The organism is Peptoniphilus genitalis (genome assembly GCF_023614525.1).
GTDB classification, from domain to species: domain Bacteria; phylum Bacillota; class Clostridia; order Tissierellales; family Peptoniphilaceae; genus Peptoniphilus_A; species Peptoniphilus_A genitalis.
The window spans coordinates 346,029-403,699 of sequence record NZ_CP097885.1 but is presented as its reverse complement, the minus strand read 5'-3'; the positions used below and the strand labels follow the sequence as shown (position 1 = coordinate 403,699).

The 57,671-nt window shown below is 33.9% G+C and carries 46 protein-coding genes, 3 tRNA genes and 1 other annotated feature (2 of these 50 cut by a window edge); of the genes, 35 read left to right on the top strand and 14 right to left on the bottom strand.

Features of this window, described 5'->3' with window-relative positions; genetic code table 11:
* The 24 genes from murJ to M9426_RS01815 all read left to right on the top strand — a co-directional run.
* Positions 1–938, top strand: partial view of a murein biosynthesis integral membrane protein MurJ gene (gene murJ / locus M9426_RS01930; protein ID WP_250342286.1) — the 3' portion only. 562 nt of this gene lie to the left of the window's left edge; the window shows 938 of its 1,500 coding nt (coding positions 563–1,500); the start codon falls outside the window, past its left edge; its stop codon occupies positions 936–938.
* Positions 939–1,008: 70 nt separating this feature from the next.
* Positions 1,009–1,332, top strand: coding sequence for a DsrE family protein (locus M9426_RS01925; RefSeq protein WP_040541316.1), 324 nt, complete (start codon positions 1,009–1,011; stop codon positions 1,330–1,332).
* Positions 1,333–1,488: 156 nt separating this feature from the next.
* Positions 1,489–5,232, top strand: a complete 3,744-nt coding sequence (gene rpoB / locus M9426_RS01920) for a DNA-directed RNA polymerase subunit beta (protein WP_250342621.1) — start codon at positions 1,489–1,491, stop codon at positions 5,230–5,232.
* Positions 5,233–5,268: 36 nt separating this feature from the next.
* Positions 5,269–8,856, top strand: coding sequence for a DNA-directed RNA polymerase subunit beta' (rpoC, locus tag M9426_RS01915; RefSeq protein WP_148466222.1), 3,588 nt, complete (start codon positions 5,269–5,271; stop codon positions 8,854–8,856).
* Between the two features lie 593 nt (positions 8,857–9,449).
* Positions 9,450–10,604, top strand: coding sequence for a poly(R)-hydroxyalkanoic acid synthase subunit PhaE (locus M9426_RS01910; RefSeq protein ID WP_005955795.1), 1,155 nt, complete (start codon positions 9,450–9,452; stop codon positions 10,602–10,604).
* A gap of 59 nt (positions 10,605–10,663) precedes the next feature.
* Positions 10,664–11,731 carry a class III poly(R)-hydroxyalkanoic acid synthase subunit PhaC gene (gene phaC / locus M9426_RS01905; RefSeq protein ID WP_005955741.1) on the top strand — a complete coding sequence of 356 codons (1,068 nt, stop codon included), beginning with the start codon at positions 10,664–10,666 and terminating at the stop codon, positions 11,729–11,731.
* A gap of 20 nt (positions 11,732–11,751) precedes the next feature.
* Positions 11,752–12,180 carry a MaoC family dehydratase gene (locus tag M9426_RS01900; RefSeq protein WP_005955636.1) on the top strand — a complete coding sequence of 143 codons (429 nt, stop codon included), beginning with the start codon at positions 11,752–11,754 and terminating at the stop codon, positions 12,178–12,180.
* 390 nt (positions 12,181–12,570) lie between these two features.
* Positions 12,571–13,905, top strand: a complete 1,335-nt coding sequence (gene rsxC, locus M9426_RS01895; RefSeq protein WP_250342285.1) for an electron transport complex subunit RsxC — start codon at positions 12,571–12,573, stop codon at positions 13,903–13,905.
* Between the two features lie 11 nt (positions 13,906–13,916).
* Positions 13,917–14,921: an RnfABCDGE type electron transport complex subunit D gene (locus M9426_RS01890; RefSeq protein WP_250342284.1), complete on the top strand. Its 1,005-nt coding sequence runs from the start codon at positions 13,917–13,919 to the stop codon at positions 14,919–14,921.
* Entirely contained in the window at positions 14,922–15,506 is a 585-nt protein-coding gene (locus M9426_RS01885) for an RnfABCDGE type electron transport complex subunit G (protein ID WP_195445461.1), read from the top strand.
* An 11-nt stretch (positions 15,507–15,517) separates the two neighbouring features.
* Positions 15,518–16,114, top strand: coding sequence for an electron transport complex subunit RsxE (gene rsxE / locus M9426_RS01880; RefSeq protein ID WP_250342283.1), 597 nt, complete (start codon positions 15,518–15,520; stop codon positions 16,112–16,114).
* A complete protein-coding gene (gene rsxA, locus M9426_RS01875; protein WP_005955747.1) occupies positions 16,114–16,692 on the top strand; it encodes an electron transport complex subunit RsxA in 579 nt (192 codons plus the stop codon). Before rsxE ends, rsxA begins: the two co-directional genes overlap by 1 nt.
* Positions 16,693–16,701: 9 nt before the next feature.
* Positions 16,702–17,619 (top strand): RnfABCDGE type electron transport complex subunit B, encoded by a 918-nt coding sequence (locus M9426_RS01870; RefSeq protein ID WP_250342282.1) that lies wholly within the window; start codon positions 16,702–16,704, stop codon positions 17,617–17,619.
* A gap of 196 nt (positions 17,620–17,815) precedes the next feature.
* Positions 17,816–18,493 (top strand): response regulator transcription factor, encoded by a 678-nt coding sequence (locus M9426_RS01865; RefSeq protein WP_250342281.1) that lies wholly within the window; start codon positions 17,816–17,818, stop codon positions 18,491–18,493.
* Positions 18,486–19,907 carry a sensor histidine kinase gene (locus tag M9426_RS01860; protein WP_250342280.1) on the top strand — a complete coding sequence of 474 codons (1,422 nt, stop codon included), beginning with the start codon at positions 18,486–18,488 and terminating at the stop codon, positions 19,905–19,907. Before M9426_RS01865 ends, M9426_RS01860 begins: the two co-directional genes overlap by 8 nt.
* 166 nt (positions 19,908–20,073) lie before the next feature.
* Positions 20,074–20,946 carry an ABC transporter ATP-binding protein gene (locus M9426_RS01855; protein ID WP_250342279.1) on the top strand — a complete coding sequence of 291 codons (873 nt, stop codon included), beginning with the start codon at positions 20,074–20,076 and terminating at the stop codon, positions 20,944–20,946.
* Positions 20,930–21,682 carry a hypothetical protein gene (locus M9426_RS01850; protein ID WP_250342278.1) on the top strand — a complete coding sequence of 251 codons (753 nt, stop codon included), beginning with the start codon at positions 20,930–20,932 and terminating at the stop codon, positions 21,680–21,682. The genes M9426_RS01855 and M9426_RS01850 overlap by 17 nt, the downstream gene beginning before the upstream one ends.
* Before the next feature lie 115 nt (positions 21,683–21,797).
* Positions 21,798–22,030 (top strand) — a binding site (T-box leader).
* A 57-nt stretch (positions 22,031–22,087) separates the two neighbouring features.
* Complete coding sequence (gene brnQ / locus M9426_RS01845; RefSeq protein ID WP_250342277.1) at positions 22,088–23,431, top strand: branched-chain amino acid transport system II carrier protein; 1,344 nt, start codon at positions 22,088–22,090, stop codon at positions 23,429–23,431.
* A gap of 259 nt (positions 23,432–23,690) precedes the next feature.
* Positions 23,691–25,436, top strand: coding sequence for an ABC transporter ATP-binding protein (locus M9426_RS01840; protein ID WP_250342276.1), 1,746 nt, complete (start codon positions 23,691–23,693; stop codon positions 25,434–25,436).
* Positions 25,436–27,157 (top strand): ABC transporter ATP-binding protein, encoded by a 1,722-nt coding sequence (locus M9426_RS01835; RefSeq protein WP_250342275.1) that lies wholly within the window; start codon positions 25,436–25,438, stop codon positions 27,155–27,157. The genes M9426_RS01840 and M9426_RS01835 overlap by 1 nt, the downstream gene beginning before the upstream one ends.
* Positions 27,158–27,168: 11 nt before the next feature.
* On the top strand, positions 27,169–27,750 hold the full coding sequence (locus M9426_RS01830; protein WP_250342274.1) for an MptD family putative ECF transporter S component: 582 nt from the start codon (positions 27,169–27,171) through the stop codon (positions 27,748–27,750).
* Positions 27,750–28,445, top strand: coding sequence for an energy-coupling factor transporter transmembrane component T family protein (locus tag M9426_RS01825; protein ID WP_060799693.1), 696 nt, complete (start codon positions 27,750–27,752; stop codon positions 28,443–28,445). Before M9426_RS01830 ends, M9426_RS01825 begins: the two co-directional genes overlap by 1 nt.
* A complete protein-coding gene (locus M9426_RS01820) occupies positions 28,439–29,848 on the top strand; it encodes an ATP-binding cassette domain-containing protein (RefSeq protein ID WP_250342273.1) in 1,410 nt (469 codons plus the stop codon). The genes M9426_RS01825 and M9426_RS01820 overlap by 7 nt, the downstream gene beginning before the upstream one ends.
* Positions 29,835–30,767, top strand: coding sequence for a helix-turn-helix domain-containing protein (locus M9426_RS01815; protein WP_250342272.1), 933 nt, complete (start codon positions 29,835–29,837; stop codon positions 30,765–30,767). The genes M9426_RS01820 and M9426_RS01815 overlap by 14 nt, the downstream gene beginning before the upstream one ends.
* 22 nt (positions 30,768–30,789) lie before the next feature.
* Here the strand turns inward: M9426_RS01815 and M9426_RS01810 are convergent, their stop codons facing one another.
* The 6 genes from M9426_RS01810 to M9426_RS01780 form a co-directional block, all read right to left on the bottom strand.
* Positions 30,790–31,083, bottom strand: a complete 294-nt coding sequence (locus M9426_RS01810) for a hypothetical protein (RefSeq protein WP_250342271.1) — start codon at positions 31,081–31,083, stop codon at positions 30,790–30,792.
* A 528-nt stretch (positions 31,084–31,611) separates the two neighbouring features.
* Entirely contained in the window at positions 31,612–33,519 is a 1,908-nt protein-coding gene (locus M9426_RS01800) for an ABC transporter permease (protein WP_250342270.1), read from the bottom strand.
* 1 nt (position 33,520) lies between these two features.
* A complete protein-coding gene (locus tag M9426_RS01795; protein ID WP_250342269.1) occupies positions 33,521–34,264 on the bottom strand; it encodes an ABC transporter ATP-binding protein in 744 nt (247 codons plus the stop codon).
* Positions 34,265–34,358: 94 nt separating this feature from the next.
* Positions 34,359–35,342 (bottom strand): sensor histidine kinase, encoded by a 984-nt coding sequence (locus tag M9426_RS01790; RefSeq protein WP_250342268.1) that lies wholly within the window; start codon positions 35,340–35,342, stop codon positions 34,359–34,361.
* On the bottom strand, positions 35,339–36,040 hold the full coding sequence (locus tag M9426_RS01785; RefSeq protein ID WP_250342267.1) for a response regulator transcription factor: 702 nt from the start codon (positions 36,038–36,040) through the stop codon (positions 35,339–35,341). Before M9426_RS01785 ends, M9426_RS01790 begins: the two co-directional genes overlap by 4 nt.
* A gap of 628 nt (positions 36,041–36,668) precedes the next feature.
* Positions 36,669–37,463, bottom strand: a complete 795-nt coding sequence (locus M9426_RS01780; RefSeq protein ID WP_005955793.1) for a nitroreductase family protein — start codon at positions 37,461–37,463, stop codon at positions 36,669–36,671.
* A 113-nt stretch (positions 37,464–37,576) separates the two neighbouring features.
* On the opposite strand from M9426_RS01780, the gene M9426_RS01775 reads away from it, so the two are divergent.
* Both M9426_RS01775 and mgtE read left to right on the top strand, forming a co-directional pair.
* A complete protein-coding gene (locus tag M9426_RS01775) occupies positions 37,577–39,436 on the top strand; it encodes an ATP-dependent helicase (RefSeq protein WP_250342266.1) in 1,860 nt (619 codons plus the stop codon).
* Positions 39,420–40,757: a magnesium transporter gene (mgtE, locus tag M9426_RS01770; protein ID WP_250342265.1), complete on the top strand. Its 1,338-nt coding sequence runs from the start codon at positions 39,420–39,422 to the stop codon at positions 40,755–40,757. The genes M9426_RS01775 and mgtE overlap by 17 nt, the downstream gene beginning before the upstream one ends.
* A gap of 62 nt (positions 40,758–40,819) precedes the next feature.
* On the opposite strand, the gene M9426_RS01765 is transcribed toward mgtE, so the two are convergent.
* From M9426_RS01765 to sfsA, 3 genes are read right to left on the bottom strand one after another with little or no spacing between them, the layout of a single operon-like run.
* Entirely contained in the window at positions 40,820–41,032 is a 213-nt protein-coding gene (locus M9426_RS01765; protein ID WP_250342264.1) for a DUF6440 family protein, read from the bottom strand.
* 8 nt (positions 41,033–41,040) lie between these two features.
* Positions 41,041–41,544 (bottom strand): GNAT family N-acetyltransferase, encoded by a 504-nt coding sequence (locus M9426_RS01760; RefSeq protein WP_250342263.1) that lies wholly within the window; start codon positions 41,542–41,544, stop codon positions 41,041–41,043.
* Positions 41,535–42,233: a DNA/RNA nuclease SfsA gene (sfsA, locus tag M9426_RS01755; protein WP_250342262.1), complete on the bottom strand. Its 699-nt coding sequence runs from the start codon at positions 42,231–42,233 to the stop codon at positions 41,535–41,537. The genes M9426_RS01760 and sfsA overlap by 10 nt, the downstream gene beginning before the upstream one ends.
* Positions 42,234–42,310: 77 nt before the next feature.
* Between sfsA and M9426_RS01750 the strand changes: the two genes are divergently transcribed.
* Positions 42,311–42,835, top strand: coding sequence for a cysteine hydrolase family protein (locus tag M9426_RS01750; protein WP_250342261.1), 525 nt, complete (start codon positions 42,311–42,313; stop codon positions 42,833–42,835).
* A gap of 213 nt (positions 42,836–43,048) precedes the next feature.
* Here the strand turns inward: M9426_RS01750 and M9426_RS01745 are convergent.
* From M9426_RS01745 to M9426_RS01735, 3 genes are all read right to left on the bottom strand, one after another.
* Positions 43,049–43,124, bottom strand: a tRNA-Phe gene (locus tag M9426_RS01745).
* A gap of 7 nt (positions 43,125–43,131) precedes the next feature.
* A tRNA-Ile gene (locus tag M9426_RS01740) sits at positions 43,132–43,208 on the bottom strand.
* A gap of 7 nt (positions 43,209–43,215) precedes the next feature.
* Positions 43,216–43,307 (bottom strand) — tRNA-Ser (locus M9426_RS01735).
* 266 nt (positions 43,308–43,573) lie between these two features.
* On the opposite strand from M9426_RS01735, the gene M9426_RS01730 reads away from it, so the two are divergent.
* From M9426_RS01730 to M9426_RS01720, 3 genes are all read left to right on the top strand, one after another.
* Positions 43,574–45,631 (top strand): heavy metal translocating P-type ATPase, encoded by a 2,058-nt coding sequence (locus M9426_RS01730; RefSeq protein ID WP_250342260.1) that lies wholly within the window; start codon positions 43,574–43,576, stop codon positions 45,629–45,631.
* A gap of 272 nt (positions 45,632–45,903) precedes the next feature.
* The gene (fdxA, locus tag M9426_RS01725) at positions 45,904–46,074 is read left to right on the top strand and encodes a 4Fe-4S ferredoxin (RefSeq protein WP_005955652.1); all 171 of its coding nucleotides are present in this window, start codon (positions 45,904–45,906) and stop codon (positions 46,072–46,074) included.
* Positions 46,075–46,399: 325 nt separating this feature from the next.
* Complete coding sequence (locus M9426_RS01720; protein ID WP_250342259.1) at positions 46,400–50,677, top strand: 2-hydroxyacyl-CoA dehydratase; 4,278 nt, start codon at positions 46,400–46,402, stop codon at positions 50,675–50,677.
* Between the two features lie 85 nt (positions 50,678–50,762).
* Here M9426_RS01720 and M9426_RS01715 read toward each other — a convergent pair whose 3' ends face one another.
* On the bottom strand, positions 50,763–51,713 hold the full coding sequence (locus M9426_RS01715; RefSeq protein ID WP_250342258.1) for a copper amine oxidase N-terminal domain-containing protein: 951 nt from the start codon (positions 51,711–51,713) through the stop codon (positions 50,763–50,765).
* Positions 51,714–51,727: 14 nt separating this feature from the next.
* Positions 51,728–52,216, bottom strand: coding sequence for a hypothetical protein (locus M9426_RS01710; protein WP_250342257.1), 489 nt, complete (start codon positions 52,214–52,216; stop codon positions 51,728–51,730).
* Between the two features lie 99 nt (positions 52,217–52,315).
* Here M9426_RS01710 and M9426_RS01705 point away from each other — a divergent pair, with 99 nt between their 5' ends.
* The 5 genes in view from M9426_RS01705 to M9426_RS01685 are tightly spaced (at most 27 nt apart) and all read left to right on the top strand, a layout consistent with a single transcriptional unit that may run on beyond the window.
* Positions 52,316–53,638 carry a CCA tRNA nucleotidyltransferase gene (locus M9426_RS01705; RefSeq protein WP_250342256.1) on the top strand — a complete coding sequence of 441 codons (1,323 nt, stop codon included), beginning with the start codon at positions 52,316–52,318 and terminating at the stop codon, positions 53,636–53,638.
* Between the two features lie 4 nt (positions 53,639–53,642).
* The gene (gene glmM / locus M9426_RS01700) at positions 53,643–54,986 is read left to right on the top strand and encodes a phosphoglucosamine mutase (protein WP_250342255.1); all 1,344 of its coding nucleotides are present in this window, start codon (positions 53,643–53,645) and stop codon (positions 54,984–54,986) included.
* 9 nt (positions 54,987–54,995) lie between these two features.
* Positions 54,996–55,829 (top strand): DegV family protein, encoded by an 834-nt coding sequence (locus tag M9426_RS01695; protein ID WP_250342254.1) that lies wholly within the window; start codon positions 54,996–54,998, stop codon positions 55,827–55,829.
* Positions 55,830–55,856: 27 nt separating this feature from the next.
* Entirely contained in the window at positions 55,857–56,975 is a 1,119-nt protein-coding gene (locus tag M9426_RS01690) for a 5-bromo-4-chloroindolyl phosphate hydrolysis family protein (protein WP_060799712.1), read from the top strand.
* 3 nt (positions 56,976–56,978) lie between these two features.
* A protein-coding gene (locus M9426_RS01685; protein WP_005955679.1) for a toxic anion resistance protein crosses the window boundary here: on the top strand, positions 56,979–57,671 show its 5' portion. The gene runs 429 nt beyond the window's last position; the window shows 693 of its 1,122 coding nt (coding positions 1–693); the start codon lies at positions 56,979–56,981; its stop codon lies beyond the right edge, outside the window.

The window sequence follows — 57,671 nt, the reverse complement described above, 5'->3', positions numbered from 1 at the left end:
TTGTCCTTCAATATGGGATTTTTATTAGGCCAATTAAGAAGCTTGGCTACAAACATTCCTTAACAATTGATTTTAATGGGGACATGAAGAAGTTATTTACTTCTATTATTCCAATTTTGATTTCAACTTCTGCTATTGAGATAAACTTTATGATTTCAAGATCCATTGCATCGGGAGCCTATGCCGGTGGGATATCAATTTTAAATTACTCCTACAAGTTACAAAGTTTTGTAACGGGAATTGTTGTAACTTCAATTATCACTGCAACTTATCCTAAGCTTGCCAAGTTTGGATCCAAAAAGGACTTAGCTAACTTAAAGTCCTCCTTATCTGAAGGACTTTCCAGCATGATAATTTTAGTTGTGCCTGCAGCTTTTGGACTTTATGTTTTTTCCTTCCCAATTGTAAATCTTTTATTCGTTGGGGGAGAATTTTCTGTTGAAGATGCAAAGATAACTGCCACAGTTTTATCTCTCTTTGCCTTTGGTGTAATAGGTATTGGCGTTCGTGAAATTATTTCGAGAGCTTTTTATTCTCTAGGCGACAACAAGACTCCAGTTTATAATTCAGTAATTATACTTGGAATAAATGTAGCCCTTGCACTACTTTTTTCAAAGCTTATGGGCATAAGGGGGATTGCCCTTGCAACTTCAATTTCTTTTATTGTGGGAGCTCTTGCAATGTATTTTTCATCAATTAGGTTAATTGGAAATGTATTTGACAAAAAACTTTTGATGAACTTAATAAAAATCACAATTGCTTCCCTAGCTATGGCTCTTGGATCAAGATTGGTTTATGAAGTTCTTACAAGAAGTTTAAGCATAAACTTATCTCTTCTTCTTTCTATAATAGTAGCTGGTGGAATTTATCTTATCCTTCTTATTCTTTTAAGAGTTGATGAAGTTAGAGAAATATTAAAGTTAGTTTTTAAAAAGTAGGAAATTCTTCAATAAGCTTTCCTTTTTCTCTTTATTAGTGTAAAATATTAACCAATAAGGAGTGATAAATATGAAGGTAATTTTTCACGTAGTAGAACAAGACAAATGGTCTTCTGTAATATCAAACGTAAGAGACTTATTAGATAACATTGAAGACATCCAAGTTGAAATAATTGCAATGTCAAAAGCTGCTGCATTATTTAACAGATATTCAGGAGTTGACTTCCATGGAGTAATGGGAAACCCTAAGGTTAATATTACAATCGGTAAAAAAGCACTTGAAGAAAACAAACTTACACCAGAACTAATTCCTTCAGAAATCAAAGTTGAAGATTTAGTTATTACAAAAATCGTAAGACTTCAAAACGAAGGCTACGCTTATATTAGACTTTAAAAAAAGAATTCTGCCTTTTGGCAGGATTTTTTTGTTTAAATAACTTGCAAAGTGTCAATAATAATGATAAAATACCTATTTGCATAATAATAATTAGAGTGGTGATTTGGACTCTAATTGGATACACTCATTTGAAAGGCTAGGGTGAGAAAATTAATGGTACATCCTGTTAAATATGGGAAACGTGAGAGAATGAGTTTTTCTCGTGTAGACGAAGTTATGTCACTTCCAAATCTTCTTGACGTGCAGACTTCTTCATACAAATGGTTGATTGAAGAAGGATTGAAAGAAGTTTTTGATGACGTATCTCCTATCGAGGATTATTCTGGAAATTTAATTTTAGAATTTGTTGACTATCATTTATCTGAGGATATCAAATATGATATAGACGAATCTAAACAGAGAGACACAAATTACTCTGCGCCATTAAAGGCAAAGGTAAGACTTATCAACAGTGAAACTGGCGAAGTTAAGGAACAAGAAGTCTTTATGGGCGATCTTCCGCTTATGACACCAACTGGCACATTTGTAATAAATGGGGCAGAACGTGTAGTTGTTTCACAACTCGTAAGAAGTCCAGGAGCATATTATAAGGAAGAAAGAGACAAGACGGGTAAGAAAATCTATTCGGCAACGCTTATACCAAATAGGGGAGCTTGGCTTGAATTTGAAACCGATGCTCAAGGCGTTATCAATGTAAGAATTGATAGAACAAGAAAAATTCCAATTACTATTTTATTAAGAGCCCTTGGAGTTGAATCTAACCAAGAGATCATGGACGTAATTGGAGAAAGTGAAGCTGTATTAAAGACACTTGAAAAAGATACTACTACTAATAAGAGTGAAGCTTTACTTGAAATTTATAAAAAATTAAGACCAGGTGAACCACCTACTATTGATTCAGCTCAATCATTATTTGAGAATATGTTCTTCGATGACAGAAGATATGACCTTGCTAAGGTTGGTAGATATAAATTCAACAAGAAGCTTGGAATTTCTGCAAGACTTGAAGGTAATATTCCTGCTGAAGACATAGTTGACCCAATGACTGGGGAAATCTTAGCAGAAGCTGGCGAACTACTAAACAGGGCAAAGGCTGAAAAGATTGAAGCAGCTGGTGTTAACCAAGTTCTAGTAAAAACTGATGAAAACTATGAACACGCAAGTGAAAATACAATAGTAATAGGTAACAACTTCACTTTTGTCGATGCCTATGAACTAGACTTCGACATGGAAGAACTTGGATTTAAAGAAAAAGTTTATAGACCACTTTTCGATGAACTTTATGAAGAATATTCTGAAGACACAGAAAAGTTTAAGGAAGAGCTAGTAAAGGCTCATAAAGAATTATCTCCAAAAAATATTTTAATCGACGATATTATCGCTGGTATAAATTATCAATTTGGACTTATGAATAACGTGGGATCCGTTGACGATATTGACCACCTTGGAAACAGAAGAATTAGATCTGTTGGAGAACTTCTTCAAAACCAATTTAGGATTGGTATTTCAAGAATGGAAAGAGTTATCCGTGAAAGGATGACTGTACAAGATGTTGATGCAACAACTCCACAATCACTTATAAATATTAGACCTGTGACAGCAGCCATAAAAGAATTCTTTGGCTCTTCACAACTTTCACAATTTATGGACCAAAATAATCCTCTATCAGAATTAACTCACAAGAGAAGGTTATCTGCACTAGGACCTGGTGGGTTGAGCAGAGATAGGGCTGGATTTGAAGTGCGTGACGTCCATAACTCACATTACGGAAGAATGTGTCCTATTGAGACACCAGAAGGTCCAAACATTGGACTTATCACTTCCCTTACAACTTACGCAAGAATAAACGACTATGGTTTTATTGAGACTCCATATAGGAAGGTTGTTAACGGAGTTGTAACTGATCAAATAGATTATCTAACTGCCGATGTTGAGTACGAACAAATCATTGCTCAAGCTGACGAAAGACTTGATGAAAATAATAGATTCGTTGAAGATAGGATTGCTGCCAGAGGTCATGGCGGTAATGCCGATATTTTCGACATTAAAGATGTAAACTACATGGACGTTTCTCCTCAACAAATTGTTGCTGTAGGTACTTCCATGATTCCTTTCTTGGAAAACGACGACGCCAACAGGGCCCTAATGGGTGCCAACATGCAGCGTCAAGCAGTACCTCTATTAAAGACTGAGGCTCCTGTTGTTGGAACCGGTATTGAATACAGGGCAGCAAAGGACTCCGGTGTTGTAATTGTTTCTAAGAACAAGGGTAAAATCAAAAAAGTTGACTCTGTTCACATTGAAGTGGAAAGAGAATCTGACAAGGGAATTGACACTTATAAACTTCACAAGTTTATGGGTGGTAACCAAGGAACTACAATTAACCAAAGACCTATTGTTAAGGAAGGCGACCTTGTAGAAGCAGGAGAAATCATTGCCGATGGACCAAGTACAGACCAAGGTGAAATGGCTCTTGGTAAAAATATCCTAATAGCCTTTATGAACTGGGAAGGATATAACTACGAAGACGCTATGCTTGTAAGTCAAGAACTTGTTATTGACGACGTGTTAACTTCACTTCACATTGAAGAATATGAATCAGAAGCAAGAGATACAAAACTTGGACCTGAAGAAATTACAAGAGATATCCCTAATGTTGGGGAAGACATGTTAAAGGATCTTGACGACAGAGGTATTATAAGAATTGGTGCAGAAGTAAAACCAGGAGATATACTAGTTGGTAAGGTAACTCCAAAGGGAGAAACTGAACTTTCTGCAGAAGAAAGACTTCTTCGTTCAATCTTTGGCGAAAAGGCAAGAGAAGTAAGAGATACTTCCCTTAGACTTCCTCACGGTGAACAAGGAATTGTTGTTGACGTTAAGACATTTAATAGGTCTGACGGAGACGAACTTCAACCAGGCGTTAACGAAATGGTAAGAGTCTTTGTTGCTACAAAGAGAAAGATTCAAGTTGGAGATAAGATGTGTGGTCGTCACGGTAACAAGGGTGTTATCTCTAGGGTTATGCCTAAGGAAGACATGCCTTACATGCCAGATGGTACACCAATCCAAATTGTTCTTAACCCACTAGGGGTTCCTTCTCGTATGAACCTTGGACAAGTACTAGAAGTTCACTTGGGACTTGCTGCCAAAAAACTTGGATGGCACGTTGCCACACCGGTATTTGATGGTGCTAATGAAAATGACATTTTCGATACACTTGAAGAAGCTGGATATTCTAGAGATGGAAAAATTCAACTAAGAGATGGTAGAACTGGAGAAGAATTCGACCACCCTGTAACAGTTGGTTACATGTATATGTTGAAACTTCACCACTTGGTTGATGAAAAGATCCACGCTCGTTCTACTGGACCTTACTCCCTTGTTACACAACAACCTCTTGGAGGTAAGGCACAATTCGGTGGACAAAGATTTGGAGAAATGGAAGTTTGGGCTCTTGAAGCATATGGTGCCAGCCATACTCTTCAAGAAATGCTTACAGTTAAGTCTGACGACATTGTTGGTCGTGTTAAGACTTACGAAGCTATTGTTAAGGGCGAAAACATTCCACAACCAGGAGTTCCTGAATCCTTTAAGGTTCTAATTAAAGAACTTCAAGCACTAGCTCTTGAAATTCAAGTTCTTGATGAAAGGGGCAATGAAGTTGACCTTGAAGTTGATGAAGATGAACTAACAAAGATTGATAACATCGATGATAATAATACAAAGTCAGACGATGATGAATTAAAGGAACTAATAGAACAAACTGGAACTGCAAATATTGGAATCAGAACAATTTCAACTGATGAAGTTGAGTCTTTTGAAAACAGTCACTTCTACGAAGATGAAGACGGCGAGTATGAAGACGATGATGAATCCGATGAATCTGAAGATTAATTATTGTTTTAATTAATATGAAAGGAGAAGTGCTCCTTGAGCGAACATGAATTATTCCATTCAATAAAAATTGGACTAGCTTCACCTCAAAAGATCAGATCTTGGTCTTATGGAGAAGTTAAAAAACCGGAAACTATAAATTACAGGACATTAAAGCCTGAAAAAGAAGGTCTATTTTGCGAAAAAATATTTGGACCTACTAAAGACTGGGAATGTTCCTGTGGAAAATATAAAAGAGTAAGATACAAGGGAGTAGTCTGCGAAAAATGTGGCGTTGAAGTCACAAAGGCTAAGGTTCGTCGTGAAAGAATGGGTCATATTGAACTTGCTGCTCCAGTATCACACATTTGGTACTTCAAGGGAATCCCTTCAAGAATGGGTCTTGTACTAGACATGAGCCCTAGGGCCCTTGAAAAGGTGCTTTACTTTGCATCTTATGTAGTAACTTATGTTGAACCAGGCGAAACAACTCTTTATGAAAAACAACTATTATCAGAAATTGAATATAGGGAATTCAAGAGAGAATATGGGGACAAGTTTATTGCAAAGATGGGTGCAGAAGCTATTAGAGACCTTCTAGAAAAAGTTGACCTTCAAAAGGAAAATGATGAACTAACAGAAGAACTCCAAGATGCAACTGGACAAAAGAAAATTAGAATCACAAGAAGGCTAGAAGTTATTGATGCCTTTATCCAATCAGACAACAAGCCTGAATGGATGATCCTTGATGCAATCCCTGTTATACCACCAGACCTAAGACCAATGGTACAACTTGATGGTGGAAGATTTGCAACAAGTGACTTAAACGATTTATATAGAAGAATTGTAAATAGAAACAACAGACTTAAGAAGTTAATGGACATAAATGCTCCAGACATTATCGTTAGAAATGAAAAGAGAATGCTACAAGAATCTGTAGATGCTCTTATTGACAACGGTAGACGTGGAAGACCTGTAACTGGACCTGGAAACAGACCACTTAAATCTTTATCAGAAATGTTAAAGGGTAAGCAAGGTCGTTTCCGTCAAAACTTACTTGGTAAGAGAGTTGACTACTCTGGTCGTTCTGTAATCGTAGTTGGACCAGACCTTAAATTTTACCAATGTGGACTTCCAAAGAATATGGCACTAGAACTATTTAAACCTTTTGTAATGAAGGAACTTGTTTCTAGAGGTCTAACTTACAACATTAAATCTGCAAAGAGAATGGTTGAAAGAGGAAAAGAAGAAGTTTGGGATGTACTTGAAGAAGTTATAAAAGATCACCCAGTTCTTCTTAACCGTGCACCGACACTTCACAGACTTGGTATCCAAGCCTTTGAACCTATCCTTGTAGAAGGAAAGGCTATTAAGCTTCATCCACTTTCTTGTACAGCATATAACGCCGACTTCGATGGTGACCAAATGGCTGTCCATTTACCACTATCAACTGAAGCACAAGCTGAAGCAAGACTATTAATGCTTTCAACTAATAATATCTTGGCTCTAAAGGATGGTAAGCCAATTACTACTCCTACACAAGATATGGTTCTTGGTTCATATTATCTAACTCTTATGAGAGAAGATAAGCTAAAGGGCGACGGATCAGTTTATAGAAATTATGATGAAATGTTCCACGCTTATGAATCAGGATTCTTACACCTTCAATCAAAGGTATCTGTAAGAAGATATGCAGATGAAAATGACAAGAGGGGTAAAATTGTCCCATCAACTGTTGGTAGATTTATTATGAATGAATTTATCCCACAAGATCTTGGTTTTGTTAACAGGGATGAAGATAAATATTCACTTGAAATCGACCAAGTTGTAGACAAGAAACTTCTTGGAAAAATAATTGAAAAAACTTATAAAAAGCATGGAAATATAAAAACTGCTGAACTTCTTGATAACATCAAGGCAACAGGATATCATTACTCAACTATTGGAGCTATTTCAATTTCAATGGGTGACGTACAAATTCCTGACTCTAAACCAGAAATCTTAGCAGCAGCTGAACAAGAAGTAGCTAAGTATGAAAAAGCCTTTAGAAAGGGTCTTATTTCTGATGAAGAAAGATATGAAAAGGTAATTGAAATTTGGAACAAGGCAACAGATGATTTAACTGATGATGTAATGGACGGCTTCGATGCCCTAAACAACATCTACATCATGGCAGACTCTGGAGCCAGAGGTTCTAAGAACCAAATCAGACAACTTGCAGGTATGCGTGGACTTATGGCATCACCTTCAGGTAGAACTATCGAAGTTCCAATCACTTCAAACTTTAGAGAAGGTCTTTCAGTACTTGAATTCTACATGTCAGCCCACGGTTCTAGAAAGGGTCTTGCCGATACAGCCCTAAGAACTGCTGACTCTGGTTACTTGACAAGAAGATTAGTAGACGTTTCACAACAAGTTATTATCTCTGAAGAAGACTGTGGCACAGATGAATATCTTGTAGCTAGAGCCTTTAAAGATGGAAAAGAATTAATAGAATCTCTTGCAGATAGAATCGAAGGAAGATATTCCTTTGAAGATATAGTTAACCCAAAAACTGGAGAAGTAATTGTTGGAGCAAACGAAGCTATCTCTGATGACGACGCAGCCCTAATTGAATCTCTAGGAATAGAAGAAGTTAAGGTTAGATCAATCCTTGGCTGTAAGAGTAAGACTGGGGTTTGTGCCCACTGCTATGGTAGAAACCTTGCAACAGGATCACACATTGGAATTGGTGAAGCAGTTGGAGTAATAGCTGCCCAATCAATTGGTGAACCGGGTACACAACTTACAATGAGAACTTTCCACACTGGTGGTGTAGCGGCAGCTGCTGATATCACTCAAGGTCTTCCAAGAGTTGAAGAACTTTTCGAAGCTAGAAAGCCAAAGGGTCTTGCAGTTATTGCAGAACGTGCTGGGGTAGTTGACATTAAAGAAACTAACAAGAAGAGAGAAGTTCTTATTACAGCTGAAGATGGAACAGTAGACTCCTACAACATCGTTTATGGATCAAGACTAAAGGTTAAGGCTGGCGACGAAGTTGAAGCAGGAGATGAACTTACACAAGGTTCTGTATATCCACAAGACTTACTACGTGTTAAGGGCGAAAAGGGTGTACAAGAATACATTGTAAAAGAAGTTCAAAGAGTTTATAGACTTCAAGGGGTAGACATCAACGACAAGCACATTGAAATCATTGTTAGACAAATGCTATCAAAGTGCAAGATAGAAGATGCAGGAGACACAGATTTACTTCCAGGATCACTTGTAAATGTTGTTGACTACAAGAGAGCAAACAAAGAAGCTATTGAAGCAGGTAAGGAACCAGCAATTGGTCAAATTAACTTACTTGGTATCACAAAGGCTTCCCTTGCAACAGAATCCTTTTTATCAGCAGCATCCTTCCAAGAAACTACAAGAGTTCTTACTGATGCAGCAATCAAGGGTAAGGAAGATAAGCTTGAAGGTCTAAAGGAAAATATTATAATTGGACAACTTATACCAGCAGGTACAGGTGCTCGTATTAATTCTAAGGTTCAAATTGGAATCGACGAAAGCCTAAGAGAAGATTATAATATCCTAGAAGACTCTGAAGTTATCACAACTGATGACATAAAAGTTGAACTTGAAACAGTTGAAGAAGAATAAAATTTTATAAATTAAAAGTAGGCTTAGAGATAGGCCTACTTTTTTTGTGCAAATTTTTAAAATAATATTGTTGCTGCTAAGAAGCCACTAATTAATTGAAAGTTAGTAAGAATTTAAAAGCTTGTCATTACATAGAAGTAGAAAAATTTTTATAAGCTTTTAAGTTATTGGGAGCTAGAATTTTTTTCAAGCTTGTATTAAATAATAAACTAAGATATTTTTACAGCCTTGTATTAAATTATAAGCTAATAAAATTTCATAGCCTTGCATTAAAGCATAAGAAAGTAAGGTTTTGTAGCTTTCTATTTATTTATCAACAAGCGAATCATCAAAGACTTGCATTTGTTTAGTGACTAACAAACTTTTATAAGCTGGCAAAAGAAAAATTTTTATAAATTACTAAGACATGGTTTTTTAAAAAGTTATAAGGTATCAAAAGCTAACAAAAGACTAAGAAGTAATAAATTTTACATAAGTTTTAATAAAAATTTAACAAAACCAAATATTATTGTTTTACAATATAAAAAAGTGGGTAATTTATTAATAAGATAAACTACAAAAGTAAATTTAAATTTAGAAAACAGGGGGATAATATGACAATGAACAACAACGCTTGGAATGATATGTTCAAAACAAGTCAAGAAATGATGAAGGCATGGATGGATGCTCTGCCAAAGAGAGATCCTGAAAATGAAAATGCGCAAGGCAATGCTTTTGATTTTACTAAATATCAAGATTGGGCAAAGTTCCAACAAGCATGGATGAAGGGTTGGGAAGATATGGTTAAAAATTCAAGTCAAGAAAATCCATTTATGAATAGTCCTTACGAAGCTTGGACAAAGATGATGGAATATTATAATCCTTTTGATGCTAGCAAAATGATGGGAGCAGGTACTAGAGATGTTTTTGAAAAAATTCTTAACTCTAACAAATTGTACCTTGGTGTTTATGAACAATGGAAAAAGTTCAACGATGATTATTTAAAATCTGGAAGTGATATCTACAAAGAAAATCTAAACCAGTTAGTAAATCAATTTAATGAAATTTTCACAAATAATTTAATTCCACTTTTGCCTAAAGAAATTCAAGGCTTGATGATTAACTCTCAAAGTTACTTTAATACTTACTTAAAAACTTTAGAAAATTTTGTTGGTCCTTGGTCCTTTGCCTACCAAAATATAGCTGATATTTACATGGAAGCTATATACAAGGATCCTATGAAGCTATCAGATTCTTTAAAAGAATGGAAGGATGCCTATAATAAAACTTTTGGAATTTTAGTAAAATCTCCTGTAGTTGGAAGTTCAAGAGAAATGCTTGAGCAAAACAATAAGGCTGTAGATTCTATGATTGATATGTTAATTTCTGTCTCAGAATTTATGACAAAATCTTTGTCTGTTGGATACAAGAACTCCCAAGAAGTTTTTGAAGAATACTTTGAAGCAGTTGATAAAGGTGAAGATCCAAAAACTTTCAATGAGTTTTATAAGATGTGGTCAAAGCATGTTGAAAATGCCATTGAAAAATATTTTTATACAGATGAGTTTTCAAAGCTTATTGCTAAGGCAGCAGATTCTTATATGATTTTTAAAATTGAATTTGACAAGTTAATTGAAAAATCTCTTAGCGATTCTCCAATTGTTACAAAGTCTGAAGTAGATAATGTTTATAAGAATGTTTACGAATTGAGACGTGAAGTTAGGTCCTTAAAGAAAGAATTGGAAGAATTGAAGGGTAAGAAAGACTGAGGAAGGATTAAAAAATTATCGCAATAAACTTTGAGATAGATTAGGTAAAGGAGGAGAAAATGTACAAAGATTTTTTTGATATAAAGACATCCATTGAAGAAGGGATAAAGGCTCAAGAAAAATTTCTAAAGAGTTATGAGAGTATGATTAGTGCAACTAATGATCACGCTAATCAAACTCCAAGGGAAGTTGTTTTCGAGGAAGATAAATTAAAACTTTATCATTATAACAAATCTACAAGAAGTGTAAATAAGGTTCCAACACTAATTGTTTATGCTCTTGTGAACACTCCTTCAATGATGGATATTGGTCAGGACAAGTCTTTTATTAAAAAACTAGTGGACAGCGGACTAGATTTATATTTAATAGAGTGGGGTTTCCCTACAGCTGATGACAAGTATATCTCTTTAGATGACTATATAAATATTTATATTGACGATGTTGTTGACCACATAAGAAAAGAAAGTGGCGCAGATAAGATAAATATTCTTGGTGTCTGTCAAGGTGGTACTTTTAGTTTGATGTACACAGCTCTTCATCCAGGAAAGGTTAAAAATCTTGTAACTATGGTTACACCTGTAGACTTCTCTACAGATGACGGACTTCTTTTCAAGTGGGGAAAATATTTAGACCCAGACAGGATGGTAGAAGCCTATGGAGTTGTGCCAGGAGACTTTATGAATACAGGTTTCCTAACTTTAAAACCTTTATCACTTATGGTGAACAAATATGTAGATGTTATAAATGACTTAGACGATCCAGAACATCTCTCAAGTTTTATGACTATGGAAAAGTGGATTTTCGACAGCCCTGGACAAGCTGGAATGGCTTATAAGGAATTCTTAAACGCAATGTATAGAGAAAATCGTCTTATTAAAGGCGAAATGGAAGTTGGTGGTAAAAAAGTAGATTTGAAAAAAATCACTCAGCCAGTTCTAAATCTTTATGCAGAAAGAGACAACCAAGTGCCTAATGCTGCATCTATTCCAATTGGAGATTATGTGGGAAGCGAAGACTACACAGCTAAATCTTTCCCTACAGGTCATATTGGAATGTTTGTAAGTAGAAGGAGTCAAGAAGAAGTAGCACCAACTGTAGTGGACTGGTTAAAGAGTCACTCAAAATAAAATAGAAGGGATAGTGACATATGGATAACACAAAGGGAAAAACTATTAATGAATTGAAGGTAGGACAAAGCGCTTGCTTTACAAAAACTGTTTCAGAGGCAGATGTTTATAACTACATTGGAGTATCTGGTGACTTTAACCCTGCCCACATCAATGAAGAGTTTGCTAAAAAAACAAGATTTAAAAAACGTATTGCTCACGGTATGATTAGTGCAGGATTTATTTCTTCAGTATTAGGAACCCAACTTCCTGGACCAGGAACTATCTATTTAAATCAAGATCTTAAATTTACACATCCAGTTCATTTTGGGGATACTATTACAGCAACTTGCACGGTGGAAGAAATCTTTCCTGACACAAACAGGGTAATTATGGACACAGTTTGCGTGAATCAACATGGACAAACAGTAATAGAGGGTAGGGCTTTAGTTTTAGCTCCACTGGAATAACAATATAAGAGGACGGCGCTATATTACATAGCGTCGTTTTTTATATTTGAGTAAAATTTAAATTAGGATATTTGATTTTATAGAATTATGGACTATTTGTTAAAGACTAAAAAGAAAAAATCTTCTGATAATATTGCTCGTATTTAAATTTATCAGCCTAATTTTATATACAAAGAAGCCAACTATTAAAGAAAAATAAAGTTTTTAATGAAGGTGATTTTGATAGCTGGTATCAAAATCAACCTGTCAAGAATGACTATTTTTAAAGAATGATAAAGATTTCCCAAATTGAATTTTTTCAGTAGAATAATGTACTTTAATAAAATTTAGTGTTATAATTATAACAAATGGTAAAAATATAGGCATATGCCAAATAAGGGGTGAAGTTTTATGAGTTCAAGAAATCTCACTTTTTCCGTAGGTGGAGTTCACATGGACGAACACAAAACTTTGACAGAAAAAATCGCAATTGAGAGGATGCCAAGTCCAAAGATTGCCTACATACCTATGTCACAACACATTGGAGCGCCATGCTCACCTGTTGTGTCTAAGGGCGATTCTGTTAAAGTTGGCCAAATTGTTGGGAATTCTGATGCTTTTATTTCAGCAGCTATACACTCTTCTGTATCAGGTACAGTTAAAGAGATTAAAAAAATGTATACAGCTGATGGAAGGTATTGTGATTGCGTCGTTATAGAAAACGATGGCAAGGATGAAATGACTGATGATCTAAAGTCTTTTAAGGATTACAAGGATCATCCAATTGACGATCTAATTCCTTTTATTAAAGAAAAGGGAATCGTAGGAATGGGGGGAGCTGGTTTCCCACTTCACGCTAAGCTAAAGAGTGAAGATCCAGTTCTTGATGAATGTATAATCAATGGTGCAGAATGTGAGCCTTTCCTTACATGTGACCATAGAATTATGCTAGAAAAAACTGAAGAAATATTAGAAGGTCTAGACATTTTCTCATATTATTACAACAAAGAAGCTTCCTATATGGCAATTGAAGAAAACAAACCCGATGCAATTGCTAAGATGGAAGAAGTTATTGGGGAAAATCCTAACTGGAAGCACCTAAAGGTTGTTGGATGCCAAACTAAGTATCCACAAGGTGATTCAAAGAGACTTTCTGAAGCAGTTGTTGGAAGAATTGTTCCACAAAATGGTGTAACAAATGATGTTGGAGTTTTCCTAACAAATGTTGGTACTACTCTAGCCTTCTACGAAGCTATGATCGAAGGAAAGCCTTCCTATGAAAGAGTTATAACTGTTTCTGGTTCTGGTATTAAGGAACCTAAGAATATTCTCGTTAAAATAGGTACTCCTGTGGGAGATATCCTAGATTTCTGTGGTGGAGTAAAAGACAACTTCAAGGAAATCATCTGTGGCGGTCCTATGACTGGTAAGTCCGTATTTAATCTTGACTCTCCAGTTACTAAAACTACTTCTGGTATTTTAGTTTTCACTGAAGAAGAAGTCACAGAAAGAATTGAGTCTCCATGTATTAGATGTTCAAGATGTGTTGATCACTGCCCAGCTCATATAAATCCAACTGATATTAATCATGCGATTTTAAAGGGCGATGTGGACTTATGCATGACTCTTCATGCTGACCAATGTATGGAATGTGGTATATGTTCCTTTGTATGTCCAGCTAAGAGACATCTTACAGCATCTATTAAATTAGCTAAACGAGAAATCAGAGCTAATCAAAAGAGATAGGAGGGATCAATTTGGAAAATAATAAAATTAATAAAGATCCGATGACAGTAAATGAGGCACGTTTTGTTTCACTAGCACCTCATATTAGGTCAAACGACACTGTTAGAAAGATTATGCTTGATGTTATTATTGCACTTGTTCCTGCAATGATTGCTTCTGTTTATTTCTTTGGAACAAGAGCTATAGCTCTTTTAGCAGTATGTATCGGTGCTTGTGTATTTACTGAACTTATTACACAAAAATGCCTAAAGAAAACTGTACAAATCGCTGATTTATCTGCTGTTGTTACAGGGATATTGATTGCACTTAACATGCCTGAGTCTTTCCCATTATGGATGGCAGCTTTCGGATCAGTTTTTGCAATATTAGTAGTTAAAGAATGTTTTGGTGGTATTGGATTTAACTTTATGAACCCAGCCCTTGCAGCAAGACTTGTACTTATGACATCTTGGCCAAAACAAATTACAGATTATATTTCACCAGAAATATTGAAGCAAGGTATTACAACATCATCTGCAGCAGTGGATGGAATATCTTTTGCAACACCTCTTCAAATAATAGCTTCTGGCGATTTTACTAATCTTCCATCATTGGGAGATATGTTTATGGGAAATATTGGTGGTGTAATAGGAGAAACTTCTGCAATTGCACTTCTAATTGGTTTTGTTTACCTAGTAGCAAGAAAGGTAATTACTTGGGAAATTCCAGTTATCTATGTAGCAACTACTGCAGTGTGCCTATTTGTTCTTGGAATCCCAATGGAACTAATACCTTATGAACTACTTGCAGGTGGTTTGTTACTTGGTGCTATCTTTATGGCAACTGACTACACTACAAACCCAATAAACAAAAAGGGAAGAATTATTTTTGCCCTTGGATGTGGTATCTTAACTGCAGTTATTAGGGTTAAGGCATCTCTTCCAGAAGGTGTTTCATACGCAATATGTCTTATGAACCTCGCAACACCATTAATTGACAAACTTACAGTATCAAGTGCATATGGGGAGGCGAAGTAAATGAAAGAACCAGTAAAATTTGGAATAATACTTTTAGTATTCTGTGCCCTATCAGCAGGTCTTCTTGCAGCTGTAAATAGTTTTACGGCTCCAGTAATTGCAGAAACTGAACTTAAAAATACACTTGCATCCTATGAGGTTATTTTTGGTGATGCTGCAGATAGTTTTGAAGAATACGATCAAGCTAAATTAGATGCAATAAAAGAAAAATATCCAAACATAGAAAAAATCTTTGTTGCCAAAAAGGGACAAGATGTTGTTGGATATGGTGTAAACGTAAAATCAAATGGTTATGGTGGAGCTATGGTTAACGCTCTTGGGTTCCTACTTGATGGCGATAAAATCGCTGGATTTAGAAATATATCCAATGGTGAAACAAGTGGATTTGGTTCTAGAATCACAACTGACGAATACTATCCATCATACGAAGGGAAATCTGCAGCAGGTCCTTTAAAACTTTCTAAGGATCCAAAGGCCGAAGATGAAGTTATGTGGCTAACATCAGCAACAATTTCTTCTAAGGGAGCACTTGCAGGTTCCAACGATGCCATTAAAGTTTATGACGAAGTTCTAAAGAATGAATAAGGAGGTTTAAAATGAAATTATCTAAAGTATTTTTAGACGGTGCTTTCAAAAACAATCCTGTATTCATACAACTTATAGGACTTTGTTCAACACTGGCTATTACAAACAGTTTAACAAACTCACTAGCAATGGGTATAGCAGTTACCTTCGTACTTATAATGAGTAACGGTGTAGTATCTGCCCTTAGAAATGTAATTCCCGATAAAATAAGAATTCCTTGCTTTATCGTAGTAATTGCAACTTTCGTAACATTAGTACAAATGATCCTTCAAGCATATGCCCAATCAATTTATGCAGCACTTGGTATCTTCTTACCACTAATCGTAGTTAACTGCTGTATACTTGGTGAAGCAGAAGGTTTCGCCTACAAGAACAAACTTATCCCATCAATAATTGACGGAATAGGAACAGGAGTAGGCTACACAATTGCAGTTCTTGCAATGGGTCTTGTACGTGAATTCTTCGGTTACGGAACATTATTTGAAAAACAAATCTTGCCAGAAGCCTATCCAGGAATTGGTCTTATGGGAGCTCCAGCTGGTGCCTTCATACTTCTTGGATTCTTAATAGCAGGATTTAAAATATTATTAAATAGGAGGGCAGACTAATGTTAGAAAGTATTTTAACTATTTTAATTTCAACAATACTTGTAAATAACTATGTTTTTGCTCAGTTCTTAGGAATTTGTCCCTTCTTAGGTGTATCTTCCAAGACAGAGACTGCCCTTGGAATGGGTATAGCCGTTACCTTTGTAGTTGTACTTGCATCTGCAATAACATGGCTAATTCAAATTTTTGTATTAGACAAATTTGGACTTGAGTATTTACAAACAATTGCATTTATACTTGTAATTGCATCCCTAGTACAATTTGTAGAAATGTTTATTAAGAAGTCATCACCTTCACTTTACCAAGCCATGGGTGTTTACCTTCCACTAATTACTACAAACTGCGTTGTACTTGGTGTAACAGTATTAAACGTGCAAAACGGATATAACTTAATAGAAACAATCTTTAGTGGATTTGGAGCTTCTATAGGCTTCACACTTGCTTTAGTACTAATAGCAGCCCTAAGAGAAAAACTTATGCTAGCAAATGTACCTAAGGCACTTCAAGGTGTTCCTATTGCACTTGTGAGTGCTGGTCTTATGGCAATAGCATTCTCAGGTTTCGGCGGATTGGTATAGGAGGTAATTATGGAACTTAGTACAATACTTACCCCAGCGATCTTTTTAGGAATTGCGGGAGCCTTCTTTGGAGTAATACTCTCCATTGCATCAAAGGTTTTTTATGTAGAAGTTGATCCAAAGGTAGCAGAAGTTAGAGATGCCCTTCCAGGCGCAAACTGTGGAGCTTGTGGTTTCCCAGGTTGTGATGGACTTGCAGAAGCCATTGCCTCTGGCAAAGCACCAGTAAATGGTTGCGTAATTGGTGGTGCAGACACAGCTGAAAAAGTCAGCACAATAATGGGTGTCAATGCAGGAAATGTTGATAGAAATGTTGCAGTAGTACACTGTCAAGGTGACTGCAATAAGGCAAAAAATAAATACGATTACAATGACCTAGTTGACTGTAGACTTATGGCAGACTACCAACAAGGAGCAAAAGCTTGTAACTTTGGCTGCTGCGGTGGAGGAACTTGCGTAAGCGTATGTGAATTCGACGCCATCCATATGGTTAACGGAGTAGCAGTAGTTGACAAGGAAAAATGTGTAGCTTGTATGAAGTGTATCAACATTTGTCCTAAGAAAATTATTTCTCTAAGACCTTACAAATCAAAAACAGTTGTAGAATGTAAGTCACTTGATTCAGGAAAAGTTGTTAGAAATAACTGTAGCATCGGTTGTATAGGATGTGGAATCTGTGAAAAGAACTGCCCTAAGGATGCAATCCATGTAGAAAACAACCTAGCATCAATTGACTATGACAAGTGTATCAACTGTGGAATTTGTGTTTCAAAATGTCCAACAGGAGCAATCTATTGTGAATATCCTGAAAGAGTGGAAAAAATGAAACAAAAGGAAAAAGAAAAGAAAGAAAAAGAAAGACAAGCAAAACTTGCAGAAGCCCAAGCTAAAAAAGCAGAAGCAGAAAAAGAAAAAGTTAATGCTTAAACTTTAAATTTCAAATTTCAAATTCAAATCGAAACTGTCGTGTGAAAGCGGCAGTTTTTTCTTGTGCAAATTTTATAATAAATTTATTAATCAAGATAATACGAGTGAAGTTATTAAAATTTATATATGTTATAATTAGTTTAAATAATTGAGTTATTTTAAATAGTAATAATGAGGGAAATTTTTAGATGCGCTTATGAGTAAAATTAAATTGCTAATTATAGAAGACAATGAAGATATTATTGACTTAATAAAATTATATAAGCCTGAATCTATGAAAATCTACGATGCAAAAGATGGCAAACAAGGTTTGAAATTATTTGATGAAGAAAAATTTGATTTGATAATTTTAGATTTGATGTTGCCAATATTAGATGGTTATCAAGTATTAAAGAAAATTAGAGAAACAAGTGATATACCAATTATAATATTATCTTCTAAAAATCTTGACTTTGAAATCATACTCGGATTAGATAAGGGTGCAGATGATTATGTTGTTAAGCCATTTAATCCTATGGAATTGTTTGCACGAGTCAATGCATTGTTGAGGAGAGTTGATTCAAAAAATAATAATAAGATTATAAAAGCAGGGAATTTAGAATTGAATATTGAAACTTGTGAAGTATTTCGTTCAGGAAAAATTATAGATCTTACAGGTCAAGAATATAAATTATTAGAATTTTTGATGAAAAATATGAATAAGGTATTTACTACTGATATTTTATTAGAAAGAATCTGGAATGACAATGAATATTATGATAATAATATAGTTTCAGTTTATATTAGTAGATTGAGAGATAAAATTGGAGATCGAGATTGCGAAAAGAAACATATTATAACAATAAGGGGATTGGGCTATAAATTTAATGAGTAAAAATAAACAAATTACATTCAACAAGTTTTTGTTCATAAGCATACTATCCATTGTTCTTATTGTATATGTATATAACATCTTAACTTCAAGTATTTTGGAAGTAGTTGGGAATAAAATATTTTCAAATATTGCTTATAAGTATTCTGCAGATTATATTTTTAATGAGGATCTAAGTAAGAATAAGAATAAAATTAAAAAGCTTGATGGCTGGATACTAATATTAAATAATGATTTATCTTTGAGCTATGTATCAGATAATAATGTTCCAAAAGATTATTCTTTTGATGATATTGTAAATCTAAATAAAGGCACCTTTAAATACAAAGGAAGAACTTATTTTGCATCTATGAAAAATATAGAAAAAAATGGAATAAATAAATATGGAGTTGTTATTTTACCAACAAAATATATTACTAATAGGGTGTTTGTTACTCCGGGCATGCAAGATTCAGGGTTATTTCTTCTATTTTTGACACTAAAAGTGATCTTATTTATTTTAGGAACTTTTATAGTTGTGTTGATATTTTCGAAAGTATTGCATAAGAAATTATATAATCCTTTAAGTGAATTAGAAAAGGGTTTTAAGAAGTTAAAGGAAGAAGACTATTCATTTAGTTTAAGAAAACAAGAATACAATAATATTACTGAATTTGTTTTTATTCAAAATGAGTTTAATTCGACTGTGAAATCTTTAAGAGAATTTCAAAAAGAGAGACTTGAAAATGATAAAAAAAGGATTCAGTTATTTATTGATATAAGGCATGATTTTAAGACACCAATTACTGTTATTAAAGGTTTCTCAGAAGCAATAATTAATGGAAAAATTCCAATAGAAAGTTCTAAAAAATATTTGGAATCCATTAACAAAAATGCATCAAATATAGACTCTTTGTTAAACGAATTATCAGAAATTATAGAGTACGAGGATTATTCATATAATTTAAATCTTGAGGAAATTGATTTCTGCGAATTTACAAGGAAAGCAATAATAGATTTTTTACCTATATTTGAGCAAAATGATATGAATGTAATAATTAACATTCCGGATGAAAAATTATATGTAAAAATTGATCAAAACATATTCTCTAGAGTTTTTAAAAATTTGATGAAAAATATAATTGATCATAATGAAAAACATATTACAGTGTATTTTTCTATAGAAAACTGTTTCAAGAAAGTTAAACTAATTATTGGAGATAGCGGAAATAAAATAAATGAAGAGTTGGCAAAAAATATTTTTGAACCATTTGTTACTAATGATACTTCGAGAAATACATCTAATAAAAATAGAGGGCTTGGTTTATCTATCGCGAAAAAAATTGTAGAGAAACATAATGGACAAATATTTTTGAATCAAAACAATACAGAGCTTTACAATAAAAGCTTTATAATAGAATTAAATAAATTAAATTAAGACATATGGATCTAGGTTATTTTTCTAGATCTTTTTTTATTGATTTTTAATTTTAAAATATTTAATATTGCTGAAAGGTTTATTAACATTAGAGAAAGATTAGAATAGCATGAGAGTAATGCTTATTTGTTATCATATCTGTAAATAAGTGATAAGGAGGATTATTATGGAACTGTTGAAGTTAGAATCCATTACAAAAGATTATGGCAATGGAAAAGGATTATTTGATTTTTCAATGAATTTGAATAAAGGTGAAATTGTAGGCCTAATAGGAATTAATGGTGCTGGGAAAACAACTTTATTAGACACAGTTTCTGGGAAAATTTTAGCAGATTCAGGAGAAATTTTTTATGATGGTGAAAAAATAGGAATTGACTCTAAATGTAGAAAAGAATTCGGAATTTCTGTCAACCCTGGTTTTTATGATTATCTTAATACTTATGAAAATTTAAAGGCTATTTTATATTTGAACGGAATAAGTGATAAAAAGATTGTAAATGAAAAAATTAAAAATGTTTTGAAAATAGTTGGTCTTAAAAATGTTGAGAACAAGAAAATAAAAGAATTTTCCTTTGGGATGAAACAAAGATTAGGTTTTGCACAGGCAATACTAAATTCAGGATCAATTATGTTATTAGATGAACCCTTTGTAGGTCTTGATGTCAATGGAAGAAATATGGTTAAAGAATATGTAAAAGAAATGGTAGAAAAAAATCAAATGGCAGTTGTATTTTCGGATCATAATTTAGATGAAGTTAAAGCCTTGTGTAATAGATTGGTTGTAATAAGAAATGGAAGAAAAATTTATGATGGAAATCTAGATATAAAGAGTTCGATTATAATAAAAGTTAAAGATAGCAGTGGAATTGATAATTCTATAGCTAAAAAAATTGATTCAACTACAGTTGAAGTCACAGAAAGAAATATTAATGACAAGATAAAGAATATTACAAAAATAACAGAAATAACAAGAATTGAAAAGGTCATGAATCCCTTAGAAAAGATGCTAGAGGTGAATAATAATGTTGAAAATCATTAAATTTGAAATTGGTAAGCAGGTTAAAAGAAAAGAAAATTTAATTTTATTTTTTATGTTTTTGATGCCATTACTGTATTCAATAGGTGTTTACAGAAACTCAAATATTATTACTTACAATAGTAGTGAACTTGTTAATGGACTTTCTTTTGCCAAGGATATGTTTACTTTTATATATATGGCTTTTATTGTTTATATTATATTAGCAATAAACAGTTCAAATATATTAAGGGGAGAAATAGAAAATGATAGTATAAGTATAATGCTCACAAGGATAAATAATAGAGGTAGAATTTATAGAGCTAAATTATATACTCAAATTATTTACTGGACGGTGATTACATGCTTATTTGTTTTATTTTCTATATTTTGCTATTACATTTTTATATCGAAATTAAAAATTGCAAGTGGTAGCATTGTAAGTAAAGGATGGATAAGTGATACCTTAATTATTATTTCATTATGGTCTTCATACATTTTTGCAATAAGCATGGTTCAAAGTTTGAGTATGAATTTTAAACCTTTTGTTTCAATAGGAATATTTATAATAGTTTTTATAATTTTAATATACTTGAAAGAATTTCCTAAAGTTCAATTGGTGTCCCCATTTTATTATCTCAATAAAATTTTAAATGATTGGAATACAATAACTTTTGTTAAGTATATGATAATTAACTGGGGAATAATATTTCTATTTTCTTTTTTAGGAATTAAAAAATTTAAGAAGAGTGACTTATGAGAACTAAATAAGAAATATTTTATATTAAGAAATTTTATTATCGAATTTTTAAAAAAGTATTTGACAAGATGTTTTTTATTCCCTATAATTTAATGCAAATCATAATTTTATTTATAAAAAATATTGGAAAAAACGAGTAGGTTTATTAAAGTTTTCAGAGAGTAGGCGTTTGGTGAAAGCCTATAATGGAGATAAATTCGAAAATCCTTTTTCTTTATGCAAGTCTGAACCTTAGTAAGATTTGCCGCTTTAGTAGGCGTTATCTATACTCGGCATTGATTGATGCTTGTTAAGAGAGCTTACATATTTGTAGGAACTAAGGTGGTAACGCGATAATTCGTCCTTTGTCTATTATTTAGACAAGGGACTTTTTTTATTTATAAAATTAAAATTTAGGAGGAAAGAATGAAAAATTTATCAAGAAGTCAGTTTACTCAAGTGAGCATAATGCTCTTTGGATTGTTCTTTGGAGCTGGAAATTTAATTTTCCCTCCATTCTTAGGAAATCAAGCAGGGAATAAAACTTTAATTTCCCTTTTGGCTTTTTCTGTTACTGCAATTATCTTCCCAGTCCTTGGAACTATAGCTGTTGGCAAGACTGACGGACTTAAAAACTTATCTTCAAGAGTTGGAGAAAAGTTCGCCCTAGTTTTTACTACTGCAATATACCTTTCTATAGGACCTGGTCTTGGAATACCAAGAGCTGGATCTGTTCCTTTTGAGATGGCAATAGCACCTTATGTACCAGAAACTTTTAACCTATCTCTTGTAAGACTTGCCTATACATTTGTATTCTTTGCTGTTGCAATGTGGGTTTGCTTAAAGCCTAACAAGTTAGTTGCAAGAGTTGGAAAATATCTTACTCCAACACTTTTGCTTTTAATATTTATAATGTTTGCAAAAGTTATGACTCTACCAAAGGTCCCTGCGATGCCAAGTGGAAATTACAAAGACGCTCCAGTTGTTGCTGGTTTCCTTGCAGGTTATGACACTATGGATGCAGTTGCAGCTCTTAACTTTGGTTTTGTTGTCACTCTTGCTATAAGAAGATTTGGCGTTGAAGATAAGAAGCTTGTTACTTCTTATACTGCTAAGGCTGGTCTACTTGCAGGTAGTGTTTTGTTTGTAGTTTACCTAATGCTTTCAACAATGGGTATGGTTACTTCAAAGGCCTTCGCTGGTGTAGAAAATGGTGCAGTTGTTCTTACAGAAGCTGTTAAGCTTGTATTTGGCAACTTTGGTTTAGTTCTTTTGGCTTCAATATTTACTCTTGCTTGTTTAACAACTTGTATAGGTTTAATATCAAGTGGATCTGAATATTTTTGCACCCTATTTAACCGCAAGATGTCTTATGGCAGATGGGTTTTCCTTTGGACCTTCTTCTCCTTTGTAATGGCAAACTTTGGTCTTAATAAACTTCTTGCTTTATCAGTGCCACTACTAACTGTTATATATCCAGTTGCCTTAGTCTTAATACTTTTAGGATTTACGCATGACTTTGTTGGTTACTCAAGACTTTCTTATAAGGCATCAGCCTTCTTTGCAGTTTGTCTACCACTTGTATCTGTTGCCAAGTCAACATTTAATCTAAGTCTGCCTCTATTGACAAAGCTTGAAGCAAGCCTTCCAATGGCATCAAGTGGTTTGTCTTGGGTCCTACCAAGTCTTGCTGCTGTAGTCTTAGTTGAAGGATACTCAAGATTAGTATCACCATCAAAGGCTAGTGTAAAAGCAGAAAATTATATGTAAAACAATTTAGAAACTTTAAAACGGTCTCACATGATTAATGTGGGACTTTTTTTTATGCTTTCTTGCAAAGAGGATCAAAAAAATTTTAGATGCTTGTGATGAAAAAGAAATATGGCAAATAAATTCTAATTGAATATAATTAAAAATTTTTTTGAATAGAAAAGTATTTTTGTTAAGAAAATTGAAAAAAGAAATATTATAATAATCTCGATAATTATTATCAATTGACTTGATATTAAATAAAGAGAGGTGTTATATTTTGAAATTATACAAAAAATTATTTTCCTACATACCTGAGAGAAAACTTCACGGTATTCTTGCATGTCTACTTACGACCTTGGGCATTGTTTTAGAATTTTATGCCTATTATTTAATTTGGATTTTGCTAAAGAATGTATTTACTGGTGGGGTCTTATCAGAAGAAAGAAGTCTTGCAATAAAAATTTTATTTTTATTTATTGCCTATGGTCTTTTATACTTTATGGGTCTTTGGATGAGTCACTTGGCAGGCTTTAGACTTGAAACGCGTCTTCGTGAAAGAGGTATAAGGCATCTTCTTAGGGCATCTAATACTTTCTTTGACCTACATAATTCTGGAGAAGTGAGAAAAATAATTGACAACAATGTGGAGCAAACTCACATGATTGTGGCTCATTTAATTCCAGATCAAACAGCAGCCTTTTTGACTCCTATACTTATGATTATCTTGACCTTCCTATTGGATTTATACCTTGGAATATTTTTTATTGTCATTGTCCTAATAAGTTTAGTCCTTGTAAAAAATATGATGGGTGATCAGTCCTTTATGAAGAAGTACATGGATATGCTTGATGAAATGAACGCGGGTGCAGTTGAGTATGTAAGGGCTATGCCTGTAGTAAAGATTTTTAATGCACCCTTAATCGGTTTTAAAAAACTTTATGATTCGATTCTTGTTTATAAGGACATGGTCTATAAGTATTCTATGTCTTGCAGGGTTCCCTATGTCATATTCCAATGGCTTTTAAATATTTTTATAATTACGCCAATATTTTTGGGAATCTTTATGGTTAATAGGGGAGCTGATCCTGGTCTTTGGGCGGCAAAAATTTTATTTTTTACTCTATTCATGGGGATATTCTTTTCTAACACAATGAAAATTATGTATGTATCTATGTTTGTCTTCCAGGCAAATTCTGCTGTGGATAATCTTGAAAATTTGTTCAAGGAGATGAAGGCGAAGGAAATAGAATTTGGAAGCCAAAGGGAATTCTTAAACAAGAATATTGAATTTAAGAATGTAGACTTCTCCTATGACGGAGAAAATAAAATTTTAAATAACTTTTCTCTAAGTCTTGAAGAAGATAAGGTCTATGCCTTGGTGGGTAGTTCGGGTTCAGGTAAGTCAACTATTGCAAAATTAATTTCTGGTCTGTACCCCGTTGACTCAGGAGAAATTTTAATTGGAAATAAAAATATTTCTTCCTATGACAAGGAAAGTCTTATGAAAAACATAGGAATTGTTTTTCAAAACCCACAGCTCTTCCAGGGTATCTCCATTTTTGAAAATGTCAAGCTTGGGAAGAGTGATGCAAGTGATGAAGAAGTATTAAGGGCATTAAAACTTGCAAGGTGTGACGAGTTTATAGACAAATTCAAAGAAGGTTATGATGTAGTGATTGGAGCAGAAGGTGTAAATCTTTCTGGTGGAGAAAAGCAAAGGGTAAGTATTGCTAGGATTTTCTTAAAGAATCCAAAAATAATAATTATGGACGAAGCCTCAGCTGCTGCTGACCCCGAAAACGAATATGAACTACAAAGAGCCTTTAAGGAATTAATAAAGAACAGGACTACAATTATGATTGCCCACAGGCTTACTTCCATAAGAGGAGTAGATGAAATTCTTTTAATCGAAGATGGAAAGCTAATTGAAAGAGGAAGTCACGATAAACTTTACAAGGAAGATAGCAAGTATAAGAAGTTTGTGGAAATGTATATGAAGGCAAATGAATGGAGGGTTGATTGATGAAAACTTATTTAAAAAATCGCTTTGGACTTACAGACAAGGGGGCAGAGGGTGCCCTTGTTGCAATAAGATATTCTAGCCTAAAGAGCCTTTCTTATATGCTACCTATGTTCTTACTTATGTATGTAATGCAAGGCTTGTTAAATTTAGGAGACTTTAGTCCATGGATTTCAGTCATCGCCTATGTAATAATTGCCCTTCTTATGATTTTTGTAATTAATAGGGATTACATTACAACTTACAACGAAACCTATAAGGAATCTGCAAACCTTAGGATAGAAATTTCTGAAATAATTAAGGACTTGCCTCTTAGTTTTTATTCAAGTAGAGATTTAACAGATCTTTCTCAAACAATAATGAAGGATGTAGAAGCAATTGAACATGCACTTTCTCATGCACTTTCAGGATTTTATGGCTTTATAATAAATCTAGTTATTATTTCCATTTTGCTACTAATTGGAAATTTAAAGCTGGGGCTTGCAGTTATAGTACCAATTTATATTTCTGCTATTTTGAGTTTACTTTCCGGCAAGATTCAAAAGAAGGGAGTAAGTTCCTATTATAAGGAGCAAAGGAAGTCCTCGAAGATGTTTCAAGAACTCATTGACCTATCTACAGAGATTAAGTCTTACAATTTGACTGAAGAAAAGGAAAAAAGTGGCGTTGACTTTGTTAGGTCCTTAGAAAAGGAGCATATTAAGACAGAACTGGCACAAGTTATCCCCATTGTTTCTGCAACAGTTGTGGCAAATTTATCCCTTGCCCTTGCAATATATGTTGGATTAAATAGCTTGATAGATGGAGAAATAAATATCTTGTATTTTGCAGGCTACTTATTTGCTTCAGCAAGATTAATTGATGGAGTTGCTGCATTCAACGCATTTTATGGAGAGTTAATGTATATTGATTCGCCAGTTGAAAAGATAAAGGCACTTAGAAGTGAAAAAATTCAAAGGGGAAAAAGAGCAGATTTGAAGTCCTTTGACATTAAAGGAGATAAGGTTTCCTTCTCTTATCTCGATGACAAAAAAGTTATAGATAATATTTCCTTTAAGGCCTTGCAGGGAAAGACTACTGCCCTTGTTGGTCCATCTGGTTGCGGTAAGTCTACCCTAATAAAACTAGTGGCAAGGTTATATGATTACGACTCTGGAGAAATCACAATTGATGGTAAGAAGATAAAAAATATTGCCACACAAGACTTATTCAAACACATTTCCATGGTCTTTCAAGATGTAACCCTCTTTAATGGATCGGTAATGGAAAATATTAGGCTGGGCAGGTCCAGTGCCAGTGACGAAGAAGTCCTTGAAGCAGCAAGACTTGCCAACTGCGATGACTTTGTAAAGAAATTGCCAAGAGGATATGAAACAGAAATCGGCGAAAATGGTTCCAACTTATCTGGCGGTGAAAGACAAAGAATTTCCATAGCAAGAGCCTTCTTAAAGGATGCAGAAATAATTCTTTTAGATGAAATTGCCGCATCACTTGATGTGGAAAATGAAAAGTACATCCAAGAGTCTTTGAACAAATTAACAAAGAACAAAACTGTCATCATAATATCTCATAGGATGAAGTCAATAGAAAATGTAGACCAAATAATTGTTATGAAAGACGGAAAAATTGAAGACTTTGGAAAACATAAAGAACTAATAGAAAGAAGCAAGACTTACAAGAAGATGATTGAGTCATCAAAGAAGTCAGAAGAATTTGTATATTAGGAGGAGATAAGATGAAAAAATTTGGAATTCGGGATTTAGTAAATGCCGGTGTATTTTCACTGTTAACTGTAATGGCAACTTGGTGTGGAGGTATGATAGGTTTTATTCCTGTTCTTATGCCCCTAGTTCCCTTTGCTTGTGGTTTGGTTTCAGGGCCAGTCTTTATGCTTTATTCAACAAAGATAGACAAGTTTGGAATGGTCTTAATAATGGGAATAGTTTTTGGACTTGTATTTTCAATGTCAGGTCATGGGGCAATAGTTCTTCCTGCCATAATTGTCTTGTCATTAATTTGCGAGATGATATTAAAAAAAGGTGGTTATAAGTCAATAAAAACTGCAAGACTAACCTACATGGTCTTTATGATTTTTGCAGCTGCAAATTTAATACCAATTTATTTTGCCAGAGATGCCTTTGTTCAATCTTTAATCGACCAAGATTACGGAGCAGAATATGCAGAAAAACTATTATCTGTTATGCCAACTTGGTCCTTTATACCTGTAGTCCTAGTAGGTATGTTAGGTGGATACTTAGGTTGCACTATTGGAATTAAAATTCTAAATAAGCACTTCAAAAAAGCAGGAATGGCTTAATGAAAATTGACTTTAGGACAAAAATATTTTTAACAAATGTAATAGGGATTGCTGCCATTGAAGGTTCTCTTGGAAGAAGATATTATTATCTTGGAATTTTAATAGCAATCTTTCCCTATATACTTGCATTATTTGATAGAAAGTGGTCCCTTTTAATTAAGGGACTTTTATATACTTCTGTGGCAGTCCTAGCACAAGGACTCTTGCTGAATCTTTCGCAAAATTTTTTAACAATGATTTTAAACCTCTATGTTGGAATTATTATAAAAATCTTGCCTGGGGTTATGATGGGTTACTATGCTCTTGTTACAACAAAAATGAGTGATCTTGTTTACTCTTTGCAGAAAATAAACTTGCCAAATTTTTTGATCATTCCAGTTTCTGTAATGTTTAGATTTTTTTATTCAATAAAGGAAGATTACAAGAAAATAAATGAGGCCATGTATATGCATGGACTAAGTATGAAAAATTTTTTCAAAGAGCCTGCTAAGATTTTGGAATATAAATTTGTTCCACTTTTAATGATCACATCACAGACTGCTGATGATGTTGCCATATCAGCTATGACAAGGGGAATGAGAGTGGATGGAGAGAGGTCATCTATTTCTGATGCAAGCTTGAAGTTGCAAGATTATGTCTTAATAGCCTTTGGAATTTTTATAATTGTTTTATTCATCAGGGTGAAAATATGTTAGAGTTTAAAAATCTTTCCTTGGCCTATGAAAATTATGAGGGCAAAGAAAATACAATATTTGAAAATATTAATCTTTCCTTTGAAGGGGGAAGTGTAAATGTAATAAGTGGCCAGTCAGGTTCAGGCAAGTCAACTTTTATAAAGCTAATTAATGGTATAATTCCAGAGGTAAATAATGCGAAAATTTCGGGCCAGCTTTTATTTAAGGGAAAAAATTTATTTGACCAGGGTATAAGCGATAGGAGTCAATATATTTCCACAGTTTTTCAAAATCCCAAAAATCAATTTTACTGCATCAATTCAAGTGATGAGATGGCCTTTGCTCTTGAAAACAGAAATGTAAAAAGAGAGGAGATACTAAGTAAAATAGATTACTATACAAGGATTTTTGGGACAGACAAATTACTTGATAGAGATTTATTCAAATTATCAGGTGGGGAGAAACAACTTGTTGCAATTACGTCTGTTGCCCTAATGGATAATGAAATTTATATTTTTGATGAGCCCTCTGCCTCTCTTGATAATAAATCCATTGAAAGATTAAAAAATATTATTGAGATATTAAAGGAAAAGAAAAAAATTATAATTATTGCAGAGCATAGGCTTTACTACCTAAGGGACATAATGGATAAGCTCTTTGTCATTGAGGACAAAAAAATAAATTCCTACGAAAGAGAAGAGCTTAATGATGAATTCATAAGAAATCATAAGCTGAGAAGTCTAAAGGAAATAAAAAAGGAAGATTTGAATAAGGATAAATACATAAAAAAATCTTTTTTTGATAAAAATTTTGATCATGACAAAATAATGGAGTGTAGAAACTTTTTTTGCAAGTATAGGGGGAGTGATAAGGTAATTTTTGATTTTAACCTATCCTTTGACAGGGGGATTTATTTTATAATTGGAGAGAATGGAATAGGAAAGACCTCTTTTATAAGAAATATTTGCGGACTTAATAAGGGGCAAAGGGGAGATTTATATTATGGGTCTGAGAAAATAAAAAGGCCCTATGAAAAAATTTCTCTTGTAATGCAAGATGTGAACTATCAATTATTTACAGATTCAGTTTACTCAGAAATGTCAATAGTATCAGATGATGACCTTCTAAAGGAAAAAATCTTGCGTGATTTGGGACTTTGGGATAAGAAGGGCAGGCATCCGCAAGCCTTATCTGGAGGAGAGAAGCAAAGACTTGCCCTTGGACTAGCCCTTGCCAGCAAGAAGGAAATAGTTTTGTTAGACGAACCAACTTCTGGCTTGTGCCTGAAGAATATGACAAAATTAATTAGCTTCTTAAAGGAAATGAAAAAGCAAAACAAAACAATTATTATAATCACACACGATTATGAATTTATTAAGAGTGCAGATGAAAATATTTTGGAGTTTGTAAATGAAAAATACTAATTATTTAGCTTCTTGGGACTTTGAAGTCGTCGATGATAATGATGATTTTATAGAGTATCGAGGGATAAGCCATCCTAAAAATAAAATGAAAAATTATAAACTTTTTCCAGGACTTATGCTCATGTATATTGACTTAAGAGAAAAGTATCAAGTGCAAGCTTCTGATAGCAAGGGAAATAAGGGCTATAGGATTTCTTATAGCTATGAAGGTAATTACTTCACCTATATCAATGATACAAAAATTTTAATAACTCGAGAAATTTTTATTGGCAAGGCCCTTCCCTATGCAAGGGAATCTTATACGACCAAGGACAGGGTTCAGGCCTTTAACTTTATTATTTTTGAAAATCAGATAGATAAGGATTCCTTTCAGGGTAAAATATTAGAGGAATTTTTGAAAAAAATAAATTCAATAAAGGATATGGGTTTTGTATATAGGAATGAAAGACTAATTCAAAGGGCCAATGAACTTATACAGGTCTTAAAAAGTGAAGATATCTTGGGTATTTCTATAAAGGCTCTGGATTTAATTTACGATATTACCATGGAAAAAACTTCAGAAATAAGAAAATCTTATCAAAAGCAAGAAAAAAGCGAAGAAATTATTTTAATTGAAGAGTTTATTAAAGAAAACTTAGACAAGGATATTACCTTAGACCTGCTTACCAAGAAATTTAAAATCTCGAAGTCAAACCTAAATAAAAAATTCATCAGAAAATTTCAGTACACTCCTATAAAGTACCTCAACAATTTAAGGATGATGAAGGCAGAAGAAATTTTGATGAAGACAGATAAAAACATAACAGAAATTTCTATGGAACTTGGTCTCACAAGTCCATCAAATTTCACAAGGTCCTTTAAAAAATTTACGGGACTAAGTCCAAGTGAATACAGAAAAAAAGAAGCTCTAAGTGAATGAGCTTCTTTTTAATGTTTAAATTTTATAAAGTAAAGGAACCGATGTAATAATATTTACCTGCGTCCTTTAGGTCGATTGTCCATTTCTTTTCGATACCAATTGTCTTTAGCATTTCTTCCATATAGAAAAGGATAACGCCCATGTCTATTAGTGATCTTGTGTCTTCATCAGATTTTACCATGTAAGCTTCAACAACTGATCCCTTTAGTACGAATCTCCAAGGTTGGAAGTTCTTGTGGCTTGGTGCAAATCTAACAGATGAGAATACATCAAAGACTCCGTAATTTTCTAGAGTTTCAAAATTAATGATTTCCAATATCTTTTCGATTAGGGTGAAGATTGCTTTGATAAGCCGAAAATTTTCACAGGTAATTTTAATAATACTAGTTACAGCTTCATAATTAGCAAAAACTTTCAGCTGGACATATAATCCTAACTCTTCCCATTTTATTCGAGAATATGATGGATCTCGTCTTTACTCAATCTATCAAATTTATGGGCAAAAGCTATTCTTGAGTATAGTTTAGGATAAGGAGCCAATCGCTTTTCTATACTCGGCATTCCAATAAAGATCATAGCCGCATTTTTTGATCATATCTATATGAATAACTTGTGAAGCAATTGGATTATTTTCTGATAGGTTAGTGATTCTCTTTTTATCACATAAGATTGCTAACTGTTATGCGATTCCATTAAGAACAAATTGTTTTTAATCAGTGGTAAGTTGAGTTAAGAACAGTCTGAAGATTTGAGTAATAATCTTCAGCAATAGTTCTCATATAGTCCGTCCTTTCAGTAATGACTATGTTACTCTTATCGATTTTTCTAAAAATATTTTATAAATTTATTTTTGAGTTAGAATCAATTCAATTTTTGCTTTGAAACGATTATCCATAAAGTAAAAATATAGAATCTGAATAAGCAATAATACTAAAGCAATTAGAATAGTTTGTTTCCATATGGAAGCTGTGAGTAAATAGGATAACATGTTAACCGCAAAAATCGTATTGACTATCGCAAATAGAAGGGGTGCAAAGAATAAGATCGTAAATTGTTTGCGTTGCACTTCCTGGATTTTATTAATAGACAATCCAATTTTATAGAGGTTAGTATATGTGGGACTAGATCCTCTGATATTACTTAATAGACGGAAATAAATTAAGCTTCCAGCCGCAAGAATAAAGATTACACTTAGCATAATCCCAATATACGTTAAAACTTGATACGTATATCTTTCTAAATCAACTCTTTCAATTTTTTGTATCAAGAGGAAATCATTGCCTTCAGAAAGACCAGACCCTAAAAATTCTCTATTAACTCTTGCTGCTTGCCTTGCTTGTTCATCTGTAGTAATATCTGAAAAATGATACAAAAAGGCTGTTTGCCTATGCTCGAATATTTGTGATAATTGACTAAAAAGTTCATTATTCACTACATAAATGTCTCTGTAACGATAAGAATCAAAAATGTTGGGGCGATTATCGACGATAGTAAATTTTACATTATCAGTTATAGAAATTTCTTTTTTAGAACCACCATTTGATAGTGATACTACCTCATTGCCAGTCAGTTCTATTTTTTCACTTTCATTAGATGCACTATTGTAGTCATCTAGAGAAATGATAATCTCTTTTCCTTGATTGTCTTTTTGTAAAATAGATACACTATTTAACTGAAAAGATATTCCAGATTCACTGAGGTTAGAATTAATAAGCTCTATGTTATCCTCCTCTTTTTCATTCGGCTGAAAGGAAAAATAAGAAATATCAAATGGAGTTGTTTCGGAAACTTCATCGGCAGCAGTAGAGTTTAAGGCAATAGTTCCAATAGTAGTAATAAAAGCCACAGTTAATAGCAATGCTGAAATAAACATGGTCTTTGAATTACTAGATAATCGATATCTTAACTCAGAAACCCATAATGCTCTCGTATCTTTCAGATAGTATTCTTCGTTTCTTCTTACTTTGTCTGTAAAATACTTAGAGAATTGAGTGAAAAATAGGAACATGCCAATTGTTACCAATCCACCAATTAAAATGTGTAATATATCTGAGTTTTGAAGAGTATTCAGCATATCAAATCCCTGTGGTATTAATCGATTTATTAGATGAATATTAGCTAGGGCATATCCCAAGAGAATTAAGATTATAGCTGTGATAGATAAAAAACGAGAATATCTTATACTGCCATATTCATTCTGGTTTACATCTAGTAAGTTATATATTGGTCTTTTTAATATAACTTGTGATCTGAAGAATGCAATCAAAAAGAATAAAATGCTAAAAGCAATAATCGTAACAATGATTGATTTGATAGGGAAATAAAAGGAGATTGAGCTTAGATTAATTATATTTGCCATCAACAAGACCAGTATATGGCCAAATGCTAATCCGAGAAGTATCCCTACTATTATAGCTGAAAATCCAATTATCATATTTTCTATTATAATTAGTCGACGCAGTTGTTTTTTCGACATTCCCATCATAAGTAAAACACCAAACATACTTTCACGTCTAGCTAAAAATGAATTTATTGATAATCCTAAGAAGAATATCGCAAACAACACAACTATTACTTGAGCAGACCCCATAATGGTTGCAACTGCTCCTGGACCTTGATTAAGTTCAGGGTGAAACTGATTTACTGAAAAGATAAAAAAGACAAATACTGTAAACATGCAACTTAGCCAATAACCAATGTAGGTTTCTTTATCCCTTATTATATTATTTTTAGCAAAATCTCGGAGATTCATTTTACACACCTCTAATTACACTAAGAACATTGAGAATATTTTCTCTATATTCTATAAGATTATTCCCTTTACGGATTTCATTATAAATTTTTCCGTCCTTTATAAATATGACTCTCTGACTATAAGTTGCTGTTTCAACATCATGTGTTACTAAAAAAGTAGACATTCCATAGTTACGATTAAGATTTTCAAAAATTTTCATAACTTCTTCAGAATTAGCAGAATCCAAGTTTCCCGTCGGCTCGTCTGCCAGTAATAATTCCGGCTGATGGACAATAGCCCGTGCAATTGCTGTTCTTTGAGCCTGTCCTCCTGAAATTTCTTGCGTACGTTTATTTAATATATGTAAAATACCTAAGGATTTAGCTACCTTCTCTGATTTTTCTTTCATAGATTTAATTCCCTCATTCTTAAACATCAAAGGTAGCATAATATTTTCTCTTACTGTTAATGTTTCAACTAGGTTAAAGTCCTGAAAAACAAATCCTAATGTATTACGCCTAAATAATGCTGCTTCTTCATCATTAAGATTAGCTATGTTTCTTCCTGCAACAATAACACTTCCAGAGGTAGCTGGTAAAATACCAGAAATAATATTCAATAAAGTTGATTTTCCGCTTCCAGAAGGCCCCATTATTGCGACAAACTCACCCTTTTGAGTAGTTAAGGAAAGGTTATCCAGACCCTTTGACTTCACTATATCCCCATACACATGACTAACGTTATTTAGTTCTAATAAATTCATTACTATCACTCCTTTATTCATATATTAAAAGATTTTTTTTGATTATAATATCGAGAAAAATAAAAAAAGATGACAACTTTGTCACCTTTTATTCTTAATCAAAATATATAGTGAATTTTGTTCCTTTTGACTGTTCAGACTCAACTTTAATCTTATGCCCTAATTGCTCTAAAATTTGTTTAACTAAATAAAGTCCTATACCCGAGGAGTTATTATTAGTACGTCCGTTTTTTCCAGTAAAATACAAATCAAATATACGAGGAATATCTTCCTTTATAATTCCTACACCTGTATCACTAATCTCTAAACAACACTTATTATCTATTTGCTTTATGTTAAAAATAATTTGATTAGTTGGATTAGAAAATTTTATAGCGTTATGGACTAATTGATCAATGATAAAATCTAACCATTTTTTATCACTTAGCACAGTTGAGCTAGTATTTTCTATATTCACTTTAGGAAACACTTTGTTTTGAATAAACAATCGCTTATTTTGGTTGATTATTCTATTTATACTTTCACTTAAGTTTATTGGCTCAATTTTTAAGTCCCTGTCTACTGCCTCTATTCTTGCTAAGTTCAAAATGTTGTTTAGCTGCTTATCTATTTGATCCAACTCAACTAATAGTTGCATGTTCTCTTCGTTATACTTTCTGTTCTGCAACGCTAGACTCATTGAACTGATTGGAGATTTCATTTGGTGTACCCATTGAACAATATAAGTTCTCCATTCACTATTTTTAATTTTATAACTTTCGATTTCATTCAAGAATTGATTATAATTTTGATTTTCATGATTAATAAAAGAATCAGTAAACAAATCAGTTCCTTGTAGCCTTTTTTTCATATTTCTTAAATTTGAAGACTGTATACTTAACGTTTTATATACTGTAGCTTTCTTGTAATACCGTATGGTAAGAAATATAAAAAGAATGAATAAAGATAAAAAGAACATATAAATTATCAGTTGTGAACTAAGATATTCTCCACCTAACCAAATTATAAGCAGTATAAATATAAAATTAATTACATATAATAAAATAAAACTCAAATGGTCTTTTATGAATAACTTCATCTACCATCTTCCTCTGCAACTAATTGATATCCAAAAGTCCGAATTGTTCGTATGCCAATGGGCAGTTGATTATCGTCTATTTTTCTTCTGATTCTTCTTATATTTACATTCAAGGTATTTTCCTCTACGAAATTATTTTCATCCCATACTTCAAAAAACAATTCATCTCTTGATACAGAGTTAGGGTATTCTTCAATCAATTTTTTGAGTATTTTCAGTTCTGTAATAGATAAATCAATTTGCTTATCTCCAGCTAACAGCTGCTGTCTGTCCTTATCCAAGATAATATTGCCAACTTTTAATTGTTCATTTATAGTAGTTCCCGATAATTCTCCAAATGTACGTCGAAGCAAACTATTAATTTTTGCGATTAAAATTTCGCTATCAAAAGGTTTAGTAATGTAATCATCTGCTCCATATTCAAGTGCCATAATTTGATCCATATTACTATCTCTTGAAGAAATTATCATAATAGGATTTGATGTTATTTTTCGGATTTTACGACACCAATAAAACCCATTATAGTAGGGTAAATTAATATCTAAAATTATTAAATCAGGCTTTGTGTCCACTACTCTGTCTTCGATATCTTGAAAATCATCTAGAATTGAAGAACGAAAATTATATTTTTCTAATACATTAGTAATGCTTTTAGCTAAACCGAAATCATCTTCTATTATCAATATATTATATACCAAATTTTTACCTTCTTACTTTCAAATCCGTTTAACAGTTATCTTTTTAGCTTTCTCAAAAATTTTAAATTCCTAACGAGGACTAATAAATTTACTTATTAACCATTATAACAGTTTCTTTTCCTCAATATATATTAATTATTCTACTTATGTAAAATACCTTTTAAGTTTAATACAAAATAGAATCAAATTTGTACTCATTTGTGTCAAGAGAAATCTCATATCTAGAGAATAAATTCACCAATATGGATATAGATGTAGATAGATACAAAGTAAGAAATAGAAATGATCTAAACCCTAGAAATCTAACCGAATAAAAAGAATCAGAGTTGGAAGATTTTATAGAGTACTCAAAAATAATCCTTGATGTACTAGGATATAAACTATTTATTCAATAGTAAATCCTAAGCAGCGACCTTTGTTTTAGGAACTAACGCAAATGAGAAAAACATTGGAAAACTGAAAATAGTATAAGTTTGAAAGACTAAGAAGAAAATGAAATGAAGTAGTAATAACAGGTAGGATACGATGTTCGATTTCAAGATCGTCTTTTATGATTGAGGACTTTTGCCTTTATTAAAAGACAATAAAAAAAGAAGGGAGATAAACCCTTCTTCTCTGTCATTATAAATTATAGTGTAAAGGAACCGATGTAATAATATTTACCTGCGTCCTTTAGGTCGATTGTCCATTTCTTTTCGATACCAATTGTCTTTAGCATTTCTTCCATATAGAAAAGGATAACGCCCATATCTATTAGTGATCTTGTGTCTTCATCAGATTTTACCATGTAAGCTTCAACAACTGATCCCTTTAGTACGAATCTCCAAGGTTGGAAGTTCTTGTGGCTTGGTGCAAATCTAACAGATGAGAATACATCAAAGACTCCGTAATTTTCTAGAGTTTCAATGGAAATTGGATTTCCTAGAGTATCAGCAAAGACAATTTCTTCAACTGTAAGTCTTGAGCTTGTAACTTCTGGATCAAAAAACTTTTTCTTTTGACCGTAGCCTATTGCTATTAGATAGTCGATGCCTGTTCCGTTTTCGCCAAAGATTGCCTTCTTAGTTTCGTGGTCAACCTCGTCCACTGTTATCCAACAAGTGTCTAAGTCTAGGTCAACGATTTTTGTGTTTAGCTTTTCAAGGCAGTAGCCACCCTTTAAGATGTTAAGTGGTTTGTCGTTTTTAATATCTAGTGCAATGTAGTGTGGAGCTTCGATCATAACTCCTGCGTATCCTGCCTTGCCCCTAAGACCTTCGGCTACGATTTTCCCATTTTCGTAAAGTGAAAAATTTATTTCGCTTTCTTCACGGTCTAGCTCATCCATAAGTAATTTTATATTTTCCAAAGAATCTCTTGGCACAGTGTCCTTTTTAAAATTTCTCACTGATTTTCTCTTTTGTAAAAAGTTTGTCATTAACATAGTAATCCCCCCTAAAACTCTTCTTAATAAAGATTATATCACAAGGGAGGGCTCAAAAATAGATTTAAAATAATTACCTTATAGTTTAAACTATAGGAGGAGGGAGGGATAAAGTGAATTTAACACCAAGTCAATTAAAAGCTGTAGACCACTTTGAGGGTCCTGCCATTGTTTTGGCAGTTCCTGGTGCAGGAAAGACTACTATGATTTTGCACAGGACCAAAAAGTTAATAGAGAGGGGAGTGGACCCCAAGAGCATCTTAACAATTACTTTTTCCAAGGCTCAAGCTGTGGACATAAAGGATCGTTTTGTAGGAATGGACGGCAACAGGACTGTTCACTTCTCCACCATCCACGCCTTTTGCTATTCAATTGTAAGGGACTATTCCAAAAAGTCTGGAAAGTCTCTTAGTCTTATTGATTCAAATATGAAAAAGAAGTACGAGATCCTTAGAGACATCTACAGGTCAGTTAATAATTCCTATCCCACAGAAGAACGAATAGAAACTGCGATTTCAGAAGTTGGTTATTGCAAGAATATGATGTTGTCGCCCCAGTCTTTTGCCAAGTCCAAGAGGTGTGACACAGATAATTTTGTCAAGTTCTTTGAGACCTATGAAAAGTTTAAGAAGGACAGGGGACTTATAGATTTTGACGACATGATAAATCTTTCCTACGATGTCTTAAAGAATGACCCTGCAATAATGAAGAAGTACAGGGACAGGTTTAAGTTCATCCAACTTGATGAGGGTCAGGACACTTCTAGGAGTCAGTTTATGGTTTTGAAACTCCTTGCCAAGCCTAACAATAATTTATTTGTCGTTGCCGATGACGACCAATCTATTTATGGCTTTAGGGGAGCCAACACTGAAGAACTTTTTAAACTCAAAGATGAATACAAGGACATAAAGACCTTTTATATGGAAGACAACTTTCGTTCCACTAAAAACATAGTAAACATTGCAAATATTTTTATTGGGCAGAATGAGAAGAGGTTTGAAAAAACTCTCGTAACAGACAACCCCTTTGACAAACCTGTAAGTATTATTAAGGTCAAGGAGCCCAAAGACCAGTACGCCCTAATAGAAGAAGAGTTAAAAAAAGAAGATGGAGACATTGCAGTCCTCTACCGTAACAACCTTTCAAGCATTGGCCTTGTGGAGTACTTTGAGAGAAAAAATTATGAATTTAATATAAAGGACAAGAAGACCAAGTTTTTCTCCCACTTTATAACTCGGGACATCTTGGATATTTTAAACTTTGCTGGGGACCTTTCAGACATTGACCTCTATGAAAAATTTTATTTTAAATTAAAGGGTTATATTTCAAAGAGACATATTGAATACCTAAAGAGACACAGAGGGAAAAATATCTTTAACATCTTAAAGGATTATCCAGATCTTCCATCTTATTACAACAAGAATATAAATGGGCTCTTGGGTGGTTTTAAAAAGATTGCAAGGGTAGACGTCTATGAGGCCATAGATTATATTGACAAGGAAATGGGCTATGGCGACTATCTTAGAGAAAATGCCAAGAGGTTTATGGAAACGGAAGCAACTTTAAATGAATACCTCTACTACTTAAAGATGATTGCCAAGTCGACTAAGTCCTTGGACCTATTCATTGGCAGGCTCAAGGAATTGGAATACGACCTCTTAAAGGCTAGAGATACTGATGCAAGGCTTACCTTCTCCACTATCCATTCAGCCAAGGGACTTGAATTCTCAAGAGTTTTTGTTGTAGACTTGTATGAGGGGACCTTGCCATCAACATCGAGCATTGAGGGCCTAAGAGAAGATCCAGACCTTTACGAAGAGGAGAGAAGACTCTTTTATGTAGCCATGACTAGGGCGAAGAGGGAACTATACCTCATGTACTCCCACTACACAAATGGAAAGAAAAATGAAATTTCTTCCTTTGTTACAGACTTAGAGACTTTAGCAGGAGGAAACAGTGAACATAATAGATGAAATAAAAAATATAATATTAGAAAGAGATGAAGTAAAAGCTAATGAGCTCTTTGAAGAGTATCACCCCGTTGATATTTGTCTAGAGCTTGAAGATTATGAAGACGAAGAAATTGGAATTTTTGTAAAATTATTAAACAAGGAAAATCTCGGCTTACTCTTAGAGTCGGCAGAAGAAGACTTAGCAAGAATAATAATGAGGTTTTTTACAAATGAAGAGCTAATTGAAACTTTTGCCTTTATAGAAAACTCAATTGTGGCTGACCTTCTTGGATTTCTTTCAACAGTTAGAAGAAAGGAAATTTTGTCACTGATAAAAAGTGATAAACAAAACATCCTAAAGATGATTTTGTCCTTTGACGAAGAATCTGCAGGGTCAATTATGACCACAAACTTTATAGCCCTTAAGGAGCACTTGACGGCAGACCAGGCAGTAAAGAAAATAATTTCAATTTCTCCAAAGACAGAGATTATTGACAAGATTTTTGTTACTGATTACAAGCATAGACTTAGTGGGATAGTGACTATGAGGGACCTCTTGGTTTGTCATGCAGATACTCTCTTAAGAGACCTCATGGAAGAGTGCGACTTTTATGTCTATGGGACAGATGACCAAGAAGTTGCCGCCAACCTCTTCTCCAAGTATGAGTTGGACATTCTTCCCGTTGTAAATAACAAGATGGTAGTTCTTGGTGTAATAACATCTGATGACATCATCGCAGTTATCGACCAAGAGCACAACGAAGATATGTTGCAGATGCACGGGGTTAATGCCGATGAAGAATACGACTCAAGTTTAATGGAATCCTTTAAGTCAAGAATTCCTTGGCTTGTAGTAAACTTGATCACAGCCTTTTTGGCATCATCAGTTGTTAAGGGCTTTGAGTCCACAATTTCTCAAGTAGTTGTTTTATCTGCTGCCATGCCAATTGTTACGGGAATGGGAGGTAACGCAGGCTCACAAACTCTTTCAATTATTATCACTTCTTTAGCAAGAGGAGAGTTGTCCTTAAAGGAAGACTTCAAGTTGATTTTCAAGGAAATCTTCTTGGGACTTACTGAAGGCGCAATTATTGGTATCTTGGCTGCTGGAGTTTTTGTATTCTGGCACCACAACCTTTATCTTGGCTTCATACTCTTCTTGGCAATGATTTTAAATATGATAATCGCCTGCTCCATGGGATTTTTAATTCCGCTTTTACTTGATAGGTTAAAGGTGGATCCAGCCATAGCATCATCAATATTTTTGACAACTTTTACAGATGTATTTGGATTTTTTATCTTCCTAGGTCTGGCAACAATGTTTTTACCAAAACTAGTTTAAAAATAAAACCACAGTCTTTTAAGATTAAATTCTTAGACTGTGGTTCTTTTTTGATCAAATATTTACATTCTCTCTTTATAATTTGCTATTTCTCTTTGACTGGAAACAAGAACTTTTCCATCAGGACCCAAGAGGGGAGTGATTCCCATACCGTAACCTGCACCGATGTATAGATAATTAACTCCAGTCTCTGTGTCCAAGAGAATTTCCATGGACTCAGTAAGAGTCCCTTCTTTAAAAATTTTTATAAATCTTTTGTCATCCTTATTAAACATTTTTAACCTCACAATACTTTTTCGAAGGCGAGTCTTTCATTCTTGCCGCCAAGATAAACTATGCCAACATACTTATAAGATAGAGAGCTTAATAATCTCTGCATGTCCTTGTTTCCTCTGTGGGTGTCAATCCTTACTGACTTAAAATTATTTTCTCTTGCATAGGATTCTGACATTTCAATTATTTTTCTCCCGTAGCCCTTTTTTCTTTCACTCTCAAGTGTCCCAATCCTGTGAAGAGCAACATAGGGGCTTGGACTTTGCCAGGTCCCATCTAAATTATTTTCATAATCTATGTCGTTGTCGTAAATAATGACAGTGGAAACAACTTTTCTCTCATCTTCTAAAACAAAAATATTTTTGTTTTCTATAAGTTCTTTAAAATTATCAAGATTTGGCTTGTCATGACCCTGCCATTGGTCAAGTCCCAAGGACTTTAATTTCTTTGATCCATCATCATAGATTTTTAAGATTATTTCTCTATCATCTTCTCTTGCTAGTCTTAATTCCATCTTTCCTCCAAGATAACTGGAACTTCCTTGTTAAGTTCTATTGAATTTTTTGTGACTATTGAATCATAGGCAAGGACTTTGACACCATTTTCACTTGCCTCTTTAAGTCCTCTTGAAAAACTTGGGTCAGTCAAATAATTTGGTGTAAAAAATTTGACATCTTCCATTTGAATTACAAATAAAATAAATGTCATGAAGTCCTTGTGGGATTTATCTAGTCCCTTGACGTGCTTAAGGCCTCTCTTAGTTGGCGCATCAGGGAAGGCTACGATACCATCCTTCTCAAGGGTAACGCCCTTGACTTCCATGAGAGCTTTTTGTCCCTGGCCTTCAAGATAAAAGTCGAAGCGTGAATCTCCATGAGTGTACTCTCTTTTTATTTTATTGTACTTAAAGCCTAAGTCAATTTTATTTTTAAGTAAGGCTTCTTCCACAACTTGGTTAGGAGCCTGGGAGTCAATATTTATTAATCTGTCGCCCTTCATTACTCCAATTAAGGTGTAGGAAGTCTTCCTATTTGGATTGTCATTGTAGGTCAAGTAGACTGTAACACCTTCAATAAGGAGCTCCTTGCAGCGACCTGTGTTTGGCACGTAGACCTCCAAGGTCTTAGAGCCCTTCTTGCAATAGGATATAAATCTATTTTTTCTATATAAAAATTCTGCTCTTATTACGCTAGTGTATTTCATAAGTCACCCCAAAATATTATACAGGGAACTTTAATTTATGTAAAATATGGAGTAAGATAGAAAAAAGGAGGGAGCTAATGGACCTTTTAGTAGTTATTGATATGCAAAATGATTTTGTCACAGGTTCTCTTAAAGCAAAAGATGGAGAAAGACTCTTAAAGGAAGTTGTTAAAAAAGTTGAGAGCTTTCATGGGGAAGTGGTCTATACCCTAGACACCCATTATGATGATTATCTTTCAACAAATGAAGGAAAGAATCTTCCTATAGAGCACTGCATCAAGGGGACTTGGGGTCACGATATTCCAGAAGAATTAAAGATGACTAAGTCCTTTGAAGGAGCAAAGAAGTTCGAAAAAAATACTTTTGCTTCAGTTGAGCTTGGAGAATATCTAAAAAAATTAGATGAAGAAGAGGGAGTAGGAGATATATATTTTCTAGGACTTGTTGCAGACATCTGCGTAGTCTCAAATATTTTATTAGTTAAGGGCTTCTTGCCAGAGAAAAATATTTATCTTTTTAAAGATTTAACAGAAGGATTAACAGATGAAAAGAAGGCGTCAGCCATTGATGTTCTAGAGTCATGTCAGATAAAAATAATTTGATAAATAAGAAAAATCAAAAAAATAAAAATGAAAAAGCACACGACTATTATGTGGCAAGCATAAAGTGGTGTGCTTTTTTAATGTATTTGATTTTAAATATGTATGAATTGAAAAAATTTTATATCGACAAAATTAAAAGTAAAATTGAAATTAAAAATTATAAAAAAATAAAAATAAACAAAAAAATAAGTACCAAAGACTTGGTACTTATTATGGTGCCCAGAGCCGGAATCGAACCAGCGACACGAGGATTTTCAGTCCTCTGCTCTACCGACTGAGCTATCTGGGCAAGTAAATGGTGGGCCTTCAGGGACTTGAACCCGGGACCTACCGGTTATGAGCCGGGCGCTCTAACCAACTGAGCTAAAGGCCCTCACCATTGGCGGAGAAAGAGGGATTTGAACCCTCGCGACCCTAATCGGGACCTACTCCCTTAGCAGGGGAGCCTCTTCAGCCACTTGAGTATTTCTCCAAATTGAAGGTCACTCTTTAGCAACTTACTCTACTCATTCTAAAGTAATGAGCATCTTTTGTCAACTGTTTTTTTTAAAGATTTTAAATTTAATTTAAAATTTATGTAAAATCTATTAAAACAATTTAGGGTCATCTCTTGCCTAAGTATTATCTCATAAATAATTAAAAAAATAAAGACTAAAATCTATTGACAACAAAAGATGATGTAATATAATGAATATATGAACAAGTGTCGAAATATTAAAAATAAAAAAGGAGAAATTTATGGATAAGTATATTTTTCACTTAAGAGGACTTACTTGCGCTAACTGTGCAGGCAAGATAGAAGAGAAACTTAAGTCAAGAGATGAACTCAAAAATCTTCATTACGATTTTCTAAATGATGAGCTTGTCTTTGAATCAGAAGAGGAGTCAAGTGAGCTAAGAAATAAAATTCAAGAGATTGTTGATTCCATAGAAGATGGAGTGGTTGTAACAGAAGACCTTGGTGAAGAGATAGAAGAAGAGGAGGAAGAAGAAAGTTTCTCCATCTACAAGTCTATTGTTGTATTTGTAGGACTTTTGATTTTACATTTTGCAAAATTAAATGAAAAAGTTACAATAATTTCTTATTTAGTTTTATATCTAATTATTGGCTACGATGTAATAAAACCATCAATAGAAAAAATTGCTACAGGGAAATTTATGGATGAAAAATTTCTTATGACTGTGGCATCTCTTGCTGCCATAATTTCTGGCGAGTATGCAGAAGCTGTTGCAGTTATGCTTTTCTACAGTGTGGGAGAAATTATTCAAGACAAGGCTGTTGACTCTTCAAAGAAATCTATAAGAGAAGCTCTAAAGTTAAAGCCAGAGTTCGCCAACTTAATGATTGATGGAGAGATTGTAAAAGTTGATCCAAGCGAAGTTGCCATTGGACAAGTTATTTTAATTAGACCAGGAGAAAAAGTTCCCCTAGATGGAAAAATTTTGAAGGGATCTTCTAATCTTGATACTTCAAATATATCAGGAGAGTTTGCCCCAGTATCTCTCGAAGCAGGAGATGAAATCATATCTGGTTTTGTAAACTTGGACTCTTCTCTTGAAGTTGAAGTAACAAAGACTTATAAGGAAGGAACTATTGCAAAAATTATTGATATGGTAAAAAATGCCAGCGTAAATAAGGCTAAAGTAGAGAAATTTATCACTAGATTTGCAAAAATTTATACCCCAATAGTAATTGGTCTTGCAGTAATTTTATTCTTATTCTTAAATTTTGCAACAGACCATACTGCTAAAGAAGCACTTTACAGAGCGGCCATATTTTTGGTTATTTCCTGTCCATGTGCTCTTGCAATTTCTGTTCCACTTACAATGTTTGCGGGAATTGGATCTCTTTCAAGAAGGTCAATCTTTGTAAAGGGTGGAAATTCTATTGAAGCCTTGACTGACATTGATGGAGTTGCCTTTGATAAAACTGGAACAGTTACTAAGGGTGAATTTATTATTGCAGAAGTAGAAGAAACCGCTGCATCAAAAGATGAAATATTAGAAATTGCTGCTGTGGGAGAGGCTTATTCAACTCACCCAATAGCCAAAGCTATTGTAAAAGCCTTTAAGACTAAAAAAACTCCTGATCACCTAAACAATCTTGGTGGTAAGGGAATAGAATTTGAACTTGAAGGTAAGTCCTACCTTGTTGGAAATAAAAAATTATTGGAAGACTTTGACATAAGTCTTGAAGGAAACAAGGAATCAAACTACGTGGACGTATTTGTTGCTGACAAGGAAAAAGTTCTTGGGGTTATAAAACTAAAAGACCAAATAAAGGATGGAGTTAAGGAAAGTGTAGATGACCTTCACAAAAGAGGCGTTAAGACTTACATGTTTTCTGGCGACAAAGACAGGGTAGTAGAAGAAATCGCAAAAGAAGTTGGAATTGACTACTATAAGGGTTCTCTTTTACCAGAAGATAAGGTAAGTGAAATTAAAAAAATTGAAGAAGACAAAAGAATTGCCTTTGTTGGTGACGGAACTAATGATGCACCTTCACTTGCATCAGCATATTTAGGAATAAGTATGGGTTCTGGATCAGATATTGCCATAGAAACTTCTGACATTGTTCTTTTAAAAAATGATATTTCTTCTATTGTAAGGGCAATTGATATTGCTAAGAGGGTAAAGAAAATTGCCTACCAAAATATTTTTATTGCCTTGTTCTTAAAAGTTGTAGTATTAGGACTTGGAGCAGTGGGATATGTTTCTATGCCTCTAGCAGTTTTTGCTGATGTAGGTGTTGCCCTACTTTGCATTGTCAATTCACTTAGGGTTTTTAAAGAATAATAAATCATAGTAAAATGCTATGATTTATTAGCTTTAATGAATACAAGACTCAATTAAAAAATATTTATTGATAATTAAATAATTTTAAAATTGTCTAAAAGTATTGAGTTTGCTTAATTCTTATAATTTTTTATAAAATTAGAAAAAATTTATCATAAAAAAAGAATAATAATGATTGAAATATTAAAAAGATTATGTTAATATAATGACATAAGATTATGAATATAAGAATTCATAAATTTTGGTATAATTTTTTATGGAGGTAATGTAAAATGGCATATGTAATTAACGATTCTTGCATCGCATGTGGTGCATGTCAACCAGAATGTCCAGTTGGATGTATTAGCGAAGGAGACATCTATTCAATTGACGAATCTCAATGTATCGATTGCGGTAGCTGTGCAGCTGTTTGTCCAGTAGGCGCTCCAAATCCAGAAGACTAATTTACTTAAAGAAAAGATAGGTAATGGGCCTATCTTTTTTTTACATACTTTCGATTAGAAGCTGTCCTCTTAAGAGGATGGTTTTTTATTGCAAAAATATCTTTTTGCCATTATAAAAATCACTAAAGTAGTTTATAATGAAAGAAAGCAATTGTTAAGAAATGTCAAATATCTTAATAATAAAAATCAAACTTTGCGAAAAAAATTATTGTATTTGCAAATAGAAAGTGCAATAATTATTTATCTCAGCATGTATTTTGGAAATTAATAAAATTAACTTATACATAAAATTTAGTGGCTTTTATTTTGAAAGGAGAAAGTGACTATGCTAATTCACATGGGATTAGATGTTGGTTCAACTACTGTAAAACTTGTAATACTAGATGAAAAATTAAATATTTTATATAAAACTTATAGAAGGCATTTTTCTGATGTTAGAAAAACTGTTAAGGACGTAATCAATGAAGTCTATCCACAGTTTAAGTACGACACAGTAACTGTTAATGTAACAGGATCAGGTGGACTTTCTGTTCATGAATTCTTAGGTATTGATTTTGTACAAGAAGTTGTAGCAGGGAGAGAAGCAATATCTTGCTTTATTCCCAAGACTGATGTGGCAATTGAACTTGGTGGTGAAGATTCAAAAATTACTTACCTAAGAGGATCTGTTGAACAAAGGATGAACTCTATTTGTGCTGGTGGTACAGGTGCCTTCATAGATCAAATGGCATCACTTCTTCAAACTGATGCATCTGGTCTAAATGAAATGGCAAAGGACTATGAAAAGTTATATCCCATTGCATCAAGATGTGGAGTTTTTGCCAAGACTGACGTTCAAGCTCTTATAAACCAAGGGGCAAGCAAGGCCGACATAGCCATTTCAGTTTTTCAATCCGTTGTAAACCAAACAATTTCTAACTTAGCATGTGGTAGACCGATAAGAGGTAATGTTGCCTTCTTAGGTGGACCACTTCACTTCCTTCCAATGTTAAAGGAAAGATTTGTAGAGACTTTGGACTTAAAAGAAGATGAGATTATAGCTCCAGAAAATTCACAAATTTTTGTTGCTTTGGGTGCTGCCCTTTCAAGTTTTGACTCCAAGGCCATGTCCTTTGTAGAACTTTACAACAAGGTAAACACAAGTGCAGAAACTCTTGTAAAGGAAAGTGACGTAATGCCTGCCCTTTTTACAAGCGATGAAGAAGTTAGGGACTTTAGAGAAAGACACAAGACAAAATCTCTTAAAAAAATTGACCTAAAAGCTTATGAGGGACCAATTTATCTTGGAATAGATTCAGGTTCAACAACTTCAAAGCTAGTAGCAATTTCTGACAAGAATGAAATTCTCTACACATTCTATGGATCCAACAAGGGCAACCCACTTGACATTGCCATAGAAAACCTAAAGGAAATCTATAAAGAAAAAAATGACAAGGCCTACTTTGCTGGATGTGGTACAACTGGTTATGGGGAAGAATTTTTAAAGGCTGCCCTAAACTTAGACCTTGGGGAAGTAGAAACCATTGCCCACTTCACTGCAGCAAAATATTTTGATCCAGATGTTGACTTCATCTTAGACATTGGTGGACAAGATATGAAGTCTATGAAGATAAGAGACGGAGTAATAGAGTCCATCCTTTTAAACGAAGCTTGCTCAGCAGGATGTGGTTCCTTCTTAGAAACTTTTGCTCATTCAGTAAATATGACTGCAGAAGAATTTGCCAATGAAGCTACAAGGTCTAGGGAGCCTGTTGACCTTGGCTCACGTTGTACAGTTTTCATGAATTCCAATGTTAAACAAGCTCAAAAGGAAGGGGCATCTGTTCCAGATATTTCTGCTGGACTTGCTTACTCAGTAATTAGAAATGCCATCCAAAAGGTTATCAAGGTTAGAGACCCTAAAGATCTTGGCCAACACATAGTTGTTCAAGGTGGTACCTTCTTATCTGATGCAGTGCTTAGGGCCTTTGAAAACTTAACTGGAGTTGAAGTTACAAGACCAGAGATAGCTGGGCTAATGGGAGCTCTTGGCATGGCTCTTATTGCAAAAGAAAAATCCACTGGAAAATCAAATATAATTTCCAAGGAAGACTTAGAGGTTTTTGAGTACAAATCAATCTCAACAAATTGTAGACAATGTACTAACCAATGTGCTCTTTCTGTTAATGTATTTCCTAATGGAAAGAGATACATCACAGGAAATAGGTGCGAAAAGGGAGCAGGCCATGTTAGGAGTAAGGAAGACCAACTTCCAAATATGTATGCCTACAAGTACAAGAGAGTATTTGACTACAAGTCTCTTCCAGAAAAAGAAGCGCCAAGAGGTATTGTTGGAATCCCTAGAGTGCTAAACATTTATGAAAATTATCCCTTCTGGCATAGCTTCTTCACAGAGCTTGGCTACTCAGTAGTATTATCTTCTAAGTCATCAAGAGAAATCTACGAAAAGGGAATCGAAACAATAACAAGTGAGACTGCTTGCTATCCTGCAAAAATTTCTCACGGACACATAGAAGATTTAATAGAAAAGGGAATAAAATTTATATTTTATCCAGCAGTCTTTTATGAAGAAAGACAATTTAAAAATGCTGACAACACCTTAAACTGTCCCGTAGTTGCAGGATATTCTGAAGTTATAAAAAATAATGTGGATGATATAGTTGATGGCAAAGTCAAATTTATGAATCCTTTTATCTCCTTTGACGACAGAAAAAAACTGGAAAAGAGATTAGCAGAAGTCTTTGACTTTATACCTAAGAATGAAGTCAAGAAGGCAGTTCGAGCTGGATACGAAGAACAAGATAGGTATAGGCTCGATGTCTTAAATGAAGGTAATAGGATCTTAGAAGAAGTAAATTCTAAAAATCAAAGGGCAATTGTCCTATCAGGCAGGCCTTACCACATAGATCCAGAAATAAATCACGGCATTCCAGAACTTATAACAAGTCTTGGACTTGCAGTTATTTCTGAAGATGGAATTGCAAGGAATGTAGAAATTGATTCAAGACTTAGGGTCCTTGACCAATGGAACTACCACTCAAGACTATACAGAGCGGCAAAATTTGTTGGAGAGCACGAAAACTTGGAACTCGTACAACTTAACTCCTTTGGTTGTGGTATTGATGCAGTGACAACTGACCAAGTCCAATACATCTTAGAGTCTTACAATAAAATTTACACAGCCCTAAAGATTGATGAAGTTTCAAATCTTGGTGCAGTTAAAATCAGGATTAGGTCCCTATTAGAAGCAGCTGAAAAGAGAGAGTTTGAAAAAATTGATGCAGAGCTTGAAGGACTACTAGATGATGATCCAGTTATATTTACAAGGGAAATGAAAAAGGATTACACTATTTTGATGCCACAAATGGCGCCTCTTCACTTTAGCATTTTTGAACCAATCCTAAGACAAGAGGGAATAAACATTGAAGTCCTTCACGACACAGGCCACAAGGTTGTTAATGAAGGTTTGAAATATGTAAACAACGACGCTTGTTACCCATCAATTTTTGTTGTTGGACAATTTATTGACGCTGTGAAGTCTGGTCAATACGACACAGATAGGTTGGCACTCTTGATGAGTCAAACTGGTGGAGCCTGCAGGGCATCAAACTATGTTGGATTTGTTAGGAAGGCACTTAAGGATGCAGGTTATGGTCACGTTCCAGTAATTGGACTTTCCTTCCAAGGTATTGAAGAACATCCTGGCTTCCAATTTGACAAGAGACAAATGGTAAGGATTGGTCGAAAATTAATTCAAGGAATGCTTTACGCTGACCTAATAATGAGACTTACTCAAGCCACAAGACCTTATGAAGTTATAAAGGGTTCTACAAATATTTTACGTGACAGGTGGCTTGATATTACAACTTCAGAAAATTTGATTTACAACAAAACAACTTTCAAGAAAAATGTAAATCAAATGGTAAGTGAGTTTGAAAGACTTGAAATTACAAAAGAAGAAAAACCTAAAGTTGGAATAGTTGGTGAAATCTTAGTTAAGTATCATCCAGCTGCCAACAACCACCTTGCAGACCTACTTGAAAAGGAAGGAGCAGAAGTTGTCATCCCAGACTTAACTGACTTCATGATGTACTCCTTTAAAAACGCGAGGGCCAAGGCTGACAAACTTTCAAAATCAAAATTATCTGCCTTTGTTTGTGAAATGGGAATTTCTTATATTGAATCCTACAGAAAATTTGTGAGAGAAGCTCTTAATGGTACGAGATTTACTTCTCCAGAAAAAATTGAAGAGATAATCAAGTACGCAGAAAAGTACGTTGACCTTGGCAACCAATATGGAGAAGGTTGGCTCTTAACTGGTGAAATGGTTGAGTTAATTGAGTCAGGTGTTGAAAATATTATTTGTGTTCAACCCTTTGGATGTCTTCCAAACCACATCACAGGTAAGGGTGTCATAAAGGCTATAAGGTCTTCCTATGAAAAAGCAAATATAATTCCAATTGACTACGACGCATCGGCTTCTGAAGTAAATCAATTTAACAGGATCAAGCTTATGCTTTCACAAGCCAAGAAAAATATGGAAGAAGGCGAAGACAAATACAACAGAGGCTACCTAAAGAAAAAGGCAAGTATGAAAAATTAAATACATTGAATTAAATAAATTGATATAAACAAAACCCCTCAAATTAACTTGAGGGGTTTTTAATGTGCAAAAATTTAATTATAAATTAAAGATTCTTAATAATATTTTTGAAAGTCTTGTCTTGTAACAAGTTACTTGTTGAATTTTGTTTTTCTTTTAAATCCTTGTAAACTTCTATGTCCTTTTGAGCCTTATAGTCTTCGCCCTTAAGAGCAGCTTTAAAGGAATCAGTAGCTTCTTGCATCTTAACTTGGAAGTCATTTAATTCCATTATAAAAGCTTTTGCAACTTTCTCGTCCTTATTAATAATAGAATTTTTTAGGCCTGGAAGAATTTCTAGGGCCTTTTGGCTTGCACTTAAAGTGTATTGGTGAGAAGACTTAAATTTTTCTGGAACATCGAGGGCCTTTATCTTATCAACTGTAGATCTTATTTCTCTATCTGCTCTTTCATAAGCATTAGTTAGATCAGCATCACTTAGCTTTGCAGCATTGTCAAAGAAGGATAATTTTAAATCCTTGATAGACTTATTTAATTCTCCTTGTAGAGAAGAAATTTCTTTTACATACTTATCTTCATCTGATGACAAGTCAATAATAGAAGATGCTTTTTCCTTGTTGTCATTAATAATAACCTTGAAGTTCTTATTGTCCCACTTAACTTCTGCCTTTAGGTTTTCAGCAACAAATCTTAGAGGAACGAAAGTACGGTCCTTCTTAATTGATGCAGGAGCATCTAGCTTTAATTCTTTGTCATTCACTTTTGCCTTAGTGGAATCAATCTTAAGACTTATTTCTGTGTCCTTGCCACTAATTCCAACTTCTCTCTTGTCATTGTCCCAAGTAACCTTGTAGCCAAGAGTTTCTGAGATAAATCTTATGGGAACCATAGTCCTTTCATTTTGGATATAGGGTGCCACATCTGATTTTATAATTTTTCCGTTGTACTCAATAAGAGGACTTCTTCCTGCAAAAACATTTGAAGTCACAAATATCATGAGGACAAGGGAAAATAAAATTGATTTAAATTTTTTCATTCTAATCTTCCTCCTTATTTGCTCTTCACTGAAGAAGTGTAAGAGTTTGGATCAAATTGTTTTTCAATATAAATTAAGTTTGAGTCCTTGTCTCCTTGTAATTCAATGAAGGCTCCTTCTCTATCAGTTGGAGAAACTTCTCCCTTTTCGTCATCCCTGTAGAAAATCAAATATTCTTTGTTGGGACTTAAGTTCTTTGGAATATCTACTTGTATTTGAGAAAGGTCTCCCTTGTAGTCCTTTAAGAAGGCGGTGGACATTCCCTCAGCAGTAGATGTTGAAATTCTAATTCTTGAAATATAATCAGAGTTTTTGATGAGTTCGTTAACAGCTTCCTTGTCAAAGTTTGAAGTTGCAACTTGCTCTTCATCAGTTTCTTTATTAGCAACTTCTGATGTAACTTTTGCTTCATTAGCTTCAGCCTTTGCTTGGTCTTTTTTGCCGCAAGCAGCAAGACTAAGACTAAGAAGTAATGACATTGAAATAATAAAAATCTTTTTCATATTGTACCTCCAATTTTAGTTCATTATATCACAAGACAATGGCTTAATTATATAATTTTAAATTAAGAATAAGAATGTTATAATGAAAAGGGTGATAGAATGCCAAAGAATGTCCTATTCATTTTAAATAAATTGAGAGAAAATGGCTTTGAGGCCTACATAGTTGGTGGGTCTGTGAGAGACAAGCTAATGGGTATAGAGCCACATGATTATGACATAACAACTTCTGCAAGGCCAGAGGGAATTAAAAAAGTCTTCCAAGCTTATAAGACTGTCTTAGTTGGTGAAGACTTTGGAACAGTTGGCATTTTGTTAGACAATACTCTTTATGAAGTTACAACTTTTAGGATTGACGGAGCTTATATAAACAACCGAAAGCCAGAGAAGGTTATTTTCTCTAAGAATCTCACAGAGGATTTAAAGAGAAGGGACTTTACCATTAACGCCATGGCAATGGACGGAGATGGAAATCTTTACGACCCCTTCAATGGGCAAGATGATATAAAAAATAAAATAATTAGGGCTGTGGGAGATCCCAATGAGAGGATAAGAGAAGACGCCCTTAGGATGATGAGGGCAATTAGATTTGCTGGAAGGTTTGGATTTTTTATTGAGGAAGAACTATTCGATGCCCTATCCTTAAACGCAAGTCTCTTAAAGAAAATTGCTCCAGAGAGAATTTTTGATGAGTTTTCAAAGATGATTACAGGAGAAAACCCATCCCATTATTTACTTTTAATGGAAGAGACGGGGATACTGGATGTGATTTTCCCAGAGCTAAAGAGGACAGTTGGATTTGTTCAATTTTCTCCCTTCCATGACAAGACCCTCTTCGACCATCTTATTTGTGTAATGGACAATGTGAAGCCTGACTTAAGCCTAAGATTAGCTGGGCTTTTCCACGACATTTCAAAGGTTGATACCCTATCAATTGGAGAAGATGGCAGGGGACACTTTTATGGACACGAAGTCCTTGGTGCAAACAAGGTCGAAGAAATTTTAAAAAGATATAGACTTCCCAACAAAACAATTGAAAAGGTAAAAATTTTAATCCTAGACCACATGAAGGTCCATGCTGAAATGACAGACAAGGCCCTAAGGAGACAGATAAAAAGAGTGGGAAGGGATAATGTCCTAGACCTTTATGACCTATTAATTGCAGATTGCATGTGTACAAGGGCAGATAGGGATGCTTCTTTTATTATAAATAGGAAAAATAGGGTAAAAGAACTATTAGACGAAAAAGAAATGAAAACTGAGAAGTTTTTGGAAATAAATGGTAATGATATAAAGTCCTTGGGTTTCTCTGAGGGTAAAATTATTGGAAGGATTTTAAAGGACCTTGAGGAAATGGTCTTAGATGATCCAGAAAAAAATAAGAAAACTTACTTAATAGATTATATAGATAAAAATTACAGGTGATGAAATGACAAGATTATTTGGAACAGATGGAGTTCGTGGGATTGCTAACAAGAAGCTAACTCCAAAGCTTTGTTACGATATTGGAAGGGCAGCAGCCTATGTACTTGCCAAGGGCAAGAAGGGCAAGGTCCTAGTTGGAAGAGACACAAGACTTTCAGGAGACTTAGTTGAGTCTTCTCTTGTGGCAGGTTTTATGAGTATAGGACTTGATGTGGACTTGGCAGGAGTAATTCCGACACCAGGTGTCGCATATCTTACAAGGACTGGGGACTACCTATGTGGAGTTTCTATTTCCGCATCTCACAACCCTTATGAACACAATGGAATTAAATTTTTCTCTTCAGAAGGCCTAAAGCTAGACGATGAAGTAGAAGATGAAATAGAAGAAAAAATTCTTTCAACTACAAAAATATACAAGGACGTGACAGGAGAAGAAATTGGAAGACTTAATAGGTCCACTGAATTTACTCAAAAGTATGTGGACTACTTAAAGAATTTAGTTGATCTTGACTTCTCAGACTTTGAAGTTGCAGTAGATGCAGGCAACGGTGCTCAATCTCACATAGCTGAAGAGGTTCTAAAGTCATATGGTGCCAGGGTTAAAATTATTAACAATGAACCTAACGGGATGAATATAAATGACGCTTGTGGTTCAACAAATCCAAATCTAATTCAAGAGCTTGTAAAAAAAGAGGGAGCCGACATTGGTATGTCCTTTGATGGAGATGCCGATAGGATTATTGCAGTTGATGAAGAAGGGAATATTGTAGATGGTGACCACATACTTGCCATAGTTGCCACTTACTTAAAGAAAGATGGCAGACTCAAAAACAATGCAGCAGTGGGAACTATTATGTCCAACATGGGACTAAAGAAGTATCTTGAAAAAATTGATGTGGACTTTATTGAAACTAAGGTTGGAGACAGGTACATCTTAGAAAAGATGCTTTCCGATGACTATGTAATTGGAGCAGAACAATCTGGCCACGTAATCTTTCTTGACCACAACACAACTGGTGATGGACTTGCAACAGGCATCCACCTCTTAGAAATTATGAAGGAGACTGGAAAAAAATTATCTGAATTAAATAAACTAATGAGGAATTATCCACAAGTTTTAAAAAATGCAAGAGTTCGTGAAGACTTGAAAAATAAATACCAAGACTTTCCAGAAATCATGGATGCCATAAGAGAAGTTGAAGAAAACTACCACGGATCTGGTAGGGTTGTAATAAGACCATCAGGCACAGAAGCCCTTGTTCGTGTAATGATTGAAGGAGAAGACCAAGATAAACTTTCAAGTGATGCAGACAAACTAGTAAAGCTTATTGAAGATAAATTGAATTAGGAGTAAGCAATGTATAAGATTATATCAGACACAAGTTGTGACTTGAGGAAAGATGAAATAAAGGATTTGGGGATAGAATATGTTCCCTTTAAGATTTCTATCGATGGAAAAGATTATACAGACGATGAAAATTTAAACTTAGATGAATTCTTAGAAGTCATGAAAAAAACAGAAAATCCAATTCACACAGCCTGTCCATCTCCTTATGATTATTTTAAAATAATTGAGGAAAATAAGGACAAGGATATTTATATTCTTACAATTGGATCAAAACTTTCTGGCTCTTATAACTCTGCCAAGGTAGCAGAGGCTGAAGCGAGAGAAAAGTTTGAAGGAATAAATATTCATGTAATTGACACTAAGGCTGCATCAGCAGGTACAACAAGAATTGTCCTAAAGTTACTTGACCTTGTAAAGGAAAAGGACTTCGATGAAGTTGTAGAAGAAATTGAAAAGGAAACAGACCTTGAGACAACTATGTTTGTCTTAGAGTCTATGAAGAACCTAATCAAAAATGGAAGAATAAAAAAGACGACAGGCCTTATTGCCAATGTTTTAAATATTAGACCAATTATGATTTCTGATGATGGAGAAATTGAACTCTATGAAGTCAACCGTGGAATGAAAAAGTCTCTTGATAAAATGGTTAAGGCAATAGAAAGCAAGTGCAAGAGAGAAAAGCCTGACCTTATTACAATTTCTTATGTGGAAGATAAAGACAGGGCAGAAAAGCTAAAGGAAAGAATAGAAGATCTTTATGAGGGTGCCAAAGTCCACCTTAGACATACCAATGGTCTATCCTCTGGATATGCTGACATTGGAGGAATCGTCATAGCTTTTTAAGTAGGAGATAGCTTTTTGAGGTGAAGAATGAGAAAAGATAGGGAAAATAATTTTCAAGACAAGATAAACGGCGCCTTCAAAGATGAAAACTTTAAAGAAATTGGAGAAATAATTGGAGAAGGAATTGACACAGCAATAGACGTGACAAAAAGATCTATAAGTAGCTTTGTGAATAAAAATAAGAGAAAATTACCATATAGTATTCAAAATGATGACAGAATAATAAATCAAAATCCAAAGACTGTAAACAGGGTAAAAACATGGGGATTTATCGCAAAAGTTTCAATTGTGGGTCATCTTTTTGCTTTGTTTGGTTTTCTCATGGACATGTTTGATACTTATGGATCAATAAGAGAAGATTTGCCAGCCTTAATTTTTTGGGTAATTCCTGCCCTTGTTATTTCTTTTTATGCAAACTACAGAATAAAAAAGATCAAGGACCAAATTATTAGATTTAGAAAATACAATCGTGAAATTGGAAATAATACAGTGATTCCAACTCAAGATCTTGCTGCAATAACAGCTAAGCCTCTTGATTTTACAATAAATGATTTGTTAAATATGATTGAAAGAGATTACTACAGGCAGGCAAGAATTGTTGAAGAGGGAAAATTATTTATCTTAGATTCAAAAACTTATAAACTTTATAAGGAAGAAGCCCTAAGAGATCCTTATGAAAAGATGGAGGAACTTGAAAATCAAGAAAATAGTGAGAGGGCAGAAGAACTTCTTCTAAGAGCAAGGTCCTATGTGACTGAACTTACACAAATCGAGGGGAAAATCTCATCTCCAATGGATGAAAAAATCAGGGAACTTTTGAAAATAATTGGAAAGATTTTTGAACTCTTAAAAGAAAATCCCAGCACAGCTGGAGACTTAAACAAGGCAATAAATTATTATCTGCCAACTACAGTAAAGCTTTCAAACTCTTACTTAGAGATGAAGGAGAAACCAACAGAATCTGTTAGATCATCTCTAAAGGATATTGAAGGCACAATGGATATTGTAATAGATGCCTTTATGAAAATTCTTGACAATATTTACCAAGAAAAAATCATGGATTTATCATCAGATATGAGCGTATTAAAATCCATGCTAAAGCAAGAAGGACTTTTAGATAAGGATGAATTTAAAATCGGGAGGTAAAAAGTGGATAGAGAAATAAAATTATCACTATCAGATGACTTTGATGAAATTCAAGAAGATGAAAAAAACATCTTGAAAGAAGTTGAAGCTGATAAGGAAATTAGACTAAGCCCAGAAGAAGAAAAACAAGTAAATGATTTTGCCAAAGAAATCGATATAACAAATTCAAATATTGTCCTTCAATATGGAGTTGGAGCCCAAAGAAAGATTTCAAATTTTTCTGAGAAGACATTGGAGTCTGTTAAGACCAAGGACCTTGGTGAAGTTGGGGATCTCTTATCTGGAGTTGTAAATGAACTCAAGTCCTTTGACCTTGATGAGGAAGACAACAAGTTACTTGGATTCTTCAAAAAGCAAGCCAACAAGATGACTTCAATTAAGACTAAGTACGACTCAGCAGAAAAAAATGTAAACAACATTATAAAGACTCTTGAGGACCACCAAGTTACACTTATGAAGGACATTGCTATGCTTGACCAAATGTATGACTTAAATGAATCCTATTACAAGGAACTTAGCATGTACATACTTGCTGGTAATAAAAAACTTGAAGAGGCAAAAAATATTGAGCTACCAAGGCTAAAGGAAAGGGCAGAAGAAACTAACCTTCCAGTGGATGCACAGCGTGCCAATGATTATGTAAATATGATTTCAAGATTTGAAAAGAAACTTCACGACCTAGACCTTACTAGGATG

Excerpts from the sequence above, each read along its gene's own strand:
- M9426_RS01925 (WP_040541316.1), top strand. The coding sequence starts at position 1,009 with ATGAAGGTAATTTTTCACGTAGTAGAACAAGACAAATGGTCTTCTGTA.
- rpoB (WP_250342621.1), top strand. The coding sequence starts at position 1,489 with ATGGTACATCCTGTTAAATATGGGAAACGTGAGAGAATGAGTTTTTCT.
- M9426_RS01910 (WP_005955795.1), top strand. The coding sequence starts at position 9,450 with ATGACAATGAACAACAACGCTTGGAATGATATGTTCAAAACAAGTCAA.
- phaC (WP_005955741.1), top strand. The coding sequence starts at position 10,664 with ATGTACAAAGATTTTTTTGATATAAAGACATCCATTGAAGAAGGGATA.
- M9426_RS01900 (WP_005955636.1), top strand. The coding sequence starts at position 11,752 with ATGGATAACACAAAGGGAAAAACTATTAATGAATTGAAGGTAGGACAA.
- rsxC (WP_250342285.1), top strand. The coding sequence starts at position 12,571 with ATGAGTTCAAGAAATCTCACTTTTTCCGTAGGTGGAGTTCACATGGAC.
- M9426_RS01885 (WP_195445461.1), top strand. The coding sequence starts at position 14,922 with ATGAAAGAACCAGTAAAATTTGGAATAATACTTTTAGTATTCTGTGCC.
- rsxE (WP_250342283.1), top strand. The coding sequence starts at position 15,518 with ATGAAATTATCTAAAGTATTTTTAGACGGTGCTTTCAAAAACAATCCT.
- rsxA (WP_005955747.1), top strand. The coding sequence starts at position 16,114 with ATGTTAGAAAGTATTTTAACTATTTTAATTTCAACAATACTTGTAAAT.
- M9426_RS01870 (WP_250342282.1), top strand. The coding sequence starts at position 16,702 with ATGGAACTTAGTACAATACTTACCCCAGCGATCTTTTTAGGAATTGCG.
- M9426_RS01865 (WP_250342281.1), top strand. The coding sequence starts at position 17,816 with ATGAGTAAAATTAAATTGCTAATTATAGAAGACAATGAAGATATTATT.
- M9426_RS01860 (WP_250342280.1), top strand. The coding sequence starts at position 18,486 with ATGAGTAAAAATAAACAAATTACATTCAACAAGTTTTTGTTCATAAGC.
- M9426_RS01855 (WP_250342279.1), top strand. The coding sequence starts at position 20,074 with ATGGAACTGTTGAAGTTAGAATCCATTACAAAAGATTATGGCAATGGA.
- M9426_RS01850 (WP_250342278.1), top strand. The coding sequence starts at position 20,930 with ATGTTGAAAATCATTAAATTTGAAATTGGTAAGCAGGTTAAAAGAAAA.
- brnQ (WP_250342277.1), top strand. The coding sequence starts at position 22,088 with ATGAAAAATTTATCAAGAAGTCAGTTTACTCAAGTGAGCATAATGCTC.
- M9426_RS01835 (WP_250342275.1), top strand. The coding sequence starts at position 25,436 with ATGAAAACTTATTTAAAAAATCGCTTTGGACTTACAGACAAGGGGGCA.
- M9426_RS01830 (WP_250342274.1), top strand. The coding sequence starts at position 27,169 with ATGAAAAAATTTGGAATTCGGGATTTAGTAAATGCCGGTGTATTTTCA.
- M9426_RS01825 (WP_060799693.1), top strand. The coding sequence starts at position 27,750 with ATGAAAATTGACTTTAGGACAAAAATATTTTTAACAAATGTAATAGGG.
- M9426_RS01820 (WP_250342273.1), top strand. The coding sequence starts at position 28,439 with ATGTTAGAGTTTAAAAATCTTTCCTTGGCCTATGAAAATTATGAGGGC.
- M9426_RS01815 (WP_250342272.1), top strand. The coding sequence starts at position 29,835 with ATGAAAAATACTAATTATTTAGCTTCTTGGGACTTTGAAGTCGTCGAT.
- M9426_RS01800 (WP_250342270.1), bottom strand. The coding sequence starts at position 33,519 with ATGAATCTCCGAGATTTTGCTAAAAATAATATAATAAGGGATAAAGAA.
- M9426_RS01795 (WP_250342269.1), bottom strand. The coding sequence starts at position 34,264 with ATGAATTTATTAGAACTAAATAACGTTAGTCATGTGTATGGGGATATA.
- M9426_RS01790 (WP_250342268.1), bottom strand. The coding sequence starts at position 35,342 with ATGAAGTTATTCATAAAAGACCATTTGAGTTTTATTTTATTATATGTA.
- M9426_RS01780 (WP_005955793.1), bottom strand. The coding sequence starts at position 37,463 with ATGTTAATGACAAACTTTTTACAAAAGAGAAAATCAGTGAGAAATTTT.
- M9426_RS01765 (WP_250342264.1), bottom strand. The coding sequence starts at position 41,032 with ATGTTTAATAAGGATGACAAAAGATTTATAAAAATTTTTAAAGAAGGG.
- M9426_RS01760 (WP_250342263.1), bottom strand. The coding sequence starts at position 41,544 with ATGGAATTAAGACTAGCAAGAGAAGATGATAGAGAAATAATCTTAAAA.
- sfsA (WP_250342262.1), bottom strand. The coding sequence starts at position 42,233 with ATGAAATACACTAGCGTAATAAGAGCAGAATTTTTATATAGAAAAAAT.
- M9426_RS01750 (WP_250342261.1), top strand. The coding sequence starts at position 42,311 with ATGGACCTTTTAGTAGTTATTGATATGCAAAATGATTTTGTCACAGGT.
- M9426_RS01730 (WP_250342260.1), top strand. The coding sequence starts at position 43,574 with ATGGATAAGTATATTTTTCACTTAAGAGGACTTACTTGCGCTAACTGT.
- fdxA (WP_005955652.1), top strand. The coding sequence starts at position 45,904 with ATGGCATATGTAATTAACGATTCTTGCATCGCATGTGGTGCATGTCAA.
- M9426_RS01720 (WP_250342259.1), top strand. The coding sequence starts at position 46,400 with ATGCTAATTCACATGGGATTAGATGTTGGTTCAACTACTGTAAAACTT.
- M9426_RS01715 (WP_250342258.1), bottom strand. The coding sequence starts at position 51,713 with ATGAAAAAATTTAAATCAATTTTATTTTCCCTTGTCCTCATGATATTT.
- M9426_RS01710 (WP_250342257.1), bottom strand. The coding sequence starts at position 52,216 with ATGAAAAAGATTTTTATTATTTCAATGTCATTACTTCTTAGTCTTAGT.
- M9426_RS01705 (WP_250342256.1), top strand. The coding sequence starts at position 52,316 with ATGCCAAAGAATGTCCTATTCATTTTAAATAAATTGAGAGAAAATGGC.
- glmM (WP_250342255.1), top strand. The coding sequence starts at position 53,643 with ATGACAAGATTATTTGGAACAGATGGAGTTCGTGGGATTGCTAACAAG.
- M9426_RS01695 (WP_250342254.1), top strand. The coding sequence starts at position 54,996 with ATGTATAAGATTATATCAGACACAAGTTGTGACTTGAGGAAAGATGAA.
- M9426_RS01690 (WP_060799712.1), top strand. The coding sequence starts at position 55,857 with ATGAGAAAAGATAGGGAAAATAATTTTCAAGACAAGATAAACGGCGCC.